This is a genomic window from Methylobacterium oryzisoli (assembly GCF_046557895.1).
Lineage (GTDB): Bacteria > Pseudomonadota > Alphaproteobacteria > Rhizobiales > Beijerinckiaceae > Methylobacterium > Methylobacterium oryzisoli.
In genome coordinates this window covers 26,382-82,138 of the sequence record NZ_JBKIBX010000006.1, presented here as the reverse complement: position 1 = coordinate 82,138, position 55,757 = coordinate 26,382, and the positions used below count along the sequence as shown (strand labels likewise).

Below are 55,757 nucleotides of genomic sequence, written 5' to 3'. Positions count from 1 at the left end.
CCCGCCATCAGCGTGAAGATGGACAGGCCGAAGGCGACCGCGAGCGGCGCCCCGACCAGCAGGAGGGCGCCCATCAGGACGAAGGTGGTCAATGCCACGGGTCAGCTCCTCCCGGCGGCCGGCCGGCCAGGGCGCGCCAGACATCCATCGCGCCGTGGAGCGCGATCAGCCCGGCTCCCGCCACCATGAAGCCGGCCGGCACCGCCACCGGCGTCCCGAGATCGGTCAGCTTCTCGCCGGACGACCAGGCGTAGTCGAACAGGTCCCAGGCGATCACGACGAAGACGGCGCCGAACACGAAGCAGAGCCCCGAACTCAGCGCATCGAGACCGCGGCGCAGCCAGCCGTCGGGCAGCGTCTCGACGATGTCGGCGGTGAGATGCTTGTGCAGGTGGCTGCACAGGGCGGCGCCCACGAAGGTGAGCGGCGACATGGCGACGAGCGCCCACTCGCCGGTGTCGGGGATGGGCAGGGCGAAGGCGCGGATGGCGATGGAGCCGGCGACCGCCAGCATGGCCACCGCCAGGGCGGTGATCGCCACGGCGGTCTCGATCCGCGCCAGGACGAGTTCGACCCGCATGGCACGGCCGAGCAGGCTCCCGGGCGTGGGCAGGGTTGCCCGCGCGCCGTCCGGCTCGAGGAGCGTCTCCGTCGTCATGGGTTCGGTGGTCATGGGTTCGGTGGTCGTGGGCTCAGTGGTCACGGGCTCATTTGCCCCTGGCCGCGTCGACTTCCTTCCTGAGCGCCGAGATGCGCGCCTCGCCGTAGACGGGCGTCAGCCGCTCCCAGCCCACCTGGCCGGCCTTGACGAAGCCCTCCATCGCCTCGGGCGTCGGCGTGACGATCTCCAGGCCCGCCGCCTTCATCTTGTCGATGAAGCCCGCGATGGCGGCGCGGTTGGCCTTGATCTCGTCGCGCGCCACCTCCTCGGCCGCCGCCTTGACGATGGCCTTGTTGGCCTCGCTGAGACCGCTCCAGAAGCGCTGGCTGACCGTGATCGTGCCCATGGCGTAGACGTGGTTCGTCAGCGTCATGTGGCGCTGGGCCTCGAACAGGCGCGAGTTGAAGGTGATGCTCGCGCCGTTGTCCTGGCCGTCCACCGTGCCCTGCTGAAGGGCCACGAAGAGGTTGTTGAAGGGCATCGTCACGGCCTGGGTGCCGGCGATCTCGAAGAAGCTCCGGATCGCGGCCGAGCCGGGAACGCGGATCTTCAGGCCCTTGAGATCCTCGACGGTGCGCACCGGCCGCTTCGAGTTGGTGACGGCGCGGAATTCGAGTTCGAAGAAGCCGAGCGCCACCATGCGGTGCTTGGCCAGCGTCTCGGTCAGGGTGCGCTGCAGGATCCCGTCGGGATTGTAGAAGATCCTGTCCGCCTCGGCGTCGGTGGTGACGATGTAGGGCAGGTAGTGGATGTCCAGCAGCGGATCGAGGCCGGTCAGCGAGCCGGGGTTGAGGAAGGCGAACTCCACCGCCCCCCGGCCGACGTCCCGGCCCAGCGCCTCGTCGCTGCCGAGCTGGCTGTTGGGGAAGACCGCGATGTCGATCTCGCCCTTCGTTCGCTCCTTCACCAGCCGGGCGAACGCCTTGCTGGCCTCGTCGGCGGCGTTGCCGGGTGCGAAGACGTGGCCGAGCCGCGCCTTCGTCTGGGCCAGGCCCGGATTCGCCGCGACCACCAGCAGTGCGGCCGCCGCGACGGCGGCGAGTAGCTTCTTCATGGTCCGTCCCTAGATCTCTTGTCGTTCTGTCGTTACGTGCGGTGGTCGATCACCACGGTCTTGGCGACCGTGTACTCGCGCAGGGCCTCGAAGCCCTTCTCACGCCCGTGGCCGCTCTTGCCGAACCCGCCGAAGGGCAGCTCGACGCCGCCGCCGGCGCCGTACCCGTTGACGTAGACCTGCCCGACCCGCAGGGCCTTGGCGAGGCGCAGCTGGCGACCGCCGTCGCGGGTCCACACGCCGGCGATGAGGCCGTATTCCGTCCCGTTGGCGAGGCGGACGGCATCCGCCTCATCCTCGAAGGGGAGCGCGGCGAGGACCGGTCCGAAGACCTCCTCGCGCGCCAGTTCGTGGTCGCGCGGCACCGCGCCGTACAGCGTCGGGCGCACGAAGTAGCCCTGCTCGTCCACGCCCGGATCGATCGCGCCCTGGGCGACGACCTCGACCCTGTCGGCCTCGGCCCGTTCGAGGAAGCCCCGGATGCGCTCGCGCTGGACCTGGCTGATCACCGGACCGCAATCGAGATCCTGAGCCGGGTAGCCGACCCGCGTCGCGGACATCCGCGCGGCGAGCTTGGCCATGAACGGCTCGTAGATCGCGCGCTCGATGAGGACGCGGGAGCCGGCCGAGCAGGTCTGCCCGGCGTTCTGGACGATCGCGCCGACGATGATCTCGCAGGCCTTCTCTTGGTCGGCATCCGCGAACACGATCTGCGGCGATTTCCCGCCGAGTTCGAGCACGCAGGGGACGTGGTTGCGCGCCGCCGCCTGCTGCACCAGCACGCCGACCTCGGGTGAGCCCGTGAAGGACAGGAGGTCGATGCCGGGATGGCTCGACAGGGTGGCCCCCGCCTCCTCGCCCAGCCCCGTCACGAGGTTGATCGCTCCCCGCGGGAAGCCGGCCTCCTCGGCCAGTTCGGTGAAGCGCAAGCAGGAGAGCGAGGCCTCCTCCGCGGGCTTGAGCACGCAGGCGTTGCCCGTCGCGAGCGCCGGCCCCAGCGTGCGGCCGAACATCGAGGCGGGGTAGTTCCAGGGGATGATGTGGCCGGTCACGCCGCGCGGCTCGCGCAAGACGATGACCTGATAGCCGGTCAGGAACGGGATGGTGTCGCCGTGGACCTTGTCGGCGGCCCCGCCGTAGTACTCGAAGTAGCGGGCGGTGACGCGGATGTCGTTGCGCGCCAGCTTCATCGGCTTGCCGGTATCGGCCGCCTCGATCTCCGCGAGTTCGTCCAGCCTGTCGAGGATCAGCTGACCCAGACGGGTGAGCAGACGCCCGCGCGACACGGCATCCAGCGCCCCCCATTCGCCGGCGAGCGCCGCACGCGCGGCCGCCACCGCCGCGTCGATATCGGCCTGTCCGCCGCGCGGGATCGCGGCGATCACCGCGTTGGTGCTCGGATCGTGCGTGGGCAGGTAATCGCCGCTGGCCGGAGCGATCCAACGTCCGTCGATGAACACCTTGTGCCGGATCACGCGCTTCCACCCCTGGTACCATTCGTTCGGCCGCAGGATTTTTCGGATCCGACAATTCGGCAACGCCGAAAAGACTGAAGGACCCTTCGCGAAAAACGAATGCATGGCTGAGGCACGGGCGGCGGATCCGGCGCCGCTCCCGTGCCGGTCTCACGCCCTGCCGTCCTCCCGCCGCGGGCCGCGCCGGTCCTCGCCGGATGCGTCGTGGGCGCGATCGGACATCGCTCGCGATCGCGCGAAGCGCTCGACCAGGAAGTCGGCGAAGGCCCTCACCTTCGGGCTGGTCACACCGCCCGGCGGGTGCAGGACCCAGACCTCGATGTCCCGGTTGGGGACGCTGCCCCAGGCCGTGAGGCGACCGGCCGCCACGTCGCCCTCGATCAGCCATGCGGGCAGGAGCGCCGCCCCGGCGCCGGCCAGGACCGCCTCGTGGACCAGCATCATCGACGAGCACCGCAGAACCTCTCGGGGCGTCACCGTGAGCTCGCCCGCCGGACCGAGGACGGTCCAGGTCGACGGGCCGCGCCCGGCCGACAGGACCACCGCGTCGACGGGCTCGTCGGGCCCCGCGGGCCGGGCCACGCCCGGCGCGGCGGCCAGTACGCTGCGGGTGCGCAGGCACAGGCGCCCGACGAGGCCGGTATCGGGCGAGGGATTGGCCCGGACCACGACGTCGTAGCCCTCGCTCACCGGGTCGACGAAGCGATCGTTGACGTCGATCTCCAGTTCGACGGCCGGATAGGTCCGCACGAAGCGGGCGACGAGTTCGCCCATGCCGAACCGCGCCAGCAGCACCGGCATGCTGACGCGCAGCCTGCCGCGCACCTGCCCGCTCCAGTCCCGCGTCTCGGTCCAGAGCGCATCCAGATCGGCCAGGAGCGGGGCGGCGCGGGCGAGAAGGGCGCGCCCGTCCTCGGTCAGGTCGAGGCGGGTGCCGCCGCGGGAGACCAGGGGCAGCCCGATCCCCGCCTCCAGGTCGCGGACCCGCCGCGACAGCGTCGCCTTCGGGATGCCCGTCCGGCGCGACGCGGCGTTCAGGCCGCCCTCCCGCGCGACCGCGACGAAGCCCGCCAGGGCAACCATGTCCGGCCGTTCCATCGATGGACCACTCCGTTCCGGATGACGGCCTTTCGGTCGTCGGTACGGAACAGTACGTCAAGGCTCCGAACCGGGCCAGCGCCCGCATGGATCCTCAGGAGAGCACCGTGACCGACATCTGGACTCCGATCACGCTGGGCCGTGCGGCCCTCAGGAACCGGCTCGTCATGGCGCCCATGACCCGCAGCCGCGCCGAGCCCGACGGCACGCCGGGCCCGCTGGCCGCCGCGTACTACGCGCAGCGCGCCGGCCTCGGCCTCCTCGTCAGCGAGGGCACCCAACCCTCCGCGGAGGGGCAGGGCTACATCTTCACCCCCGGCCTCTACACCGACCGGCACGTCGACGGCTGGCGGCAGGTGACCTCGGCCGTGCACGAGGCCGGGTCGCGCCTCTTCATCCAGCTCATGCATGTCGGCCGCATGGCGCACCCGGACAACACGCCCGGCCACGCCCCCGGCGTGGCGCCCTCCGCGGTCGCGCCGGCGGATCAGATGTTCACCCTGGCGGGCCTGCAGCCCATCCCCGCGCCGCGAGCGCTGAGCCTCGACGGGATCGCCCGCACGGTCGACGACTTCCGGCACGCGGCCCGCCGCGCGGTCGAGGCCGGCGCCGACGGCGTCGAGATCCACGGGGCCAACGGCTACCTCGTCCAGCAGTTCTTCGCCCCGAACGCCAACCTGCGGACGGACCGCTACGGCGGCGGCATCGTGAACCGGGCGCGCTTCGCCATCGAGGTGGCGCGCGCGGTCGCGGCGGAGATCGGCGGCGAGCGCACCGGCATCCGCCTGTCGCCCGGCGCCACGCTCGGCAGCCTGGACGAGGGTCCCGAGGCGCCGGACCTCTACCGCCACCTCGTCGGGGAACTGGACCGGGCGGGCCTGGCCTACATCCACGTCATGCATCTGGGGAACGAGGCGCTCCTGGCGGACATCCGCCGCCTCTGGAGCCGTGCCCTGATCGTCAACCGGCCGGGCCGCGCGCTGCAGGATGTCGGTTCGGACATCACCGCGGGCCGCGCCGACCTCGAATCCTACGGTCAGCTCGTCCTGTCCACGCCCGACTTCGTCGCCCGGTTGAAGTCCGGCGCGGCGATGAACCCGGCCGACAAGGCCACCTTCTACGGCGGCGGCGCGAAGGGCTACACCGACTACCCGATCCTCTCCGGGGAGGCGGCGTGACGCGGCGGATCGGGCTCGGCCGCCGCGCCGGTCCGGGTAGCCCTTCGACGAGGGAATGACGAGGTCCGCTCAGCCGACCGCATGCCGCGGTGCCTCGGTCGAGGGCTCGCCATCCCCGCCGCGATCATCCCGCCCTGGCGGGGACGGGCGTGTTGAGTAGCTGCTGCTCCCATAGGAACGCGATGCCGCTCCCGCCCGCATGCTGCGTGATCACCTCCGTCAGCGCGACGGCTTGCTCGGTCCGGGCCCAGTCGCGCTGCCATTCCGCCGCCAGGGCCAGCCACGTCATCATGTTCGCTCCGGCGGCGATCATGCGCTGGATGGCGACTTGGTGGGCCTCGACCGAGACCGCCCCCGACGCATCCGTGATCACCGTCACGTCCCAGCCCTCGCCGAGCGCCTGGATCGTCGGCATCGCGACGCAGACCTCGGTCCACAGCCCCGCGATGACCAGTTGCGTGCGGCCCGTGGCCTTGACCGCATCCACGACCTTCCTGTCTTCCCAGGTGTTGATGAACGTCCGATCGATCACCTCCTGGCCGGGAAAGACGTCGGTGATCTGGGGGAAGAGCAGCCCGCCCCGCTCGGCGAGAACGGTCGTCAGGATCGTCGGCACGCCGAAGGCCTTGGCGGCTTTCGCCAGACCCGCCGTGTTGTTGATCACCATCTGCGGTTCGTGGCTGTTCACGTTCGCGAGCTGGTAGGGCTGATGGTCGATCAGAACGAGCACCGAGTCTTCGGGCCGAAGAAGCGAGCTGAGACCGTTGCGAAAGGTCATGATCATCCTGTGCTGCCGGTGTGAGCGAGGCTGATGCGCGAAAGGCGTGCGCCGGCTGTGCGCTGCGCAGGCGATCCCTGTCATTCCCACTCACGGTACGGTAGTGCGCGTTCGGGCCACTCTGTGTCGCGCAACGGGGAACGCCGACGTGGATATCGACGAGCTGCGGACGTTCGTGGAGGTTGCCGATGCCGGGGGTGTGTCGGGCGCCGCGCGGCGGCTCGGCGTCTCGAAATCCGTCGTCAGCCGGCGGCTCATCCGGCTCGAAGCGGAACTCGGCGTGCAGCTTCTGGCACGCACCACCCGCGGCGCGGCGCTGACGGAAGCCGGGACCACCTTCCGGGACTACGCCGCCAGAGCCTGCGCCGAGATCGATTCGGCACGGGAAACGATCCTGCCGGCCGGCGACCTGCGTGGCCGCCTGCGCATCGCGGCACCGCTGTCCTTCGGTCCGACTCACCTCGCGTCCGTCATCGCCGACATGGCGCGGCGCCATCCTCAGCTTCACATCCACACCTGCTACACCGACCGCTTCGTCGATCTCATCGCGGAGGGTTATGATTGCGCGATCCGGATCGGCTATCTTCCCGATTCCAATCTGCTCTCACGACGCGTCGGGCCGATCTACGGCAAGTTCGTCGCGAGCCCAGGCTATGTCGAAGCCCACGGGTCGCCCGAAACGCCGGACGAATTGCTGACGCATCAGGCCCTCCTGCAGGGCACCGAGTCCTGGCAGCTCCTGGACGGCGACCGGATCATCACGGTTCGCCCGCAAGGCCGGTTCAAGGCCGACAACGGCACCGCTCTCGTGGCGGCCGCGGCGGCCGGCCTCGGGATCGCCTATCTCCCGGATGGCCTGACCCATGACTTCCTGGTCTCCGGCGCGCTCGTGCCGGTGATGAGGCGCTATCCGCCGCCGCCGGCCGGCATCTATGTCGTCCGCCCGCCGGACCAGCACCCCGCACCGAAGGTGAGGATTCTCACTGAGCTGCTGGTCGCCTGTTACGAGAAGACTTCGCCGGTGGGGTGAGCCCCGGGCCGGTCCTCCCCGCCACTCACGAATCTGGCTGACAGCTTTCGGGCGCTGCTGAGCGGTGGAACAGCCCGCTCCCACCCCCTCCCCTTCTCCCGGACGACTGAAGCGTCAGCGGAAGGAAATCCGGGAACCAGGGCGAAGAACCGTCGCGGAGCGTCTCCGCATCCGCACCGCTGGAGGCGGACGGACGCTTCGCGCCATCTTGCGCTGGCTCCCGGATCTCCTTCCACGTTGTTTCAGTCGTCCGGGAGCAGGGCCGGCACGTGAGCCTGCTCGACAAGGTCGACGGTGACTATTCCGCTACCGGCAACAATGAACTGCCGAGAACGAGCATTCCCGGTATCGGCCGATCACATCACCCTGTCCGGACGGATCGGGACGATCCCCGTCCAGGCCAATCGGGACAGACGATCATGAAGCTCTACCACCATCCCCTGTCGGGCCACGCGCACCGGGCGCGCCTGATCCTCGCGCTGCTCGGCGTGCCGCACGAGCTCATCGAGGTCGACCTCAAGGCGGGCGCCCACAGGACGCCGGATTTTCTGGCCCTCAACCCGTTCGGTCAGGTGCCGGTGCTGGACGACGGCGGCACGATCGTCTCGGATTCCAACGCCATCCTGGTCTACGTGGCGCGCAAGCTCGGCCGGACCGACTGGCTGCCGGAGGATGTGCAGGGCCAGGCGGCCGTGCAGCGCTGGCTGTCGGTGGCGGCCGGCGAGGTCGCGTACGGCCCGGCAGCGGCGCGCCTCGTCACCGTGTTCGGCGCGCCCTTCAACCCCGAGGAGGTGATCGGCCGCGCCCACACGCTGCTGCGCCGGCTGGAGACCCATCTCGCGGATCGCGACTGGCTCGTCGGCGAGCACCCGACCATCGCCGACGTCGCGCTCTACAGCTACGTGGCGCAGGCGCCCGAGGGCAATGTCGACCTGTCGGGGTATCCCGCCGTCAACGCCTTCCTGCGCCGGATCGAGGCCCTGCCGGGCTTCGTGCTCTTCGCCCGAACCCCCGCCGGCCTCGTGGCCGCGGCGTGACCATGCGGGTCCGGGCGCGCCGCTGCCGGCGCGCCGGACCGAACCGGACGGGAGAGCGGTCATGGCTGATGCGATGTCCATGGGGACGCTGGCCACGTGGCACGCCGGCGAGAAAGCCCTTCAGGAGAAGGTCGGCGTCGCCGAGCGGATGGAGGCGGTCGGCCAGCGGGTGGTGCGAAATTACATGCCCGACCAGCACCGCGCGTTCTTCGCGCAGATCCCCTTCATCGTCCTGGGCAGCGTCGACGGACGCGGCGATGCCTGGGCCACCCTCCTGGCCGGGCGGCCCGGCTTCATCGCCTCGCCCACGGCGCAGACCCTCGACATCCGGGCGCGGCCCGATCCCGGCGATCCGGCCGCCGAGGGCACGCGGGACGGCGACGCCATCGGCCTGCTCGGCATCGAGCTCCACACCCGCCGCCGCAACCGGCTGAACGGGATCGTCCGGAGCACGGCGCAGGGCGCCCTGCATGTCGCGGTGGACCAGAGCTTCGGCAACTGCCCGCAATACATCCAGTTGCGCGACGCCGCGTTCGTCCGGGATCCGCACGAGCCCTTCCCGGGCGCGGTCGAGGAAACTTCCGGGCTCGATGCGGCGGCGCGGGCGGTGATCGAATCCGCGGACACCTTCTTCGTCGCCTCCTATGCCGACCGCGAGGAGCGCCGCCAGGTCGACGTCTCGCACCGTGGCGGCAAGGCGGGCTTCGTCCGCATCGCCGCGGACGGCACGCTCACGATCCCGGATTTCGCCGGCAACCTCTTCTTCGCCACGCTCGGCAACATCCTGCTCAACGGCAAGGCCGGGCTCGTCTTCGCGGACTTCGAGACGGGCGATCTCCTGCAGATGACGGGCGATGCCGCGGTGATCCTCGACTCGCCCGAGATCGCGGGGTTTCAGGGCGCCGAGCGTCTCTGGACCTTCCGGCCGCGCCGGGTCGTGCGCCGGCCGGGCGCCCTCCCGCTGCGCTGGACCTTCCGGGCCGAGGGCTGGTCGCCCAATTCGCTGATGACCGGCGACTGGCGGGAGGCGGCCGACCACGTCCGGGCGGCCAGGCTCGCCGCGCGCTGGCGACCGCTCCGGGTGACGCGGATCGTCGACGAGAGCCGCGCGATCCGCTCGTTCCACCTGGAAGCCGACGACGGTGCCGGCCTGATCCCGCACCAGGCGGGGCAGCACCTGCCGATCCGCCTGACCCTTCCCGGGTCGGACAGGCCGGTCATCCGGACCTACACGCTGTCGGTGGCGCCCTCGGACGGCTTCTACCGCATCAGCGTCAAGCGGGACGGGGCGGTGTCGCGCCACCTGCACGACACGATCCGGGTCGGCGACATCATCGAGGCCCGCGCGCCGGGCGGCGCCTTCACCCTCGACGCCCGCGAGACGCGGCCGGCGGTGCTGCTGGCCGGCGGCGTCGGCATCACGCCGCTCCTCGCGATGCTGCAGCACGTGGTCTACGAGGGGCTGCGCACGCGACGCGTCCGCCCGACCACGCTGGTCCATGCCGTGCGTTCGACGGCGGATCGCGCCTTCGAGGCTGAGCTGGCGCAGCTCGCGGAGGCCGCGCAGGGCGCGGTGCGGATCGTGCGCGTGGTCGGGGACGGCGTTGGCACGGAGGGCATCGATTACGACGCCGCCGGGCGGATCGACATGGCGCTCCTGACCCGCTTCCTGCCCTTCGCCGATTACGACTTCTATCTCTGCGGACCGCCGGCCTTCGCGCAAGCGCTCTACGACGGCCTGCGCGGCTACAGCATCGCGGACGAGCGCATCCACGCGGAGGCGTTCGGTCCCTCCTCGCTGGTGCGGAGCCTCCCGGCCGCCGCGACCGCGCCGACGCGCCGGCCGCCCGCGACACGGCCGGTCCCGGTGTCCTTCATCGACTCCACCAAGGAGGCGCGCTGGACGCCCGAATCCGGAACCCTGCTCGACCTCGCGGAGGCGCGGGGGCTCAGCCCCGAGTTCAGCTGCCGGACCGGGAGTTGCGGGACCTGCCGCACCAAGCTGCTCGCCGGAGCGGTGACGTATGTCCGCGAGACGAGCGCGCCCGTGGCGGAGGACGAGGTGCTGATCTGCTCGGCGGTGCCGGCCGAGGATGCGGACCGGATCCAGCTCGCCCTCTAGCTCTGCATCCGGTCGCGAGGCTATCGGATGCAGCGCCAAGTCTCTCGTCCTCGTCGTGCCGCGTGCTCCCGCCCACCAACCTCAGCAAGGAGACGATCCATGTCCCGCCCGCCGCTGCCGCCCTTCGACGAACGGAGCGCCATCGAAAAAGTCCGCCTCGCCGAGGACGGCTGGAACAGCCGCGATCCGGCCAAGGTCACCCTGGCCTACACGACCGACACGCGCTGGCGGAACCGCGTCGAGTTCCTGAACGGCCGGCAGGACGTCGAGGCGTTCCTGACCCGCAAGTGGAACCGCGAGCTGGATTACCGCCTCATCAAGGAGCTCTGGGCGTTCGCGGGCAACCGCATCGCCGTGCGGTACGCCTACGAGTACCACGACGACAGCGGCCAGTGGTTCCGGGCCTACGGCAACGAGAACTGGGAGTTCGCCGAGGACGGGCTGATGCGCGTTCGGCATTCCAGCATCAACGAGCATCCCATCGCGGAGGCGGACCGCAAGTTCCGCTGGCCGCTGGGCCGGCGGCCGGACGACCATCCGGGTCTCAGTGAATTCGGCTTCTAAGCAGGTTTCGCAAAAGTGACCGCCGGTTTTGCAACAAGAACCTGCGGCAGAACACGAATCTCAGCGGACGAAGCGTTGGCCTGCCAACGGTCCACGACGGCATGACGGCGGGTCTGGTGCAGGGGCGAGACGGGCGGCGGACGCCCCCGCGCTCCTGGCGGACGCTTGATAGGGAGGCTGCATGGCAGAGACTGTCTCAGCGGCCATCCCATTGGGATCCCGCGCTTCGTTCGGCGAGGGGGAGGGTTTGCACGGAAACCGGAAACCCCCGCCTCCCGCGGGAGCCGCGCGCCCTGACGGCGCGGGCCGTGGCCCTGACCGTCGCGACGCGCGGGAGCGAGGATGAGCGCCGGGCCGAGCGCGCGCGGGCGGTCCGGCTGGGCATCGCCGACGAGGTCTGCCGCGCGATCGAAGGATTCGCGGGGCATTTCACCGCCTTTCCCGCCATCGAGCCGCGGGGACCGCATCACGGTTGATCGCTGCCCCTCGACCCGAGACGCGGGGCCGACAACGGCTTTATCCCTCGCGATCGTCCGGTGACCCTGGCCCGGATGGCGGCAGAGAGGATCGTGATGGACCGGTGGCAGGCCATGCGTATCGTCGTGAAGGTCGCGGAGACGGCGAGTTTCGCCGAGACAGCGCGCCATCTGCACATGAGCCCGCCGGCCGTGACGCGTGCGGTGGCCGGGCTCGAAGCGGCGATCGGCGCCCGGCTGTTCGTCCGCACCACGCGCTCGGTGAAGCTGACGGAGGCGGGCCGCCGCTACGTCGAGGATTGCCGGCGCATCCTGGCCGACATCGTCGAGGCCGAGGCTGCCGCCGCCGGCTCCTACGCGACGCCGTCCGGGACGCTGGCCATCACGGCCTCGGTCCTGTTCGGGCAGATGCATGTCCTGCCCATCGTCACCGACTATCTCGACGCCTACCCGACCATGGCGGCGCGCACGCTCTTCGTCGACCGCCAGGTGAACATCCTCGAGGAAGGCATCGACGTCGCCGTCCGCATCGGCCACCTGCCGGATTCCGGCTTCGCGGCCGCCCGGGTCGGCTCGGTCCGCCGCGTCATCTGCGGCTCGCCCGGGTATTTCGAGCGGCACGGCGTTCCGACGACGCCGACGGATCTGAAGGATCACCGCATCGCGATCTCGACCGGCGCCTTCGCGTCGCCCGAATGGCGGTTCGCGGGGGATCAGCGGGTCACCATCCACCCCACCCTGCAGAGCAACACCAACGAGGCCTGCATCTCCGCCGCCCTGGCGGGCTGGGGACTGACGCGGGTGCTGCACTACCAGATCGGTTCGGCCCTGCGGGACGGGCGGCTCCAGATCGTGCTCGCCGACCACGAGCCGCCGCCGCTGCCGATCCACGTCCTCTCCCCGGAGGGCCGGCAGGCGCCGGCCAAGGTGCGCAGCTTCGTCGACATGGCCGTGGCGCGCCTGCGCGCGAACCGCCTGCTGAACTGAGGGGCTGGCCAAGGCTTCGGGCGACCGCGACGGCGTCCGTGTGATCCGCTTCACGGAAGGCGCCGGCCGCGCCCCGCATCCTGCTCTCACCTCGCAAGAGAAGGAGCAAGAGATGGTCAAGACGATTTTCGGTGCCGCCCTGATCTCGGGCATCGCGGCTGTCAGCTTCGCCGGGTCCGCGGAAGCCCGCGGCTTCGGCGGGTATCACGGCGGAGGCTACCACGGCGGCTTCCACAAGCACGGCTTCCACGGCGGACGGTTCTACAAGTTCCACCGCTTCCACGGCGGGCGCGGCTTCGGCCGCGGCTTCCGGCGCTTCGGCTTCGACACGTATGGCGGCGCGAGCAGCGGCCGCCTCGCCAGCGCGGGCGAGTCCCGTCCGAGCGTGTGATCCTCCGGCAGCGCCGCCCGCGCACCCGTCGTGCGGGCGGCGCTGTCCGACGACCAGAACCGCGACATCGCAAGCAAACCTTCAGGCTTCTCGTGCAGCGTGCAATTTGATTGCGGTTGTAAGAGGCCCCGAGCGGGTGATGCGAGTGATGACGGTGCGCGGCTTTTCACCAAGGATCGGGACGACCCTTCAGGGGCTCTTCGGGGCCATGACGGTGCTCGGCGTCGCGGCGCTCGGCGTCCCGGTCGTCGGCGAGATCCGGGGATTGCGCGACAGCCAGCGGGTCGTGGCGGTGACCGAGGCCGGCCGCGAGGTCTTCGCGGCGCTCCAGAACTCGCGGGTCCAGCGCGGTCCGACGCGGGTGGCGCTCGGCGCCAAGCAGCCCGCCTCCGACGCCTTCCTCACCATGCTGGCCACGGCCCGTCAGAAGGCCGATCCGGCGATCGCCCGCGTCCTCGACCTCTGCGGCACCATCGACTGCACGGGCGGCAAGGCCGAGATCGCCGCCGGCCTGTCGGGCAGCGTCGCCCGGCTCGCCACGCTCCGCACCGAGGCGGACGCCGCCCTCCGGGTGCCTGTGGAGCAGAGGCGCCCGGGCCTGAGCGGGGAGTTCAACGCGGCGGCGACGGACGTCATCGACCGGCTGGAGAAGATGTCGGTGGCGCTCGGCGAGGCCATCCGCATGGTCGACGTCGAGACGGCCGAGCTCATGGCGATCAAGCAGGCCGCCTGGCTGACCCGCGACGGCATCGGCCTCGAGCGCACGACGCTCGCCGAGGCCCGCGCCAAGGGCGACCTCTCGCCGGCGCTCGACCGCACCATCGCGGATCTGCGCGGTCGCGCACTCTCGCAATGGGCGGTGCTCACCGAACTGCTCGCGCGTCCGGGGGCCCCCGCCGACCTGACGGCGCTGGCGAAGTCGGCCGGCACCACCGTGTTCGAGACCTACGAGCGGATGCGCAAGGCGGCCTACGAGGATGTCGCGGCCAAGCGGCCTCCCTCGGTCGGCAACGACGATCTCGACCGGCTCGGCAACCAGGGCCTCGACGCGCTGGCGGCGATCCCGACCGCCGCGATGGCGATCGCGCATGCGCACGCGCAGGAGCGGTACGAGGCGGCCGTGAGGGAGCTTCAGGTGCGCCTCGCCCTCCTGGCGCTCGCCGGGATGCTGGCCATCGCCGGGTTCGCGGTCGTGCGGTGGCGCGTCACCAAGCCCCTGACGGGCATGACCCGGGCGATGCGGCGCCTCGCGGACGGCGATCTCGGCGTTTCGGTCGCGGGCGCCGATCGCCGGGACGAGCTGGGCGACATGGCCGGCGCCGTGCAGGTCTTCAAGGACGGCCTGATCCGGATGCGCGCGCTGGAGGTCGAGACGGCCGAGGCCCGCTTGGCCGCGGAGGAGCAGCGCAAGGCGGGGATGCGCCAGATGGCCGATGCCTTCGAGCAGGCCATCGGCGGGATCGTCGGCATGGTCTCGTCGTCCGCGACCGAGCTGCAGGCGACGGCCCAGAGCATGACGGGCACGGCGCGGCACACGGCGGGCCAGTCCACGGGCGCGGCCGCCGCGGCGGAACAGGCGGCCTCGAACGTCGGCACGGTGGCGGCGGCGGCCGAGGAACTCGGCGCCTCCGTGCAGGAGATCGCCCGGCAGGTGGCCGGCTCCGCATCGCTGGCCCAGGCCGCCGTCTCCGAGGCGGACCAGACCGGCCGTCTCGTGCAGGAGCTCTCGGCGGCGGTGAGCAGGATCGGCGACGTCGTGGGCCTCATCGCCACCATCGCCGGCCAGACCAACCTGCTGGCGCTCAACGCCACCATCGAGGCGGCGCGCGCCGGCGAGGCCGGCCGCGGCTTCGCGGTGGTCGCCGCCGAGGTCAAGGATCTGGCGGCGCAGACCTCGCGCGCCACGGAGGAGATCGGCGGCCATATCGGCCGGATCCAGGGATCGACCAGCGGGGCGGTCGCGGCCATCGGCGGGATCACCGAGCGCATCCGCGAGATCAACGCGGTCTCCTCGTCCATCGCGGCGGCCGTGGAGGAGCAGGGGGCGGCGACCCAGGAGATCGTGCGCAACGTGGCCCAGGCGGCGCAGGGCACCAGCGAGGTGACGAGCAACATCGCGCACGTCGCGGGCGCCGCGGAGGAGACGGGCGCGGCCGCCGCCCAGGTGCTCGCCGCCGCCTCGGAACTCTCGCGCCAGTCCGATCAGCTGACCACCGAGGTCGCGCGCTTCCTCGGCACGGTCCGGGCCGCCTGAGGCGCCCTTCGGAGGCGCAGTTCCAGGTCCCCTTCGGCCGGCGCGATCGTCGCCGGCCGGTCGTTTCGACACTTGCCGGCGGCGGCCCGTCCGCCATGTAGAGGCCATGGCCGAGTCAGCCCCCCAGGCACGCGCGGAACCCCACCCCAGCAGCGGCGGGCCGATCCTCGATGCGGCGACGCGGGAGCGGCTGGGGCGGGAGCTGCAGATCCTCTACGATCCGGTGCTCGACGAGCAGCTCGATCCCCGCCTGGCCGCGCTGCTGACGCAGCTCGACGAGGACCGGAAATCGGTGCGGGAGACCCGGCGGTCCGCGGCGCGGCGCTGATCGCGCGCCGGACGCCCCGGGCCGATGACGGGTTTGTCCGGCGGGACGTGGGGGCGGGTGCCGGGCGTCTGGCCCATCGCGGTGCCGCTCACCGCCTGCCCCGGAGCAGCGTGACCGGATGACCCGCCTTCGCTCGGCCCTCCTCCTGACCCTCCTCCTGGCCCTCTCGTGGTGTCCGGCCGCGGCGCTCGCCGAGCCGTTCCGGCTGCGCCTGCCGCTCGCCTGCGAACCGGGCCGGACCTGCTTCGTGCAGCACTACGTCGATCACGACCCCTCGGCCGGCGCGCGCGACCACACCTGCGGCTCGCGGACCTACGATGGTCACGACGGGACCGACTTCCGGCTGGCCACGCGCGCGCTCGCGGCCCGCGAACCGGGGACGGTGCTCGCCGCCGCGGGCGGTCGCGTCCTGCGCACCCGCAACGACGCGGAGGACCGCTCCCTGCGCGAGGTCGGCCGTGCGGCGGTGGCGGGCCGCGAATGCGGCAACGGCCTCGTGATCGCGCACCCGGACGGCTACGAGACGCAGTATTGCCATCTCGCCAAGGGCAGCGTGCGGGTGCGGCCCGGCGAGACAGTGACGGCCGGCCAGCCGATCGCGCAGGTGGGTTTTTCGGGCGCGACCGAGTTTCCGCACCTGCACCTCACGCTGCGCCGCCACGGCACGGTGGTCGATCCCTTCGCGCCCGGCCTCGCGGCAGACGGCTGCCGGCCCGAGGCCGCGACGGCGGAGACCGTGTGGGAAGAGCCCGTCCGGGCGGCGCTGGCCTATCAGGCCGGGGCCGTGCTCACGGCAGGCTTCGCGGACGGGCCGGTCACCCAGGATGCCGTCGAGAGCGAGGCGACGCGCCGGCCCGGACGGGACGCGGCGGCGCTGGTCGCGTTCGTGCACGCGATCGGCCTCGACACCGGCGACGTGCAGCGGCTGACGGTGACGGGGCCGGACGGGCGCGTGCTCGCCGAGAACCAGGCCGCGCCGCTCCTGCGGCCCCGGGCCGAGTCCCTGCTGTTCGCGGGCCGCAGGCGCCCACCGGACGGCTGGGCGTCCGGCCCCTACACGGCGACCTTCCGGGTGATGCGCGCCGGGGCGGTGGCGATCGAGCGCGTCTTCACGGCGGCGCTGCCGTAGGTGCCGGCGGCGCGCCGAGGGCCGCGGTCGATCGCGCGGCCCTAACCCGTTATTGTTCTGCGCTCTCGTGCGCCGAACTGGTATTCCTGGCGGCCAGAACGCGCGAGAGCCGATCGCCCGATACGCGAACCTGATCGAGTCCCGCTCGTTGCCCTCCGGTACGGCACTGGCAGGAGGCTCCATGCGGATCACGACGGCGAGTGCGGTGCTGGCGCAGAGCGGAGCGGCTCCGGTCCAGGCCGCGGAGGAGCCGCGCGCCCTTCCGGAGGGCGCGAGCCCGACCTCGTCCGCCACCCGCGTCGATGAGAGCAAGGGCCCAGTGGAGGCCGGCCCCGGACGGCGGACGGTCGACCCGACCGGCAGGCCCGAGCCGACGGAACCGCTGGTGCAGGACCGGCAGAAGCCGAACACCGCGCCGGCCGTCTCGAGGTCGATCATGTGGATCACCCCGGCCCTCCTGACTCTCGGCGTGGTGCTCGCCGTCCCGAGCGGGTCGCTGGCGCAGACCCCCGCCCCGGCTGCGCCTCCCGCCGGCACGTCGGACATCTATTTCGCCTACGTGCCGCCCCGACCGGACGGCTCCGCCTTCGTGCCCCGGAAGCCCGAGACGACGGGCACCGTTCCGGCCCCGGTCGCCCCCAGGCCGCCGGAGACCCGGAGCCTCCCGAACCAGCAACTCACGGGGATCAAGGGACTGAAGGTGGTGCGGGACATCTGCATCGGCTGCTGACCTCAGGGCCTTGTCCGACGAAGCCGGTATGGGTTCGTCGCGGAAGCGGCGTGGAGGCAAGCCCTTCCCGCCCCCTCCTCCTTTCCCGGACGACTGGAGCGTCAGCGGAAGGAGATCCGGGAAAGGGGCGCGTGCTCGTTTGCCCGACCAAGTTTTCGGCTTCATTCCAGCCGCCACCCCATCCTGAGTTGCCTGCACAGGAGGTCTCTTCGGAGCGATGGTCCCGTCGGCGCGTCGCTCAGGCCGCTCGCGCGATCGGCAGATCCTGCAGCTGCTCGCCGTTCCACAGGATCATGACGTTGTCGTACCTCCCGTACTTCTCGATCTTCTTGAAGTGCACGGGTTTGGTCGCCGGCACGTGGCCATCGTGAGGGTGCGCCGCGGCCCGCAAGGTCAGGACGAGTGTGTGCGGGCCGAAATCGCTCGTGCAGATCTGGCAGAGGTACGGCTCCGCGTTGTCGTGGCCCACCTCGACCTCCGCGCTGATGATCACGAAGGGAATGCTGCCGTAGGCGCTAAGATCAACCTCCTTGGCGATCCAGCTGCGCGTGCGTGGCGTGTGGTTGCTCATGGTCGGAATGCCTGGGCCTTGATTAGGCCTCGGCATGGAATGTGGGCACGGCGACTTGCGATCGACGTGTGCCATCGCACCGCGCAGCGAGCGCGCCGCAGAGGCCCGTCCGGCCGGGTCAGGCGATCCCGTTGTCGCCCAGGGCCTTCGCCATGCGGCGGCGGAGCGGCCCGTCCCGGAACGGGAACGAGGCGAAGAAATGCGCCTGGGAGCTGCCGCCGCGGCGGCGCACATCCGCGGTCCAGATCGCCGCGCGGTCGCGGTTCCCGTCCAGCGTCTGGGCGATGACGGCGATGAGCGAGATCATCACGTGCGCCCCGGGGGATTGGGCCGCCCTTTCGGCCCAGGCGGCCGCCGGCCCGGTGGAGCCCTGGATCAGGCAGGTCAACGCGCGCGTCGCCAGCATGGCGTAGTGGAGGGGATCGAGGGGGCTGAGCGCCATCGCCATCTCGACGTTCTCGATGCCGGTGCGATCCCGTTCGGTGATCGCGTCCGCCCAGGCGCGCGCGTAGAAACCCTGGGCGAAGCTCGGGCTGAGCGCCGTCGCCCGCTCCAGCCACGGATAGCTCCGGTCGACCTCCCCGGTCAGCCAGAAGGCCCGGCCCATCGTGAAGTTCGCGACCGGGTCGAGCGGATCGAGGTCCAGGCTGCGCTCGGCATGGGCGCGCGCCGCCCTGGCATCGCCGGCCGCGTCGCCGGAATAGCGCAGGAAGGCGCTCTGGAAGTGGGTCGAGGACAGCCCCGCATGGGCGCGGACGAAATAGGGGTCGAGGGCGAGGGCGCGCGCGAAGAGGCCCGTCGCGACGGCGTTGTCCTGGCGGGTGAAGCGGTGAAGGTGCCTGAGGCCCAGGTGGTAGGCCGACCAGGCGCTCAGGCAATGGGGCGAGGCCACGCTCGCGAGGGCCGCCTCGTGCAGCGGGATCTGGATCTCCAGGGCCGCGATGACGCTCGCGGCGATCCGCGCCCGCAGGGCGTGGATCGCCTCGATCGGACCGGTGCACCGGTCCGCCCACAGCACCTCCTCGGAGCGGGTGTCGATGAGTTCGGCCGTGATCACCACGCTGCCGGCCATCGTCTCGACGATCCCGCACAGGCAGTAGCTCGCGTTGAGCAGCCGTCCGGCCCGGCAGGCGTCCGGATGTCCCGACCGGAAGCGGAAGGAGGAGCCGCGCGCGATGACGAACAGCCAGCGCAGGCGCGACAGGGCGACGATGAGGTCGTGCGCGACGGCCTCCCCGAGGGCCGGATGCAATTCCGAGGCGGCGACGAGGCGGAAGGGAAGGATCGCGATCGACGGCCGGGCGGAGACGGGCGGCGGAGGTGCTTCCGGACTTGGGCCGGCGGGCGGCAGCGCGCGCGGCTCGGCCGCCGTCACGTCTGCGACGAAGCGGAAGCCCTGGCCGTGCAGGGTGCGGATGAACCGCCGCTCCGGCCCGTCGTCGCCGAGCGCGCGGCGCGCCGACTTGATGCGGCTCGACAGGGCGGAATCCGACACGGCGCGTCCGCCCCACACCGTCCCGATGATCTCCTCCTTGGAGACCATGCGGTCCCGGTTCTCGACGAGCAGGAGGAGCAACGCGAAGACCTGCGGCTCGACCGGAACGATCAGGCCGTGGCGGCGCAGTTCGACCCGGTCGGCGTCGAGTTCGAACCCGTCGAACCGGTAGGGCATCGCCGGCCCTCCATGGACGAGCGCATGCGCGGCGCGGTCATCCTAGCACATCTCCACGAACTCTCCCGAGATCGTCCAGACCATCTCCCAGCATCGCTCGCGGCGTCGGGGTTAGATGCTGCCGGATCGCTCCCGCGGCGGTGCGGGACGGAGATCAAGGAGATGCACCATGCCGCTCGTCGACATTCAACTCATCGAGGGCGTTTTCACGGACGCGCAGAAGAAGGGGATGATCGAGAAGGTCACCGATGCCATGGTCGAGATCGAGGGCGAGGCCATGCGCGGCGTGACCTGGGTGCGGGTCCAGGAGTTCAGCAGCGGCGCCTGGGGCATCGGCGGCAAGGGCCTCACCACCGAGGACGTCAAGGCGCTCCGGTCGTGATCGGCCGCGCGCCGGACGGGAGCGGTCCGGCGCGCTGACGGCCCGGCGCCCCGGCGGGGCCTCCCGCCGGTTCAGCCCCGCCCGGGCGCCCGATGGGCGGGCGGACCGGGGCTCGCCGCGGCCGAATGAGCGGCCGACTGGGCCGCCGTGGCGGCATGCGCCGCCGGCACCGCGTGGCCGGGGCCGATGCCGAGCGCGGCCGCCAGCATCCACAGCGCCATCAACACCATCATCAGGTTCTCGGTCAGCGACACGAACCCGAGCGGGACGTTGCTGCTGCCGCCCACGCAGGCGCATTTCAGCTCGCGCCGGTCGATGTAGACCGCCTTGAACACCGACACCGCGCCGATCGTGCCGATCGTCAGGGCGAGCGGGATGCTGAGCCAGTTCAGCGCGCCCGCGATCATCAGCACGCCGGCCAGCCCCTCGGCGAAGGGGTAGAGGGTGGCGTAGGGCACCCAGCGCCGCGCGAGCAGGTCGTAGTTCAGGAACATGGTCGAGAAGCTCTCGACGTTCTGGAGCTTCAGGAGCGCGAGCACGGCCATGCTGAAGGCGATGAACCACTCGGCCGCGCGCAGCGTGAAGGGCGTGCCGTAGGCCGCATGGCTCGCGGCGAGCGCCATCAGCAGCGTCATGCCGAACAGCGCGACGACGGGCGTATAGGTGGTCGCCTTCGGATCGGCGACCGCCATCCCGAGATGCCGCCGCAGATCGTCGTAGCCGCCGATCCGCTCGCCGTCGATGAAGGTCTGCGGGGTGGTCTTGACGCCGTGCTCGGCCTTGAACGCCTCGGTGGCCTCGCGGCTGGTCAGCCAGCGGTCATCGACCGCGAAGCCCCGGCTGCGCAGCAGGTGCCTGGCCTTCAGGCCGTAAGGGCAGACATGGTGATCCATGACCATGCGATAGAGCATGGCCCGGCGGGGGTGGGGTGTGGACAGCATCGCAGCAATCTTCTTCCGTTTGGCCTCGTCGCTGCTGCCGGTATAGAGTCCGTACCATGGTACGGAGTCAAGCGATGCCGGAGATGACGATCGCGGGGCTCGCCCGGGCGGGCGGCGTCGGCGTGGAAACGGTGCGCTACTACCAGCGGCGCGGGCTGCTCGACACGCCGCAGCGCCCCGGCGGCGGTCACGGCGGCGGCGTCCGGCGCTACGGCGAGCAGGATGCGCGCCGGTTGCGGTTCATCCGGTCCGCGCAGTCCGCCGGGTTCACGCTGGAGCAGATCGCCGAGCTGATCGCGCTCGACGCGACCGACGACCGGGCGCGGGCCCGCGCGCTGGCCACCGAGCGGATCAGGGCGCTGGACGCCAAGATCGCCGAGCTGCAGGCCGCGCGGGAGGCCCTCGCGCGCCTCGCCCGGCAATGCGGCGGCGGGTCGGCGGGGCCCTGCCCCATCATCACGGCGTTCGCCGATCCGTAGGGGCCGATGGTTGCGGGTCCGCCTCAGCCCGGCGGCACCGTTCGGTGGAGCGTGAGCCAGTCGTCGTGGTCGAGCCCGCGGCAGACGGGCAGGTCGCTGTAGGCCGTGAGTGCGAAGTCCCGGCCGGTCCAGAGCCACGAGGCCGCGGTGCCGCAATCGGCGATGCCGCGGCCCTTCGCGAATTCCGAGATTTCGCCCCGGGCCGGGTCGACCTCGTCGCCGCCCAGGATGTGCCGCGGCACGACCGGACTCGCCTCCATCCGCCCCCGCTTCTGCGGTCGGGGCAGCACCAGGGGCTCCGCCCGGCCGGAGCCGGTGTGGTGCAGGTAATAGGCGCGGCTGCCCTGGTAGGCGCCCTGCCAGCAGGGCAGCGCGTAGAGCACGAGGCCCGGCGCCAGACGGGCGACCACCCGTTCGAGCGCGCCGGTCCCCTCCCGGCTGCACTGATCGGCCTTGAGATCGGCCTCGTAGAGCCGCCGCACCGGGGCCGGCAGCGCGGTCTTGGCGGAAAGCGTCGTGACCGGCCTGGCGGCCGGCGGGCGGGGCAGGGGCGGCGGGGCCGGCACCTCGGCGTCGGGCCGGTCGCCGGGCCGAACGAGCGCCCCCGCGGTGCCGATCCGCTGCTGGCGCTCGTCGACGAGGAGCAGCGCCGCCGCGGCGCCCGCGAGCGAGAGGGTGGCGAATGGCGGCTCGCCCGCGCGGGCGACGGTGAGCACCTTCGCGGTCCGCAGGGCGCGCAGGAGGGCGCCCTCGGCCGCCGCATCCCGGATCCGCGCCCGCCACGTTTCGGCATCCGGATCCTCGACCTGAAGGCCGCTGCCGATGGCGAGCGGCGGCAGCGGCGCACCGTCCGCCGCGAGCTGAAGCGTGCCGTCGAGCGGGCGCGCACCCGCCTCGGGCTTCGGCAGCACGAGGCGGATCACGGGCCGCGCCGCCGGCTCGCCGCCGCGGTCGAGGATCAGCGCCGTCCCCTCGGCGGCGGACTCGGCGGGCAGGCCGATGGCGCGGCAGGTGCGGGTGTTGTCGCAGCCGACGATCCAGTCCTGGAACTCGCCCTGGAGGCCGATCTCCGCCTTCGCCGGGTCAGGTCCCGGCCGCGCAGACTGGGCGGCCTGCGCGCCCGGCGGCGTGAGGAGGGCGACGAGCACGGCCGCGCGGACGGCAGCGCGATGAAGACGGACCGGGTGGCTCACCGCTCGCCCTCCCCGCACTTCGCCGTCCGATCCGCGGATGTCGAGGGCCACGCCGCGATCAAGCCGCCGCAGGGTCAGGCTGCAGTGCTGCGGCATGCACGTCAGGGCGAAGCCGTCGGGCCGGCCGTGAAGGTCCTGATCCACCCGCTCTCCCCCGCGCAGCGTGCCGCCGAGCCCCATCCGGGTGAGTGTCCATCCTCGGCCGAGAAGCCATGCCACGTCAGCCGGAGACTCGCCACGGTCTGGTCCGGGTGGCGGCGCACATTCACTGCCTCGTCGCGCCGCTCGAAGCAGGCCTCGCCCGCCGCGATCCGCTCCATCCCCTCGTCGGCCACCGTCATTCTCGGGCGCTCGGCCCTCGGATCCCGGTGAAAACAGATCAACCGGCCGTGTCCCGTCCGGAATGACCCTGGAAAACGAAGACGTCTTGAGCGATGATCGGACCATCACGGTATTCACCGCTGCGGCTGAGCCCCTGTGGACCCTGTCGAGGAGCGGCAGGTCCACGCGACGTCACGAGATACAGTATTCCGAGCTTATCGAACCGGCCGCAGCCGGTTCGGCACAGGTGATGAAACCCGACGCTCATCGTTGACACAGGTCTTGCCTGGAGGAGATGGACATGGCTGGGGCGCATCTCGTGGCCGCGATGGGGCTCGGCCTGTTCCTGACGCCGGCCGGGATATCGGCCGCGCTCGCGACGGAGGGCGGTCTGGCGGCCTACCAGGGCGCTTGGGTGCTGGAGGGGCGCGACTGCGCAGAGGTGTATTCTCCCACCGGCAAGGGCACCACGTTCAAGAAGCCCATCGACATCTTCGCGCCGGCCTTCGTCATCGCCGGGCGCCGCCTGAGAACCCCGGGGGCCTCGTGCCAGATCAAAGCCGTCCGGCCGACCGGCGACCGCCAGTTGCTCGTCCTCGACTGCGCGAACGCCGTCGCGGCCAACGAGGTCAGGACGATCATGGCACCGTCGAACGGCATCCTGAAACGCTACTACAGCGAGCAGGACACGACGGGGGTCGGCTATCGGCGCTGCTCCCGCTGAATCGGCGAGCATCCCGCTCTCGATCGCCCCTGATCCGGTCCGCCGCGCGGCACCGGGCCGTCATCGAGGCCGACGTTCATTGAGGCCGACGCTCATCGAGACCGACGTTCTTGGCGCCACGCGCTCGGGGTGGTGCCGCTCCAGCGCCGGAAGGCGCGCGTGAAGGCGGCGGGCTCCGAGAATTCCAGCGCAGCCGAGATCTGGGCCAAGCTCATCGTGGTGTCGGTCAGCAGTTGCTTGGCGATGCCGAACCGGGTCTCGTCGGCGACCAGCCGGAAGCTGGTGCCCTCGGCCTTCAGCCGGCGGCTCAGGGTTCGCCGGTGGATCGCCAGCATCTGGGCGACCTGCCGCTTGTCGATGCGTGCGCGGTTCGCAGCGGCGCGCAGGCGCCGCCGGATCACGTCCGTCATGTCGGCCGGCAGGGTCGCCTCATGGCGCTGGATGCGCCGCTCCAAGACCTCCCGCGCGAGCGGGTTCGCGCCGGCGATCGGGCGCCTGAGAAGCCGGGCGGGGAAGACGAGCGCCGCATTCTCCTGATTGAACCGGACGGGTGCGCGGAAGAAATCCCGGTAGGGCGCGGTGTCGGGCGGCTCCAGGCGCGGCATCAGCACCTCGTAGGGGGACCAGTCCGGGCTGCCGAGGGCGCGCAGCACGCTGGTCAGCGCCGCGACGGCCCGCTCGCAATGCAGCGCGATCCCCTCCGCTTCTGGCTCGTAGGGCGCATAGGTCACGACCGCGTCGAGGCCGGCGGTCGCGAGGCTGATCACCGCGCCGCGGTTCAGCACGCCGTAGTGACGCTCCAGGGCTTTCAGGGCCTCGCCGATCGTCGGCGAGTGCCGCATCAGCGCGCCGAGGAGGCCGAGCGAGGCGAGGGTCGTGCGCTGACCGACGAGGAGGCCGAAATGGGCGCAGCCGGACTGGCTGGCGGCCAGGGCCGTCAGCCGGCCGAGGGAAGCGTACGAGATGGCGTCGGCGATGCCGACCATCTGCGTGCGGACGCCCGCCTGTTCGAGAATATCGTCCGGATCGACATCCAATTCGCTCAGGATCTCGCAGATTGCCTGAACCGCCTGGATGTTGACGAAGTCGAGCGGAAGGGAGGAGCCGATCGACTTCGGTTCGGGCCGGCCCGACTCGGAGGCGGCCGGGACACTTTGGTCTGGCAAGATGGAAGAGACCACAGCCATGCCTCCCGTGCCCCCGCCGGAACGGCACAGCTTAAATCATGAATTCGCCACGCTTGGAATAACTTTCATCAATCGGTTCGGAATTCTGTCCCATTCAATTGGCTCATCGCTAGCCTCTATATACTCGCATACAGTATTTTGTGTTGATAATAAACCGACTAAATTCATCCTCATGACCTTGTTGCAGGGGTAACAGCAGTCCCGAGAGCGGCTTCATGACCCGGTTCCAATCGATCCGGACCGATCGCCCTGCGCCTTGGTCGGAGCATCGAGCGGCGATAGACGAGATAAAATGATGCATAAAGTCTCTTTTATGAAATATTGTTTCGAAACATAAATAGATTTTTCTGACTATGATCGATACAGTGGGAAAAATCGGCTGTAAAAATTAGCAAATCGGGTTAATTATTTGCACTGAGACACAATAATCAACGCAATCGATCCATCATATCTCCACAATTTATCATTTAAACATATGCGACCTAGATATGATCCAGCGATAAATTTGGGCGAGCTGATCCGATCTGTAGATTTTCCACACTCGCGACATCGCAACGAAGGATGCCGGCCGCATCGATGCCAGGCAGGGCGCACCGCATCCACGCGCTGCGGGACGGCCGGGCGGCCCGGCTCGGCAGGCGGCCTGGAGGCTCGGAGCGCTCCTCAGGCCGTTCCGGCCTCGGTTCGCTCAGGGGCGCGGGTCGGCCGTGCGGCGCCGTCGCCGGTGGCGCGGACCATCCCCGAAAAATCCACACGCTGCGCCGCACCCGCCCGCAGCGTCACGGGAATGCCGGCGATGGCGACCTCCAGGCTCTCGCCCGTCAGCAGCGCCGCCTCGACCCCATCCGGTGCGATCCGGATCGCCACCGTGCGATCCCGCCACCGCGTCCGGAACGACAGCGACCGCCAGTGCGGCGGCAAGTGCGGGTCGATCTCGACGCGCTCATCGGTGAGGGTCAGGCCGCCGAAGCCGCGCACCACCGCCTGCCACAACCCGCCGAGCCCGGCGATGCGCACGCCCCCCGCGCTGTTCGGGTCCGGGTCGAGGTCGAGGGCGGCGGTCTCGTGCATGTAGCGCAGGGCCAGCTCGGTCTGCCCCAGGCGCGCCGCCACGAGGGCGTGCATGGCCGCGCTGAGCGAGCTGCCGTGGGCGCAGCGCGGCTCGTAATGGCGAAAATTGATCTCGGCGCGCCCGCCGGAAAATTTTTCCGGCAGGAGCGCGATCAGCGCCACCACGTCGGCCTGCTTGACCACCTGCGAGCCCTGCGTCCGCTCGCGGCCGATGACGACGTCGATGGGGAGCGCGTGGTCGGCGTAGTCGGACACATCGAGCTCGGCGAGGGTGTGGAAGCCCGCGAACTGCTCGTACAGCCCCGTCTCGGGGTCGAACCCGTCGACGATCCGGTCGATCGCGTCCCGCCACTGCGCGAGTTCGTCGTCGCCGAGCGCGAGGGAGGCTCGGAGCGCGGTCGCCTGCTCGGGCCAGCGCGCCTGCAGGATCTCCGCGGTCTCCAGGCCGCGGGCGATGGTCCAGCGGGCCATCACGTTGGTGAAGGCGTTGTCGTCCACGTCCTCGTGGTACTCGTCCGGCCCGATCACGTGCCGGATGTGCCGCCGGCCATCGGCCTCGGGCACCGCACGGGAGACCCAGAACCGGGCCGTCTCCAGCAGGATCTCGGCGCCGCCCTGCAGGAAGAACGTGTCGTCGCCGGTGGCGCGCCAGTAGTGCCAGACCGCGTAGGCGACATCGGCGCTGATGTGGTGCTCCATCCGGCCGGTCAGGATCTCGACGGGGGTGCCGTTGGGGCCGAGCACCGACTCGGGCGTGGTCTCGGCGCCGGTATCGGCCGATTCCCACGGGTAGAGCGCGCCGCGGTAGCCCAGGCGCGCGGCCTTCTCGCGCGCGCCGGGCAGCGTGTGGACGCGGTACATCAGCAGCGCCCGCGCCGCCTCCGGCCAGACCGCGGTGTAGAACGGCAGCAGGTAGATCTCGGTGTCCCAGAAGACGTGGCCGAAATAGGCGTCGCCGGTGAGCCCGCGCGCGCCGATCGACACGCGCTCGTCATCGGGGTTGGCCGCGCTCGTCAGGTGGTAGACGGCGAAGCGCAGCGCCCGCTGCAGATCGTCGTCGCCGTCGATGACGACGTCGCCCATCGTCCAGCTCTCCGCCCAGGCGGCCTCGTGCGCCCCCAGCACCGCGCGCCAGCCCAGAGCCGTGCTGCGCTCCAGCGCCGCCGCGGCGGCAGGCGCGGGGTCCTCCTCCGGCCGGTCGGCCCGCGCCACAGCGACCAGGCGGGCGAATTCCGCCGCCTGCCCGCCCACCGAGCGCCAGCGCCAGACCCAGCGCAGCGGAAAGGGCCGCTCCGGCTCGGGCGCGCCGCCCTCCAGCATCGCGGCGCCCGCCATGCCCACGGCCTTAGCGGTGCCCTCCGTGCGCCACGCGGCGAGGTCGCGCTCCAGCCGCATCGGCTCCATGCCGAGGCCGGCGAGGCCGAAGCTCGCCTCCAGCCGCACCTCGACCCCGTCGCGATCGAGGGCGAAGCGCAGGAGCTGCAGCCCGACGGCACGGTCGGCCAGGGACAGGAGGCGGAGTTCCTGGCCGGTGAAGGTCACGCCCGACGGCATCCGGTGCGCCCAGTCGGCGAGGAGCACGCCGCGCCGCATGTCGAGCGTGCGCGTCCCGTGCACCAGCGCGCCCTCTCGCGCCGCCAGCGGCGCGCCGTCGAGGATGATGCGCACCCGCGACCAGTCCGCCACCGGCACCAGCGCGGGCACCGGCGGCTCGGTGTTGGGCATGTCGAACAGGCCGGCGACGTAGCAGCGCGGCCAGGAGGCCCAGCGGATGTAGCCGAGCCAGCTGGCCCAGGTCGGCCCCCGGCTCACCGAGCGGGCGGCCCGCATGCCGAGGAACCCGTTGCCGAAGGCGAAGCGGGATTCGACGGCGCTCTCGGTCGTCACGCTGTAGCCCTCATGCGTGAGGGTCCAGCCGGGATCCATGGTCGGGTGCAGCGCCTCACGCATGGGCGGTCTCCGCGCCGGCCCGCGCCCGCAGCACGCCGCCGCCCAGGGCGGCCACGTCGAGTTCATCGAGGCTCGTCACGACGAGGTCGGCGCCCGCCGCCCGCAGCAGCGCCGCGTCGCCGAGCCGGGCGATCCCGAGCGAGGCCATACCGCCCGCCCGCGCGGCGGTGATCCCCGCCGGCGCGTCCTCGACGACCACGCACTGCGCCGGCGGCACGCCCACGGCCTCGGCGGCGAGCAGGAAGAGGGCCGGATCGGGCTTGCCGCGCGGCACGTCTCGGCCGCTCAGGTCGGCGTCGAACAGCGACAGCAGCGTCCCGCCATCCGGCAGGCTCACGCGGGCCAGCATCGCGTCGGCGTTCTTCGACGAGGAAGCGAGCGCCATGGGCAGTCCCGCCTCCTTCAGCGCGACCGCGAGGCGGATCGCGTCCGGGAAGGCGACGAAGCTGCCCTCGGCGATCAGCCGGTCGATCAGCGCCTGCTTCCGCTCGGCATAGGCGGCGGCGTGATCGGCCGCCCCCTCGCCGCCGAGGCGCTCCAGCACCGCCCGGGCCCCCTCGGCGCGCCGCTTGCCCGCGACGTGGGTCTGGTAGAAGTCCGTGGTGAAGCCCGCCGGATCGGCGAACCCGGCGAGCGCCTCGCGCCACGCCCGCTCGTGGGGCGAATCCACCAGCACGCCATCCACATCGAAGATCGCCGCGCGCAGAACCCGTGTCATGGCCGCCGACGCGCCCGGGCGCGTCCCTCCCGAAGGCAGGCATCCGGGCGGCGGCCGGCGGCGCGTCGTCCGAAGACCTGCGTCAGACCCATGTGCCGGCGCGGCTCCGCCTCGGCGGATCCCCCGAGGGCCGGTCCGCCGACCGCGTCCTTGCGTCATTCCCGCCGCCGACGCGGCGTCCGCTGCTCAGAGGTTGTCGCCCTCCGTCGAGGTGCCGCCGGGAGCGACCGCGTTGCGGCCCCACGCCCAGCCCGAGACCTCCGGCATGTCGTCGCCGTGACGGGAGATGTACTCCTTGTGGTCGATCAGCTTGTCGCGGATCGCCTGCTTGGCGTAGGCGGCCCGCGTCGCGAGGCCCGGCACGCGGTCGATCACGTCGCTGACGAGGTGGAAACGGTCGATCTCGTTCATCACGCACATGTCGAACGGCGTGCTGGTCGTGCCCTCTTCCTTGTAGCCGCGCACGTGGAAGTTGGCGTGGCCGGTGCGGCGGTAGGTCAGCCGGTGGATGAGCCAGGGATAGCCGTGGAAGGCGAAGATCACCGGCTTGTCCGTGGTGAACAGGGCGTCGAAGTCGAGGTCCGACAACCCGTGCGGATGCTCCGTGTCGGGCTGCAGCTTCATCAGGTTGACGATGTTGACCACGCGCACCTTCACGTCCGGCGCGTATCGGCGCAGCAGGTCGACGGCCGCGAGGGTTTCCAGCGTCGGCACGTCGCCGCAGCAGGCCATCACCACGTCCGGCACGCCGCCGCGGTCGTTGCTCGCCCATTCCCAGATGCCGAGCCCCGCCGTGCAGTGCTTGACCGCCTGATCCATGGTCAGCCACTGGGGGGCGGGCTGCTTGCCGGCCACCACGACGTTCACGTAGTTGCGGCTGCGCAGGCAATGGTCGGTCACGGACAGGAGGCAATTGGCGTCCGGCGGCAGGTAGACGCGGACGACCTCGGCCTTCTTGTTCACGACGTGGTCGATGAAGCCGGGATCCTGGTGGCTGAAGCCGTTGTGGTCCTGGCGCCAGACGTGGCTCGACAGCAGGTAGTTCAGCGACCCGATCGGCCGGCGCCAGGGGATGTGATTGCAGACCTTCAGCCACTTGGCGTGCTGGTTGAACATCGAGTCGATGATGTGGATGAATGCCTCGTAGCACGAGAAGAAGCCGTGACGGCCGGTGAGCAGGTAGCCCTCCAGCCAGCCCTGGCACTGGTGCTCGCTCAGCATCTCCATCACGCGGCCGTCGGGGGCGAGGTGGTCGTCCCAGGGCAGCGTCTCGGCGACCCAGGCGCGGTTGGTCACCTCCAGCGCGTCCTGCCAGCGGTTCGAGTTGTTTTCGTCGGGGCTGAACAGCCGGAAATTCCGCGCCTCGGCGTTGAGCGCCATCACGTCGCGCAGGAAGCGGCCCATCTGGCGGGTGGATTCCGCCACGGCCGCACCGGGCGCCGACACCTCCACCGCGTAGTCGCGGAAGTCCGGCAGGCGCAGGTCGCGGAGCACCGCGCCGCCGTTGGTGTGCGGGTTGGCGCTCATGCGGCGCTCGCCCTGCGGGGCGATCTCGGCGAGTGCGGGCCGCAGCCGGCCGGTCTCGTCGAACAGCTCGTCCGGCCGGTAGGACTGCATCCACTCCGCGAGGATGCGCACGTGGGCGGCGTTGGCGTGCATCTCGCCCATCGGCACTTGGTGCGAGCGCCAGTAATCCTCGGTGCGCTTGCCGTCGACCTCCTTGGGGCAGGTCCAGCCCTTGGGGGTCCGCAGGACGATCATCGGCCAGCGCGGGCGTTCCGTGAACCCGTTGCGGCGCGCGTCGGTGCGGATGCGCTGGATCTCGGCGTGCACCGTGTCGAGCGTCGAGGCCATCAGCCGGTGCATCGCGGCCGGGTCGTCGCCCTCGACGAAGTGGGGCGTGTAGCCGTAGCCGCGAAACAGGCTGTCGAGTTCCTCGTGGCTGATCCGGGCCAGCACCGTCGGATTGGCGATCTTGTAGCCGTTGAGGTGCAGGATCGGCAGCACCGTCCCGTCGGTCACCGGGTTGAGGAACTTGTTCGAGTGCCAGCTCGTCGCCAGCGGCCCGGTCTCGGCCTCGCCGTCGCCGACCACGCAGGTGACGATCAGGTCGGGATTGTCGAAGGCGGCCCCGTAGGCGTGCGAGAGCGCGTAGCCGAGTTCGCCCCCCTCGTGCATGGAGCCCGGCGTCTCCGGGGCCACGTGGCTCGGCACGCCGCCCGGGAACGAGAACTGCTTGAACAGCCGCTTCATGCCCGCGGTATCGCGGGAGATGTTCGGGTAGACCTCGCTGTAGGTGCCTTCGAGATAGGCGTTCGCGATCAGGCCGGGCCCGCCGTGACCGGGGCCGGTGATGTAGATCATGCTCAGGTCGTGCTTCCGGATCAGCCGGTTCAGGTGCACGTAGATGAAGTTCAGTCCGGGGGTGGTGCCCCAGTGGCCGAGCAGGCGCGGCTTGATGTGCTCCTTGCTCAGGGTCTCCTTCAGCAGGGGATTGTCGTACAGGTAGATCTGGCCGACCGACAGGTAGTTGGCGGCCCGCCAATAGGCGTCCATCAGGCTCAGTTCGGTGCCCGACGCCGCGTCCTTCGTCGACCCACCCTCGGCCGATCGCTCCGCGGCCGTTCGATCCTTGCGCGATCGGGCGGCGGTGACGGTGGGTGGGGCGGCCGTACTGCGGCGCGCCTCGGCGCCGCGGCGCCGGGAGGGTCCGGGTGCCGTCATCGTGGGGTCTCCGCTGGAGCCTTACGCCTCATCGGAGGGCGGGCCGGGCCGTCGATGCGGCCCCGCCGCCCTCACGCCGAGCCGAGGCGCGACGCTGTCGTCGCGCCGGAGCGTCGCTCAGTAGGAGCGGCACACGCCGGAATAGCTGTCGAAATAGGCGTAGGGACCGCACCGGCCGTAGGTCGCGCCGTAGTAGCCGGCCGCCGCCGCGGCGGCCCCGACACCGGCCGCGGCCAGTCCGTAGCCGGGACGGTAGCCGTACCCGTAGCGGCCGTACCGGCCGTACCCGTATCCGTAGCGGCCGTACCCGCCGCGGTAGCCACCCCGGTAGCCGCCGCCCACGACGCCGCGATAGCCGCCACCACGGAACCCGCCGCCATGGAACCCGCCGCCCCGGAAGCCCCCGCCGTGGAACCCGCCGCCGCCGCGGAACCCACCGCCGCCGCCGCGGAAGCCGCGGGCATCCGCCGCCACGCTGGTCAGGATCAGGGCGGCCATCGCCGCCAGTCCGAGGATCAGGCGCTTCATAGGTCTGCCTCCATTGATGGTGTTGTGGTGAGGCGAGCAGCGCACGGCGAAGCCGTTTCAGCGTCAGTATCGATCGCCGACGCCGTGAGCGCACCAACAAATGCAGACGTTATAATATTTAAAGCTCGACCCGCCGCTTGATCGAAAAGGACATCCGCCGCCGAGCCAGATCTTTTGCGACGCGATATCCCGACACGTCAGATCCAGCGTGACCGCAGGCGCGACGATGACCGTGGGGAACGCAGCTCTCGCCCGCGCCTGGTGGTGCGCCCAGAAAACACCATCAATCCCAGGCTGTCTCGCCGGGCCTGTTCGCGCAGGCCGCGCAGCGATGGGCCTGCAGCGGATGGGATGGACGCACGATGTCCCTCGATCTGGCTTTCGCCACCAAGGTGTTCGCCGCCCTCTTCGCGATCATGAACCCGATCGCGAACGTTCCGGTCTTTCTGTCGCTGACCGAAGGAGCCTCGGCCGCCGTCCAGCGCCGCGTGGCGCTCATCGCGGCGGCCGGAACGACGATCGGCTGCCTCCTGGCGGTCCTGGCCGGACGACCGATCCTCGATGCGTTCGGCCTCTCGGTGGACGACTTCCGCTTGGCCGGAGGCCTCCTCGTCCTGCTGATCGCCCTCTCGATGGTCCAGGGCTCGGCGAATCGGGCCCATGCGGCCACCCCGTCGGAGGCGGCGCACGACCTCGATCCCGCCGAGGTCGCGATCTACCCCCTGACGGTGCCGCTGCTGGTCGGCCCCGGCACCATCGCGACGCTGATCATCTTCGGCGAGACGGCGCGGATTGCGGGCAAGTCCGTCGAGCTGGCCGCGGGCGTGGGCGCCTTCCTGGTGCTCCTGACCGGCGCCCTCCTGTCGGCGCCGTTCATCGGGAGCCACCTGTCCTCGACCGCCACCGCGATCACCCGCCGCCTGATGGGTATGATCCTGGCGGCGGTGGCGGTCGAGATGATGGCAACGAGCCTGCGCGCGCTCTTTCCCGGCATCGCCCGCTGAAGGGGCTGGCCGTGGCCCTCAGCCGACCTCGTGCGCGGTGGTCGCCGCGTTGCCGCGGATCAGTTCGCGCCCGGCATAGATGCCGCCGACGATCTGCAGGTCGAGGCGCTCGGCGTCGCGGCGGCGCACCTCGGCCATCACCTCGCTCGCGGCCGTCGGATCGTCGCCGATCGTGAGGAGCGCCTGTTCGCCGAGGACGAGCGCCGATTCCACCGTCTCGCGGATCTGGAACGCGACGCCCGCCTGGATGAGGTCGACCGCGTGCTCCCGGTCCCGGGCGCGGGCGAGAACCGGCACCAGCGGAAAATCCGCCTTGGCGATCTCGGCGATGCGCTTGGCCATCTCGCGATCGTCGACGCAGATCAGGATCGCCCGCGCGGTCGCGGCCCCGGCCGCGTGCAGGATGTCGAGCCGGGTGCCGTCCCCGTAATAGACCTTGAAGCCGAACCCCTCCGCGAGGCGGATGTTGGTCGGGTTGGTGTCGATGATCGAGACGGAGCACCCGCGCGAGATCAGGGGTTGGCTGACGATCTGGCCGAAGCGGCCGAACCCGATGATCAGCGCGCTGCCGACGAGGTTTTCCGGCACCGCGAGCCCTTCCGTCGAGACCGACGGTTTGGGTCCGAGGCGGTCGAAGGCGATCACCATCAGGGGCGTCATGACCATCGACAAGATGACGGTGGCGGTCAGCACCGCGTTGGTGGTGCCGTCGATGATCCCCGTGCTCGTCGCGGCGGCGTAGAGCACGAAGGCGAACTCGCCGCCCTGGGCCATCAGGGCCGCCCGCTCCACGGCCTCGGCGTTCGAGGCCCGCAACGCCCGCGCCACCCCGTAGATGATGAGGCTCTTGACGACCATGTAGGCGGCGACGCTCGCCAGGATCAGGTGCCAGTTCGCGCCGATCACCGCCAGATCGAGGGACATCCCGACCCCCAGGAAGAACAGGCCGAGCAGGATGCCGCGGAAGGGCTCGATGTCGGCCTCCAGCTGGTGGCGGAAGCTCGACTCGGAGAGCAGGACGCCCGCCAGGAAGGCGCCCATCGCCATCGAGAGGCCGCCGAACTGCATGGCGAGCGCCGAGCCGAGCACCACCAGCAGCGCCGCTGCGGTCATCACCTCCCGCGCCTTGGCGGCGGCGAGCAGCCGGAAGAGCGGATTGAGCAGCCACCGGCCGGCGGCGATCAGGGCCGCGACGGACCCGAGCGCGATCGCGATGGCGATGGCCCGCTCCGCGCCGCTCGTCTCGCCCCCGCCGGGCGCCAGGACCGCGACGACCGCCAGGAGCGGCACGATCGCGAGGTCTTCCAGGAGCAGGATCGCGACGATGCGCTGGCCCTTCGGGGTCGAGAGCGTGCCGCGCTCCTCCAGCACCTGCATGACGATCGCGGTGGAGGTCAGCACGAAGCCGGTGCCGGCCACGAAGGCGACCGTGAGGGAGAACCCCATCGCGACGCCCACGAGCGTCAGGGCGCCGATGCAGCCGCCCACCTGCACGAGGCCGAGCCCGAAGATCTCGCGCCGCATGCCCCAGAGCCGGGACGGCTCCATCTCCAGGCCGATGATGAAGAGGAACATCACCACGCCGAGTTCCGCGACGTGGAGGATCGCGTGGGCATCCGAGAACAGGCGCAGGCCGAAGGGCCCGATGATCAGCCCCGCCACGAGGTAGCCGAGCACCGAGCCGAGCCCGAGGCGCTTGAACAGCGGCACCGCGACGACGCCCGCCGCCAGGAGGGCGACGACCTGGACGAGCTCACTCGCCGCTCCGGACGCTTCTGCAGCCATGGCCTGATCTCACCTCGATCGCTACGCGCGCGGCCGGACCGGCGCGCGGGACAAATTGCGGGCCGGCGGTGGCGCGGCCGCGCGGTGGAGCCGTGCGGCCCGTTTCAGGGATAGCGCACCGGCGGCGGAGCGTCGGGCAGCGGGATGAACTCGGATTCCCCCGGCACGCTGTCGAAGCGGCCCTGGCGCCAATCCTCCTTGGCCTGGGCGATGCGCTCCGGCCGGGAGGAGACGAAGTTCCACCACAGGTGGCGTGGCCCGTCCATCGGCTCGCCGCCGAGCACCATGAAGCGGGCCTCGTCGCGGGCGCGCACGCTGATGCGGTCGCCGGGCCGGAAGACCAGGAGCTGGCCGGGTCCGAAGCCGTCCCCCGCGATCTCGATCGCGCCCGCCACCGTGTAGATCGCGCGCTCGTCGTAGGTCGGATCGAGGGGCAGGACCGCACCGGCCTGCAGCGACACGTCGGCATAGACCATCGGGCTCGACGTCCGCACCGGCGAGCGCGCCCCGAAGGCCTCCCCGGCGATCAGGCGCACGGTCTTGCCCTCGCCGGTCAGGACCGGCAGCGCGGCGGCGTCGTAATGCTCGAAGGCCGGCGCGGTCTCCTCGTCCCGGGCGCTCAGGGCGACCCAGCTCTGGATGCCGAACAGCGTCGAGCCGGTCTGCCGGAGGTCGCTTCCCGTGCGCTCCGAGTGGGTGATGCCGCGCCCGGCGGTCATCCAGTTCAGCTCGCCCGGGCGGATCGGCAGCTCCGTCCCGAGGCTGTCCCGGTGCATGATCTCGCCCTCGAACAGGTAGGTGACGGTCGACAGGCCGATATGCGGGTGGGGCCGCACGTCCATGCCCTGGCCGAGCAGGAACTCGGACGGGCCCATCTGATCGAAGAAGATGAACGGACCGACCATCCGGCACTCGGCGGAGGGCAGCGCCCGCCGCACCGCGAACGAGCCCAGGTCGCGCGAGCGCGGGACGATCAGGGTCCGGATCGCGTCGCAGGAGAATCGGTCGCCCGGGATCGGGTCTTCCGCACTGTGCCAGCTCATTGCCGTTGCTCCTGATCCGACCGAGGTCGGCCGCCGGGGAGGCGCCGCGCCCACCGCGATGCGCCGATCGGGGGTACTCTGACGCCGGTCGGCGGGCGTGAGAATGGAAACGAACGAAATGCATCGTTTCCGAATCTGCCGCCTACGATGCGACGTCCCGCCGGCGGGAGCTCGACTGCTAGAGGGAGTGGGGCGCAACGGCAACCCGCAAGCGCGGCGTTGGCCGGTCGCGAACCCTCGGCGGCTGCGCCTTGGTGGCCTGCGGCAGGAGGGAGAGTTCGGCCGCGTGCTCGGCCGCAGGCCCGCGCCGGTCACGGCGCCGTCGCATCGCTCTTCCAGGCGCGAACGGCCCGGGGCGGGCTCGCCACGCCGACGTGGCCTGCACGCGGAGGCGGCGACCGGGCGGGCGGCGCGACGCTCGCCGCGGGGCGGCAGGAGCGGGCCGGCCAGGCGAGGGTCGGGCTCGACGATCCGGCAGGGGCGCCCGCGCCGCTCGCGGCGGTCGAACGCGTCGCACGGCGCGGTCCGTACGGATCAGGCGCGTCAGTTGAGGCTGTACACGCCGGAGACGTCCACGGTCGCCAGCACCGTTCCGTCGTCGGTGCGAACCAGGAACTGCCAATCGTCGCCGAACTGGATCAGTTCGCCGCTCTGGCGCATCTCCTCGACGGCCTCCCTGGCGTAGAGCACGGCCATGCTCAGGCCGTACACCTCGACGCCCCGATCGTCGCGGATGGTGGTGAGCCCATCGGTGAGATCGAAAAAGTAGCGCTGGTACATGTGACCTCCGCATCCATCCGGCTCGAAACCCTCATGCGACATCGGCGTGCGTCGACGGGGGCCAGATCGACAGACAGGCGCGCCGGGCCCGTCCCTCGAGAGCAGATCCTGACTTCGCCCCGATCCCACCGCCGCGTCGGCGCACGTCCTGCGCGGGAAGGGCACGGCGTGCCGTGCGCCCTCCCCTCGTCGGGACCGCGTCGTGCCGCGAAGCGTGGGTTCGAGGACGAGCGCCGGAGAGCCGGTGCGCGCGATCGATCGCGCGCACCGGACCCCTCAGGGCCGGCTCCGCCGCTCCTTCACGAGGTGACCCGGTCCCTTCAGCAGAAGGATCGATCCGGGCCCCGTGCTGCGGCGTTCGATGGCGGCGGCCATGAGCCGGTCGCCGTGCTTGCTGAGGCTGTCGCCGAGATCGGCGAGGGCGTCGGCGGTCTCCTCCGGCAGGTTCGTCGCCTGGAGGGCGATCTCCACCAGCACGTCGAGGCTGCGGGAGATCTCCGTCATGCCCTTGACGATCGGCGGCAGGACATCCGCGACGGTGTCGATCGACGGTGGTTGATTGGCAAGGTGGGTCATGCGGCGTACTCCGAAACCTGTGGTGTCGCCAGCACCGGGGTGGCGTCTCCGCGCATCGACCTCAGACGCTTGAGGGTGCGCATGTCGAATTCGGCCCGCACCGCGATGGTGCGCTCCCCATCGATCACCGTGGGAAGGCCGAGCGGTACGGCGCGGAAATGCGTGTCGAGAAATGGCAGCAGGTACAGCAGGGGCATCATGGTCACGAGGCTCGTGACGCCGTTCGCCATGCCCCATTCGACGATGCCGGCCATCAGCCGCACCGTGACGAGCCGGGACGTGCCGCGCGCCCGATGGGCCGGCGCGACCGCTTGGCGCGTCCATTCCCAGATCCGCGGCCCCCGCGGCAGGTCGCCCTCGCACAGATGCGGGAAGACCTCGGACAGAAGATGTGGCCGTATCGTGGGAAGAAGACGGCTGTACCCGATGACCTTGCCGCCTTCCATCGCCAAGAGATGCACGGCCTCCGGCGTGTCGAACTGGTCCATTTCTCGGCCGTCCGGCTTCGCCAGCTCTGTCCAACCCTTCTCTTCGACGAACACCTTATGGCGCAGGTGCCATACTTCCTCCATTTCGCGGCGGTATTGGTTCATGTTGGCGGCATCGACGATATGGATCATCTGCTAGCTCCGTTGTCGGAGCATGATCCATACCGCGTGGCGCGCAGGTACTAGGGATTTTCCTAGGCGATGAGCCCCATCCGCAGGGCCGTGGCGACGGTCTGGACGCCGTTATGGGCGCCCAGCTTGCGGCGCGAGGTCCCGAGGTGATGCTCGACGCCCTTCTGGGAGATGCCGAGGATCTCACCGATCTCCCAGGCGGTCTTCCCGTCGGCGGCCCATTGCAGCACCTCGCGCTCGCGGGGAGTGAGCCGGATCGGCGCCTTGCCCTCCGTCCCCTGCAGGAGGAGCAGGTGCGCGAAGGCGTAGGTCGCGATGAGGTGCAGGGTGCCGATCTCCTCGGGCGGCACGTCCATGTGCCGGCCGGAAAAACTCGCGCCCGCCAGCTTCGCGTCGAGGGTCAGGAGCGGGATGGTGATGCCGGCCCGGATCCCGAACTCGCCCGCCTCCTGCATGACGCGCACCGAGATCGGGTCGTCCTTGTACCGCCCGGCGATGGCGCTCCACGTGAAGGGCTCCTGCGAGAGCGCCATGTGCCGCACCGTGGCGTCCCGGTAGAGGTAGCCGCGCAGGGCGTAGCGCCTGATCCACTCGGTCGGCATCCCGTCGAGGAGCGCGTGCCCGTATTGCCGCCCGGGCGGCGTGCCGGGGTCGGGGATCGTGCCCGCGAGCATGTGCTCGACGCCGTAGCGATCAAGGACCGTGCGCAGCAATGCAGCCACGTCGTGCGCGCTCGCGGTACGGTCAAGCGAGCGCAGATAGGCGAGCGTCAGGTCGAGAGTTTTGCGGCTCATCGTATTTCGTCACCCCACGATCAACGTAAGATTGCAACAGCGGGAGGTGGAAGGAAAGCGATCTCGGGCGGCGCGGTGGATCGGCGGGACGGGCCTGTGGACCGGGGCACGATCTCATGTCCGGCTCGGTCCAAGAGCGGGCCGGCGCGGCGCGATCCAGATCAGCGCGTCGCTCGACCATGGCTCGACGCCGCCTGGTCCTGATCCGGAAGGTCGAACTGCGGTGCGACGCAAGTCCAGGGGAGGCATCACGCAGTCCTTCGACCGAGGTGCACCCGCCGGAGGCCGCGAGCGACTGGCGCGTGACGATCCGCGCGGCGCGGAACCTGGCCCAAGGCGCGGATCGCGGCCCGTTACGGCCAAGGTATCGGCTCCGGAGCCGATCGACGGTCGATCCTAACCCTGCCTCAGCAGCGCGAGAACCGCATGGATGATGGTGGTGCCGCCGATGGGCGCGACGAAAAGGAGCACCACGTTCACGACGATGAGCCAGAGAAAAACCCGCTCCTGGCGCTTCGTGAGGCGCGGCTCGCGGGGCGGCGGCTCCCAGGCCGGCTTCCAGCCTCCCTCGACGTACATCGGCGCCTCCCCGTCACGATCAGCCCCCCTGATCTAACGGCCGGCGCCGATCGTGCCAGGACCCGGATCGGGCGTCACCACATGGTTTGCCTCGCCCGGTCGGCCCAGGCCCGGTCGTAGGCCTCGCCGCCGACGCGACCCTGGCTCATCTCGGCCAGGATCTGCCCGGGGGTCGGCAAGGTCCGGGGATCGACCTGGGCGTCGGCTCGCCACAGGCCGGAGCGGATCAGCGCGCGGGCGCACTGGAAGTAGACCTCGCCGACCGCGATCACCACCACGGTGCGCGGCGCCTTGCCCTCGACCGCGAAGCTCTCGCGCAACGCCGGGTCGTCCTCGATGACGGCCCGGCCGTTCACCCGCATGGCGTTGCCGATTCCCGGGATCAGGAACATCAGCCCGACGCGCGGGTCCCGCACGATGTTGCGCAGGCTGTCGATCCGGTTGTTGCCCCGCCGGTCCGGCAGCAGCAGCGTCCGGGGATCGGCGACGCGCACGAAGCCCGGGACATCGCCGCGCGGGGAGCAATCCAGGCCTTCGGGGCCGGATGTCGCCAGGGCGAGGAACGGGGCCGCCTCGATGAAGCGCCGGTAGTGCGGCGTGATGTGATCGGCGACCTTCGCGGTCGACGCCTCGCCGACCGCGCCGAACGCGCCGTAGATCCGCTCCAGCTCTTCCGCCGTCCGGACGATCGCCATCGTGCGAATCTCCCCCGTGCCCCGCCTCTGCCGAGCCGCTGATACCGGTCGCCGGACGGCCTGCCCAGGGCTGGGAAGGCCCGGAGGCTCGGCCGCGATCGGCAGACGGGCCGTGCACCCTCGGCCTTGCCCTCCACCACAGTCATCGCCGACGAGGGCGGGGCCGAACTATTGCTCCATATCAGCTTTGCCGCACAGGTCTCACCTCCCGGGACTTCGGAACGGGGCGTCGTTCCGATCGTTTGTTGTCGTGGTGTGGACGCTTCGTTCAGGAGTGCCGACGATGGGCTTCATCCTCTTCCTGCTCTTGGGTATCGCGATGCCCGCGCTGCTGGCGCTCTACGTTCGCCAGCGCGTTCCCGAGGAGGCATGGTCGGCCGTTCCGCTAAAGCCGCCCGCCCCCGTGCCGGTCGCGCGCGACGCCGAGCGTTCAGGCTATCTCGGTGGGAACAAGGGCACGGGCGCGACAAAGCAGGATGTGGAGCGCAGCTTGGCCACCCAGGGCGCCGACATCGAGCACGGGCTGGCGCGGAACACCGTCCGGGTGGACGGCAGCGACCGCCGGCAGGACGGCACGACTCCCATCGGGAGCGCTCCGGGCCAAGAGCGACCTCAGGAGCGGGGCCAAGAGCGGGACAGCGGCAGCCAGGCAGAGACGAAGCCGCCCGGCATCGCGGAGGCGAACGAGCGCAAGTCCCCTGAGGGCAAGTCCCCTGAGGCCAACTCCCCTGAGGCCAAGCCCCCTGAGGCGAACACTCCCTGAGGCGAGGGCGGCCCGGTCGGCGTCGCGGCTACGCGGCCCAGGACAGACCGATCATCAGCATCCCGACATGGGCGGCGTTCGTGATGCCGCCCGAGAGGGCGAGCTGTCGCGCCTCCTCGCGCGGGACCCGCACGACCTCGATGTCCTCCGACGCGTCGGGATTGGGCTGCCCGCGCGTGACGCCGCGGGCGAGCACCAGATGCTGCCGGTTGGTGTAGCGCGACGGATCGATGCTCAGCGTCGTCACGTGGGACAGGTCTCCGTCCCTGTAGCCGGTCTCCTCCTGCAATTCCCGCGCGGCGACGCCGAGCAGATCGGTCTCGCCCGGATCGACCAACCCGCCCGGCAGTTCGAGGCACAGGCCGCCGAAGCCGTGCCGGTACTGGCGCACCAGGATGACGTGGTCCTCGGTATCCAGACAGACCACGTTCACGAAGTCGGGCGACTCGAAGACGTAGAACGGAGACACGACGGCCCCGGACGGGGTGACGCAGTCATCCGCCCTGACGCTGATCCAGCGACTTTCCAGCGGACGGTTCGACCCTCGGACCGACCATGTCTTCGCGGTGCTCACGGCGCCTCTCTTCAATGACGAGCCGTTGTCGGGCGCGGGCGCGGCGACGCGCCTTCCCCCGGCGCGGTCACCCGCCCACGCTCGGACCGATGCCAGACTCGCATGAACGGCGCGCCGGCGCATCCGGGGCAAGGGGCTTAGAGCTTGGGGCTTAGAGCTTGGGGCTCAGCCGACTGACGGGCGACGCCGTGCGGTCACCCGCGGCCGGTCTCCTCGCGCATGAAGCGGACGAAGCGCGGATCGCCCAGATACGCGATGTTGACCCGCATCATCGGCGGACCGGCCGCCTCCTCGGGCAGGAAGAGCCGACCTGGGGCGATCAGGATGCTGCGCGCCGCGGCGCGGCGCGACAGGGCGTCGAGGTCGCACGCCTCCGGCAGCCCGCACCAGACGTAGTAGCCCCCGCGCGGCTCGCCGAAGACCGGCAGCCCGAGATCGTGCAGGGTCGCCCGGCCCTGGAGCGTGGCCGCCTCGATCCGTCCGCCGAGGCGGCGCAGGTGGCGGCGGTAGCGCCCGCTCTCGATCAGGTCGTGGATGATCCGCTCGACGAAGCCGGAGCTGTTGACGCTCGTCACCATCTTGAGGTCGCGCAGGGCCTCCACGAGGTCCGGGCGCGCCGCGATGAAGCCGCAGCGCAGGCTGGCCGAGAGGGTCTTGGCGAAGGTGCCGACGTAGATCACCCGCTCCAGCTGGTCGAGGGCGGCGAGCCGCGGCTGCGCGGCGGGCAGCACGTCCGCGAAGGGGTCGCTCTCCACGATCAGCAGGTCGAGGGCGGCGGCGCGCTGCAGCAGCCGGTGGGCGACCGGCAGGGTGAGCGAGCAGCCGGTCGGGTTGTGGGCGAGCGAGTGGGTGAAGAACAGCCGCGCGCCGCTGGCCGCGGCGGCCTCCGTGAGGTGCGCCACGTCCGGCCCGTCCGGGTTGCGCCGCACCCCGACGATCCGGGCCTTCGCCAGCCTGAGCTTGCCGAACAGCGGATAGTAGCCGGGCGAGTCGACCAGCACTGGCTCGCCCGGCGCCACCAGCTGGCGGATGATCAGGTCGAGGGCGTGGTTGGCGCCCGCGGTGAGCAGCACCCCGGAGGGCTGGGCGTGGATCGCCCGCTCGGCCAGCAGCAGCGCGAGGCTCTGGCGCAGGGGCAGGTAGCCGTCCGGGCTGCCGTAGCTCTCGCTCGACGCCCCCCGCGACGGCCGCAGGTGCCGGCCGACCTCCGAGCCCTCCATCCAGGCCGGGGGCGGGCGCCCGTCGCCGATGCGCACGTCGTAGTGCCGGTTCAGCTGCTCGCGCAGCAGCCAGACGCTGTCCACCGCCTCCACCGAGGCGGGACCCGGGGTCACGGCCGGCGCCGGCTGGCGGCCCGAGACGTAGAAGCCCGAGCCCGGCCGGCTCTCCACCCGCCCCGCAGCGACGAGGCGCTCGTAGGCGTTGATGACGGTGTTCTTCGACACCGCGAAGGTGGTCGCCGCCGTCCGGATCGAGGGCAGGCGCTCGCCCGTGCGCAAAAACCCGCGCTCGATCCGCTCGGTCAGATCCGCGGCGACCTGCTCGACCCGGCTGCGGGGTTCTCGATGCGGTGAAGCGACTGTACCCATCCGGTGAAGGGTACGGTCACTCCCGGATTGGCGCAAAGCGTTCCTTGTGGGCGACGACCGCGCCGGTACGGTGCGGACAACGGGCTGGTCCTGACGACGCCCGGACGAGGGAGAGACGCTGCCGCCGCCGCACCTGCGGTCGCCCATGACGCTCCTCTCCCGATCCGGCACCGCGGACGGCCCCACCGCGGCGATCATCGGCAGCAGAAACCCATGCAGAGCACATCCGGAGCGAACCGCACCTCGCGCATCGCCGGCTTCCACAAGAAGACCCCGCGCGAGCGCCTGGACCTCGTCGCCGCCTTCGCGGACCTCTCCTCGGCGGAGGTCGCGCACGTGGCGGAGTTCGGCAACCTCGCGCCCGACCTCGCCGACCGGCTGATCGAGAACGTCGTCGGCACCATGAACGTGCCGATCGGCATCGCCACCAACATGAAGATCGACGGCGAGGACGTGCTGGTCCCGATGGCGACCGAGGAATCCTCGGTGGTGGCCGCGGTCTGCAACGCCGCGCGCCAGGTCTACGAGACTGGCTTCACCACCTCGGTCTCCGGCAACCTGATGATCGCCCAGGTGCAGGCGGTGGGAATCAGCGACCCGCACGCGGCCCGCCTGCGCATCCTGGAGCAGCGCGAGGCGATCCGGGCGATCTGCGATGGCTGCGACCCGGTGCTGGTGCGCCTGGGCGGAGGCTTTCGCGATGTGGAGGTGCGGGTGCTCGACACCCTGGGCGGCGCGATGGTGGTGACCCACCTGATCGTCGACACCCGCGACGCGATGGGGGCGAACGCCGTCAACACCATGGCGGAGGCGGTGGCCCCCCACATCGCGGGCTGGAGCGGCGGGCGGGTCTACCTGCGCATCCTCTCGAACCTCGCCGACCGGCGGCTCGCCCGCGCGCACGCAGTCTGGCCCACCGATGCGATCGGCGGGCCGGAGGTGCGGGACGGGATCGTGAGCGCCTACCACCTCGCCGAGGCCGATCCCTACCGCGCCGCGACCCACAACAAGGGGATCATGAACGGGATCGACGCGGTGGTGCTCGCCACCGGCAACGACACGCGGGCGATCGAAGCAGGCGCCCACGCCTACGCGGCGCGCTCGGGCCGCTACACCAGCCTCACCCGCTACGAGGTCACGGCGTCGGGCGATCTGAGCGCCTCGATCGAGCTGCCGCTGGCGGTGGGCCTCGTGGGCGGGGCGACCAAGCTCCATCCGACCGCGCAAGCCTGCCTGAAGATTCTCGGCGCGACGACGGCCGAACGCCTCGCGCGGATCATCGCGGCGGTGGGCCTCGCGCAGAACTTTTCCGCCCTCAAGGCGCTCGCCACCACCGGCATCCAGAAGGGGCACATGGCGCTCCACGCCCAGAACATCGCCATGATGGCCGGTGCGGTGGGCGAGGAGATCGAGGCGGTCGCCCGCGTGCTGGCCGAGCGGCACCTCGTGCGCCTCGACGTGGCGCAGAGCGTCCTGGACGACATCCGCCGGCGCTGAGACCGGGGACGATCCGACCCCCGCTGGCACCAGCCAACGGCAAGAACCCAACGGAAACGATCAACGGGAGGAAACCATGTCCGAGACCGCCGGGACCAGAATCGTCGGGAGCCGAACCGCGCGCGCCGGCACCCGCCTGCTTGCCGGGGCCGCCCTCCTGCTCGCGGCCGGTGCGGCGCGCGCCGAGGTGACGTCCCTGAAGCTCGGGGTGCTCACCGATCTCAGCGGCTTCGCCTCCGATTCCACCGGCGAGGGCTCGGTGGTCGCGGCCCGGCTCGCGGTGGAGGACTTTCGCAAGGAAAAACCCGAGATCCGGGTCGAGGTGATCCAGTCCGACCACCAGAACAAGCCCGACATCGGGTCCGCCACGGCCCGGCGCTGGATCACGCAGGAGCAGGTGGACGCCATCCTGGACGTGCCCTTCTCCTCCGTGGCGCTCGCCGTGCAGGAGGTGGTGCGCGATTCGAAGGCCGCCTTCATCGCGTCGGGCCCCGGCACCTCGGACCTCACCGGTCCGAAATGCTCGGCCAACACCGTGCACTGGACCTACGACACCTGGGCGCTGGCGCACGGCACCGCGCTCGCGCTGGTGCGCGCCGGCAAGACCAAGTGGTTCTTCCTCACCGCCGACTACGCCTTCGGCCACGCGCTGGAGGCGGACGCGGCCGGCGTGCTGAAGCAGGAGGGCGGCACGGTGGTGGGCTCCGTGCGCCACCCGACCGCGGCGGCGGACTTTTCCTCCTTCCTGCTCCAGGCCCAGGGCAGCCGCGCCCAGGTGATCGCGCTCGCCAACGCGGTCGGCGACACGGTCAACTCGGTCAAGCAGGCGGCCGAGTTCGGCATCACGGGCGGCGGCCAGGACCTCGCGGCGCTGCTGATGCAGCTCTCCGACGTGCACGCGATCGGGCTCAAGGACGCCCAGGGCCTCTACCTCACGGAGGGCTTCTACTGGGACACCAATCCCGGCACCCGCGCCTTCGCGGACCGCTTCGCCCAGCAGATGAAGGGCCGCCGGCCCACCGCCAACCAAGCCGGCGTCTACGCGGGCACCCTCGCCTACCTGCGCGCCGCTTCCGCCGCCGGCAGCGCCGACGGGCGCACGGTCGTCGCCCGGATGAAGGCGGGACCGACCAACGACCCGCTGTTCGGCGAGGGCACGGTGCGCGAGGACGGCCGGCACATCCACCCGATGTACCTGTTCCAAGTGAAGAGCCCGGCCGAGTCGAAGGGGCCGTTCGACTACTACAAGCTCGTCCAGACCATCCCGGCCGCCGAGGCCTTCCGGCCGCTCGCCCAGGGGCGCTGCCCGCTGGTGAAGGCGCCGTGACCCTCCCGCGCCGGGTCCGCATCGTCGAGGTCGGTCCCCGGGACGGGCTGCAGAACGAGCCCGTCACCGTCTCGACCGCCGTGAAGGTGGAGCTGATCGAGCGCCTGCTCGCGGCCGGCCTCGCGTCGATCGAGGTGGGCAGCTTCGTCTCCCCGGCTTGGGTGCCGCAGATGGCCGACACCCGCGCGGTGCTGGCCCGGCTGCCGCCGAACCCGCACGGGCGCTACGCGGTGCTGGTGCCGAACCTCAAGGGGTTCGAGGCGGCGCAGGAAGCGGGCGCGGGCGAGGTCGAGGTGTTCGCCTCCGCCTCCGAGGCCTTTTCGCGGGCCAACATCAACTGCTCGATCGCCGAGAGCCTGGAGCGCTTCGCGCCCGTGGCGGACGCGGCCCGCGCGGCCGGCATCCCGGTGCGCGGCTACGTCTCCTGCGTGCTGGGCTGTCCCTACGAGGGCGCGGTGGCGCCGCAGGCGGTGGCGGGCGTGGCCCGCCGCCTCGTCGAGCTCGGCTGCTACGAGGTCTCGCTCGGCGACACGATCGGGGCCGGCACGCCGGATCAGGCCCGGGCCTGCGTCGCCGCGGTGGCGGCGGCGATCCCGCCCGAGCGGATCGCCCTGCATTGCCACGACACGGGGGGCCTCGCGCTCGCCAACATCCGGGCCTGCCTCGACCTCGGGGTGAGCGTGGTCGACGCTGCGGTGGCCGGGCTCGGCGGCTGCCCCTACGCGGCGGACGCCACCGGCAACGTCGCCACCGAGGCGGTGGCGGCGGCGCTCGACGGCCTCGGCATCGCCACCGGGGTCGATCCCGTCCGCCTCGCCGAGGCCGGCCGCTTCATCACCGGGGCGCTGGCCAGGGCCCGGGCCGATGCGGAGCAGGACGCCGGGACGGGATAGGGCATTTTCCGACGAAGTGGATACCGGTTCGGCGAGAAAATGCGGCAAAATCAAAGACTTATAGCCCTGCCCGATCGCAACGCGATCGGGCAGGGCTCTAGCCGGACCGCAGCGGATTCCGCCTCAGGACGGCGGCCCGCCCGCCCCGTGGCACCGCGTGAAGGCGCTCAGCGAGACGCGGGCGACCTCCCGCAAGGCGTCGCGGTTGGCGCCGGACGAGGCCAGCACGCCCATGCCCGAGGCGACCGTCGACAGGAAGCGGGCCAGCGCCGCCGGATCGGCGTCCTCGGCCAGATCCCCCTCCTGCTTGGCCCGGACGAACCGCTCCCGGAGCTCCGCCTCCGTCTGGGCGCGCCGCGACGCCAGCTCGTACGGGATGTTTTCCGAACCGGCCCCGCAGGCGAGCCCGCCCTGGACCAGCAGGCAGCCGGGCGGATTGGCCGGATCCGTGTGGCTCTCGGCGATGCTGCTCAGGAACCGCTCGGCCACGTCGCGCGCGGTGGGACCGGCCAGGACGTAGCGCATGTGCTCGGAACGCTTCTGCGCGTAGCGGTCGAGAGCGGCCTTGAGCAGGCCCTCCTTGCTGCCGAAGGCCGCGTAGAGGCTCGGCGGCTTGATGCCCATCGCCTTCGTCAGCATGGCGAGGCTGGCGCCGTCGTAGCCGTGGCGCCAGAACACCTCCATCGCCTCGTCGAGGGCCTTGTCCGTGTCGAAGGACCGGGGCCGCCCCATCACCATTGTCCGCTGGCTCCAACTTTTGTATCGAGTGGTAGATAAAGCACTTGACCTCCGGCGTCCACGCCGACATGTGTAGCGACCTCTACAGATGCCGGAGCCGGCCGTGAATCCTGAGCGTGACACCTCCCCTCCCCGCTTCCGCGTCCGGCGCCTCGGCGCCGGCCTCGCGGTCGCGATCCTGGCGGGCGTATCCTATCACGTCGTCTCGACCGCGATGGTCCCCGGAGCGACGGCCGTTGCCGCGACAGCACCGGCCGAGCAGGCGGTTCCCGCCGCGGTGGCGGCGGTCGAACCCCGCGACGTGATCCTGTGGGACGAATTCTCGGGCCGGCTGGAGGCGGTCGACCGCATCGACGTGCGGGCGCGCGTCGGCGGCGCGATCCAGGCCACGCATTTCACCGAGGGCGACCTCGTCAAGGCGGGCGACCTCCTGGTGACCATCGATCCCGCCCCATACGCGGCCGAGGTGCAGCGCCTGGAGGCGCAGGTGGCCGGCGCCGAGGCGCGCCTCGCCCTGACGGCGAGCGACCTCGAACGCGGGCAGCGGCTGTCGGACCAGCGCATCGTCACGGCGCGCGACCTCGATGTGCGGGCCAACGCCTTCAAGGAGGCGAAGGCCAGCCTCGACGCGGCGAAGGCCACGCTGGAGGCGGCGCGCCTGAACCTCGGCTACACCGAGGTCCGGGCCGCGGTCGGCGGGCGCGTCGGCCGCCGCGAGATCACGCCGGGCAACCTCGTCGCCACCGGCGCGGGCGCCCCCGTGCTGACGACGCTCGTCTCGATCGATCCCGTCTACGCGAGCTTCGACGCGGACGAGACCGTCATCCTGAAGGCGCTGGCGTCGATCGCGGCCCCGTCCGGCGGGCGCGGCAAGCTCGACCGCATCCCGGTCGAGATGGTCACCGCCGATGGTGCCCGCGCCAAGGGCCGGCTTCAGTTCATCGACAACAAGGTCGATGCGCGCAGCGGCACCGTCCGGGTCCGCGCGACCTTCGCCAACGGCGACGGGCGCCTCATCCCCGGCCAGTTCGCGCGCATGCGCCTCGGCCAGGCCGTTCCGGAGCAGCTCCTGCTCGTGGACGAGCGGGCGGTGGGCACGGACCAGGACAAGAAGTTCGTCCTCGTCGTGGGCGCGGACAGCCGGGCCGAGTTCCGTGCCGTCACGCTCGGGCGGGCCGTCGACGGCCTGCGCGTCGTGACGTCGGGCCTGTCGAGCGGCGAGCGCATCGTGGTCAACGGGTTGCAGCGCGTCCGCCCCGGCACCCTCGTCAGCGCCTCGCCCGTCACGATGGGCGCGCGGGCGACGCCGGAAGCGGCCACGGGCAAGCTCGCGCAGCGCTGACACGCTGTCGGGCGGAGGCGGGGCGCCGAGGCATTCCCCGCGATCCTCCAAGCATCCATCTCATATGTTGCCAGTATCTCCCAAGTAAATCACGCCTCCCCTCTCCCGAGTGGGAGAGGGGCCGGGGGTGAGGGTGCTGCGCTGCCGAGTTAAACTCGAACTGTCCCGTTCACGGCACCCCGATCAGTGCCCGATCCGGAACCGCTCCACCCTCACCCCTGCCCCTCTCCCACTCGGGAGAGGGGATCCCGCGCACTTCCTCGCCCCCGGAGGGCGGCATGAATTTCTCAAAGCTCTTCATCGACCGCCCGATCTTCGCGGGCGTGCTCTCGGTGCTCATCTTCATCGGCGGCCTGCTCTCGCTCTTCGCGATGCCGATCTCCGAGTACCCGGACGTGGTGCCGCCCTCCGTGGTCGTCCGCGCGACCTTCCCGGGCGCCAACCCCAAGGTGATCGTCGAGACCGTCGCGACGCCCATCGAGGAGCAGATCAACGGCGTCGAGGGCATGCTCTACATGTCGAGCCAAGCGACGACGGACGGCATCATGACGCTGACCGTCACCTTCCGGCTCGGCACCGATCCCGACAAGGCCCAGCAGCTCGTCCAGAACCGCGTCTCGCAGGCCGAGCCGCGCCTGCCGGCCGTCGTGCGCCAGCTCGGCATCGTCACGGTGAAGTCGTCGCCCGACCTGACCATGGTCGTGCACCTCGTGTCGCCCAACGGGCGCTACGACATGACGTACCTGCGCAACTACGCGGTGCTGAACATCAAGGACCGTCTCGCCCGCCTCGACGGCGTCGGGCAGGTGCAGCTGTTCGGCTCCGGCGACTACGCGATGCGCATCTGGCTCGACCCGCAGAAGGTCGCCGAGCACGGTTTGTCGGCGAGCGACGTGGTGCGGGAGATCCAGGCCCAGAACGTGGAGGCCGCGGCCGGCGTCATCGGCTCGTCGCCGGCGGTGCCGGGCCTCGACCTGCAACTGTCGCTCAACGCCGAAGGCCGCCTGAACAGCGAGGAGCAGTTCGGCGACATCGTCGTCAAGACCGGCGCGGACGGCGAGATCACGCGGCTGCGCGACCTCGCGCGGATCGAACTCGGCGCCTCCGACTACGCGCTCCGCTCGCTCCTTGACAACAAGTCGGCCGTCGCGATCCCGATCTCGCAATCGCCGGGCTCGAACGCGATCCAGATCTCGGACGAGGTCCGCCGGACCATGGCCGAGATCAAGAGGACCATGCCGGAGGGGATCGACTACCAGATCGTCTACGACCCGACGCAGTTCGTGCGCGCCTCGATCGAGGCGGTGATCCACACGCTGCTCGAGGCGGTCGCCCTTGTCGTGCTCGTGGTGATCCTCTTCCTGCAGACGTGGCGGGCCTCGATCATCCCGCTGCTCGCCGTGCCGGTCTCCATCGTCGGCACCTTCGCGGTGATGCACGCCTTCGGCTTCTCGATCAACGCGCTCAGCCTGTTCGGCCTCGTGCTGGCCATCGGCATCGTCGTCGACGACGCGATCGTGGTGGTGGAGAACGTGGAGCGCAACATCGAGGCCGGGCTCTCGCCGCGGGACGCCAGCTATCAGGCGATGCGCGAGGTCTCGGGGCCGATCATCGCCATCGCACTCGTGCTCGTGGCCGTCTTCGTGCCGCTCGCCTTCATCAGCGGCCTGACCGGCCAGTTCTACAAGCAGTTCGCGCTCACCATCGCGATCTCGACCGTGATCTCGGCGATCAACTCGCTGACCCTGTCCCCGGCCCTCTCGGCGCTCCTGCTCAAGGACCACCACGCGCCGAAGGACCGGCTCACGCGGGTGCTCGACACGCTGCTCGGCTGGTTCTTCCGCCGGTTCAACCGGGCCTTCGGCCGGGCCTCGGACGGGTACGGGCGCGGCGTCGGCATCGTCGTCGCGCGAAAGGGCGCGATGATGGTGCTCTACCTCGTGCTCGTCGGCCTGACCGCTCTGCTCTTCCGCCAGATCCCCGGCGGCTTCGTGCCGGGCCAGGACAAGCAGTACCTCGTCGGCTTCGCGCAGCTGCCGGACGGCGCGACCCTCGACCGGACCGAGGAGGTGATCCGCCGCATGAGCGAGATCGCCCTCAAGGAGCCCGGCGTCGAGAGCGCCGTCGCCTTCCCGGGCCTCTCGATCAACGGCTTCACCAACAGCTCCAATTCCGGGATCGTCTTCTCGACCCTCAAGCCCTTCGCGGAGCGCAAGGATCCGTCCCTGAACGGGGCGGCCATCGCGCAATCCCTGAACAAGAAGTACGCGGCGATCCCCGAGGCCTTCATCGCGATGTTCCCGCCGCCGCCCGTCAACGGGCTCGGCACCATCGGCGGGTTCAAGCTGCAGATCGAGGACCGGGCCGGCCTCGGCTACGAAGCGCTGAACGAGGCGACCAAGGCCTTCCTGGCCAAGGCCGCGCAGGCCCCGGAGCTCGCCGGCCTCTTCTCCAGCTTCCAGATGAACGTGCCGCAGCTCTTCGCCGACATCGACCGGACCAAGGCGCGCCAGCTCCGCATCCCGGTGACGGACGTCTTCGACACGCTGCAGATCTATCTCGGATCGCTCTACGTCAACGATTTCAACAAGTTCGGCCGCACCTACTCGGTCCGCGTCCAGGCCGACGCGCCCTTCCGCGCCCGCCAGGACGATATCGGCCTCCTGAAGGTGCGCGCCGGCTCGGGCGAGATGGTGCCGCTCTCGGCGCTGCTGCGCGTCCGCCAGACCGCCGGCCCGGAGCGGGCCATGCGCTACAACGGCTTCCTGTCGGCCGACATCAACGCGGGCGCGGCCCCCGGCTACTCCTCGGGACAGGCCCAGGCCGCGGCGGCGCGCATCGCCGCCGAGACCCTGCCGCGCGGCTTCGCCTTCGAGTGGACCGACCTCACCTATCAAGAATTCATCGCCGGCAATTCCGGGGCGTGGGTGTTTCCGCTCGCGCTGATCCTGGTCTTCCTCGTGCTGGCCGCGCAGTACGAGAGCCTCGCGCTGCCGCTGGCGATCCTCCTGATCGTGCCGATGGGCCTGCTCGCGGCGATGTTCGGCGTCTGGCTGTCGGCGGGCGACAACAACGTCTTCACGCAGATCGGCCTGATCGTCCTCGTCGGCCTCTCGGCCAAGAACGCCATCCTGATCGTGGAATTCGCCCGTGAGCTGGAATTCGCCGGCCGCTCCCCCGTTCAGGCCGCCATCGAGGCGAGCCGCCTGCGGCTGCGCCCGATCCTGATGACGTCCATGGCCTTCATCATGGGCGTCCTCCCGCTGGTCACCGCGACCGGGGCCGGCTCGGAGATGCGCAGCGCCATGGGCGTCGCCGTCTTCTCCGGCATGATCGGCGTGACCGCCTTCGGCCTCTTCCTGACGCCGGTCTTCTACGTGCTGCTGCGCCGGCTGAGCGGAAATAAGCCGCTCAAGCAGCACGGCGACGCGCCGACCGTCCAGCACGACCGGGTCGTCGAGGCCGCCTAGCGGCGAACGGCCGTCATCTCCGCGAGGGCGAGGCTGCCTCGCCCTCGCGCCGGCCCTATGGAGGCCGTTCGCGTTGGAACAGGGCGCGGGATCCCCTCTCCCGTGCGGGAGAGGGGTAGGGGATCGAAGATCCCGCACGGGATCAGAGATCCCGCGTGAGGGTCCCGGGAGGCGGCAGCAAGAAGGCGGGACGTTAGCGGCTACCAGCATGACCGTTGGCGTTCGACACAGAACTGCCCCGCTTCCCTCACCACGTACTGCGCTTCACTGCGGCTCCCTCCCGGGACCCTCTGCGGGATCTTTGATCCCCCTGCCCTTCTCCAGCACGGGAGAAGGGTTCCCCGCGCTTGGTTCGGCATGACGGAACTCCTCGCCGTCAACTCCGGCCGGCTCGCCAAGCCGTGCCTGGTGCGCATCGCCAAGACGCTGCCGCGCGGGCGCTTCTCCTCGACCATCCCCGATCCGGGCGTGACGGTCGCCGCACGACGGCGTGGCCGTGTTCACCTGTCATGGACCGTGGAGGTCGGCGCGACCGCCGTCCTAGGTCTTTGATTCCGCCGCCTTTTTCGAGGCGGAGCGGTCTCCCCGCCGCCGGAAAGTGCGCTAGGCTGGGAGGACGAGCGGGGGGTGTCGCGCGATGCGAACGCGGAAGTCGGGCCTGCGGGACGTGGCACAGCTGGCCGGCGTCGACGTGTCGACGGTCTCCCGGGTCCTGACGGGCAACCTCCAGCAACGCGTGTCGAGCGAGACGCGGACGCGGATCCTGGAGGCGGCCAAAGCCCTCGACTACCAGCCGAACGCGCTCGCGCGCGGGCTGCGCACCTCCCGCACGGCGACGCTCGGCATCGTGGTGCCCCAGCTCGACAATCCGGTCTTCTCCTCCGCCATCCTGGGCGCCGAACTCGCGGCCGAACGGCTGTCCTACTCGCTGCTGATCGCGCACCGGGATTCGGGGCAGCAGATCGGCGGGGCCTACCGGCGCCTCGCGGAAACCCACCGCGTCGACGGCCTGCTGGTGGCGAGCCTGGATTCGGACCGCGATCTCCTGGCGGAGCTGCGCGGGACGCGGGTGCCCTTCGTCCTGATGAACCGGCAGGCGGCGGGCGCCGCGAACGCGGTCGTCCTCGACAACGAGCGCGCCGCCCGCATGGCGGTCGCGCATCTCATCGGCCTCGGCCACCGCCGGATCGCGCACCTCGCCGGGCGGCTCGAAGGCTTCAACGGCCAGGGCCGGCTCGCCGGCTTCCGGGCGGCCCTCGCAGAGGCGGGGCTCGACCCGCGGCACGCTCCCGTCGAGCCGGCCGGCTACTCGGTCGAGGGCGGGGCCGCCGCGATGCAGCGCCTCCTGGCATCGCCGGAGCGCCGCCCGACGGCCGTGTTCGCGGCCTCGCTCATCTCGGCGACCGGGGCCCTGGGGGTGCTGCACGCCGCCGGCCTCGCCGTCCCGCGGGACCTGTCGATCGTGGCGCTGCACGACGCGCCGGTGGCCAGCATGGTCTATCCGGCGCTGACGACCGTGCGCACCCCCACCCAGGAGATGGGCGCGCAGGCGGCCGAGATGCTGATCGGCCTGATCGGCGGGGAGACGGCGGGCGGCACCGTGATCCTCCCCCCGGACGGTCTCGTGCTGCGCGCCTCGACGGCCCCTCCGCCCGATTGACAGAGGGAGACCGGCGGCGTAGCGTTGGACAAACGATTGTTCAAGCGATCGACACAGGGAGGGTGGCATGACGCGCGCTGCGACAGCCGGGAACCGTTCGCGATGACGGCCGCCACCGAGCCCGCCACGCTGGATTCCGTCCGGGCGCTCGTCGGCGAGGGCCACGTCTCGACCGACCGGGACACCCTCGTCCGCTACGCCCGCGACCGGCTGCCCTTCGGCATCTTCAAGGCCCGCGCGGGCGCCCTGCCCGGGACGGTGCCGGGCGCGGTGGTGCGGCCCGCGAGCGCCGAGGAGGTCGCGCAGGTCGTGCGGCTCGCGGCCCGCGACGGCCACCGCATCATTCCCTTCGGGCTCGGCTCCGGCGTGCTCGGCGGCACGACGCCGCTCGGCGGCGAGGTGATGCTCGACCTCACCCGCCTCGACCGCCTGATCGCCATCGACGAGGTGAACGGGCTCGCCACCGTCGAGGCCGGCATGAACGGCGGCGCCTTCGAGGCCGCCCTCAACGCCAGGGGCTGGACCTCGGGCCACCTGCCGCAATCGATCAACATCTCGACGGTGGGCGGCTGGGCCGCCTGCCGGGGCGGCGGCCAGGCGAGTTCGCGCTACGGCAAGATCGAGGACATCGTCGTCGGGCTCAAGGCCGTGCTGCCGGACGGGCGCTCGCTCGAAGTGCGGCCGGTGCCGCGGCGCTCGGTCGGCCCCTCGCTCCTCGACCTCTTCGTCGGGTCGGAGGGCACCCTCGGCATCATCACCGAACTCACGCTGCGCATCTGGCGCCGGCCCGAGGTCGAGACCGGGCACGTCCTGGCCTTCCCGAGCCTGGAGGCGGCCTGGACCACGGCGCGGCGCATCATGCAGGCGGAGATCCGCCCCCTCGTGCTGCGCCTCTACGATCCGGTCGAGAGCCGGGAGCGCGCGTCCGGGCTCGCGGCCTTCGAGGACCGGCCCGTGATGGGGATCCTGATGTTCTCCGGGACGGCCGCGCTCGCGGCGGCGGAGCGCGACGCGGCGCTCGCCATCGCGGCCCAGGAAGGCGCCGTGGAGACGGGGGACGCCCCATACCGCCATTGGCAGGAGAACCGCTACCTGTCCTACTCCGCCAAGTGGCAGGAGGCGGGCTACTTCATGGACACGATCGAGGTCTGCGCGCCCTGGTCGGCCCTGCCGGCCCTCTATGCGCGGGCGCGGGAGGCGGCGCTCGCCATCTGCCCAGGCATGCATTTCGGGGCGCACTGGTCGCACGCCTACGCGGACGGCTCCTGCCAGTACATGACGATCCGCCTGCCGCCTATGCCGGACGAGGAGGGTTTCGCCCTGCACGCGCGGCTCTGGGACGCCATCGAGGGCATCACGCTCGACGAGGGCGGCACCGTCGCCCATCACCACGGCGCCGGGCTGTTTCGCAACCCCTATCTGCGCCGCGAACTCGGCACCGGCCTCGACGTCCTGCAGGCGATCAAGGACGCCCTCGACCCGGAGAACCGCCTCAATCCGGGCAAGCTCGGCCTGCGGCCGGCGCCCGGTGCCGTCGAGGTGCGCCGTGGCTGAGGCGCGACAACCAACCGGGAGGCGGTCGTGACGGGCACGCCCCTCCTTCTCGGCATCGATCTCGGCGCGGGCTCGCTCAAGGCGAGCCTGATCGCCCCGGACGGCACGCTCGCGGGCGAGGCCTCGCACCCGGTCGCCACGGCGGCCCCGAAGCCCGGCTGGAGCGAGCAGGACCCGCACGAATGGTGGCGGGCGGCGGTCGAGGCCGTGCCGCGCGCGCTGGCGGCGGCGGGCGGCGACGCCTCGCGCGTCGCGGCGCTCTCCTTCTCGGCCGGCGCCCACACGCAAGTGCTGGAGGACGCCGACGGACGGGTGATCCGCCCGGCGATCCTGTGGAACGACCAGCGCGCCCGGGCCGAGACCGCACGCTTACGCGAGCGGGCGGACCGGCGCATCTTGGAGATCGGCTACAACCGCGCCAACCCGACCTGGACGCTGCCGCAGATGCTGTGGCTGCGCGAGAACGAGCCGGAGGCCTTCGCGCGCGTCCGGCGGATCTACCTCGCCAAGGACTGGCTGCGGGGGCGCTTCACCGGCACCTTCGAGACCGACACGATCGACGCGCTCGGCACCCTGATGCTCGATGCGCGGACGGTGCAATGGTCGGAGGAGCTGTGCGGGCTGATCGGCTGGCCGATGGAGACCCTGCCGCCGATCGTCCAGCCCCGCGCGCGGGTCGGCGGCGTCACCGCGGCCGCCGCCCGCGCGACCGGGCTCGTGG

53 protein-coding genes (1 of these 53 only partly in view) are annotated in these 55,757 nt (G+C 71.1%); 26 read left to right on the top strand and 27 right to left on the bottom strand.

The annotated features are described in order from the left end of the window. From ACKUB9_RS08255 to ACKUB9_RS08235, 5 genes are all read right to left on the bottom strand, one after another. Window positions 1-98 carry the 5' end (the start) of a TRAP transporter large permease gene (locus tag ACKUB9_RS08255; protein WP_407520732.1) on the bottom strand. It extends 1,198 nt beyond the left edge of the window, so 98 of the gene's 1,296 nt are visible here — the first part of the coding sequence; the start codon lies at window positions 96-98; its stop codon lies beyond the left edge, outside the window. Next, complete coding sequence (locus tag ACKUB9_RS08250; protein WP_407520734.1) at window positions 89-673, bottom strand: TRAP transporter small permease; 585 nt, start codon at window positions 671-673, stop codon at window positions 89-91. The genes ACKUB9_RS08255 and ACKUB9_RS08250 overlap by 10 nt, the downstream gene beginning before the upstream one ends. Window positions 674-707: 34 nt before the next feature. Next, a complete protein-coding gene (locus tag ACKUB9_RS08245) occupies window positions 708-1,715 on the bottom strand; it encodes a TRAP transporter substrate-binding protein (RefSeq protein WP_407520736.1) in 1,008 nt (335 codons plus the stop codon). 32 nt (window positions 1,716-1,747) lie between these two features. Then, on the bottom strand, window positions 1,748-3,190 hold the full coding sequence (locus ACKUB9_RS08240; RefSeq protein WP_407520738.1) for an aldehyde dehydrogenase family protein: 1,443 nt from the start codon (window positions 3,188-3,190) through the stop codon (window positions 1,748-1,750). 150 nt (window positions 3,191-3,340) lie between these two features. Further along, window positions 3,341-4,288, bottom strand: a complete 948-nt coding sequence (locus ACKUB9_RS08235; RefSeq protein ID WP_407520740.1) for a LysR family transcriptional regulator — start codon at window positions 4,286-4,288, stop codon at window positions 3,341-3,343. 86 nt (window positions 4,289-4,374) lie between these two features. Here ACKUB9_RS08235 and ACKUB9_RS08230 point away from each other — a divergent pair, with 86 nt between their 5' ends. Next, window positions 4,375-5,466 (top strand): alkene reductase, encoded by a 1,092-nt coding sequence (locus ACKUB9_RS08230; protein WP_407520742.1) that lies wholly within the window; start codon window positions 4,375-4,377, stop codon window positions 5,464-5,466. A 124-nt stretch (window positions 5,467-5,590) separates the two neighbouring features. Here ACKUB9_RS08230 and ACKUB9_RS08225 read toward each other — a convergent pair whose 3' ends face one another. Continuing rightward, window positions 5,591-6,244: a hydrolase gene (locus tag ACKUB9_RS08225; protein ID WP_407520883.1), complete on the bottom strand. Its 654-nt coding sequence runs from the start codon at window positions 6,242-6,244 to the stop codon at window positions 5,591-5,593. 148 nt (window positions 6,245-6,392) lie between these two features. Here ACKUB9_RS08225 and ACKUB9_RS08220 point away from each other — a divergent pair, with 148 nt between their 5' ends. From ACKUB9_RS08220 to ACKUB9_RS08170, 11 genes are all read left to right on the top strand, one after another. Next, window positions 6,393-7,274, top strand: a complete 882-nt coding sequence (locus tag ACKUB9_RS08220; protein ID WP_407520744.1) for a LysR family transcriptional regulator — start codon at window positions 6,393-6,395, stop codon at window positions 7,272-7,274. Between the two features lie 419 nt (window positions 7,275-7,693). After that, window positions 7,694-8,311, top strand: a complete 618-nt coding sequence (locus tag ACKUB9_RS08215) for a glutathione S-transferase family protein (protein ID WP_407520746.1) — start codon at window positions 7,694-7,696, stop codon at window positions 8,309-8,311. 61 nt (window positions 8,312-8,372) lie between these two features. Further along, a complete protein-coding gene (locus ACKUB9_RS08210; RefSeq protein WP_407520748.1) occupies window positions 8,373-10,433 on the top strand; it encodes a 2Fe-2S iron-sulfur cluster-binding protein in 2,061 nt (686 codons plus the stop codon). Window positions 10,434-10,532: 99 nt separating this feature from the next. Then, on the top strand, window positions 10,533-10,997 hold the full coding sequence (locus ACKUB9_RS08205) for a nuclear transport factor 2 family protein (protein WP_407520750.1): 465 nt from the start codon (window positions 10,533-10,535) through the stop codon (window positions 10,995-10,997). Between the two features lie 308 nt (window positions 10,998-11,305). Then, on the top strand, window positions 11,306-11,473 hold the full coding sequence (locus ACKUB9_RS08200; protein ID WP_407520752.1) for a hypothetical protein: 168 nt from the start codon (window positions 11,306-11,308) through the stop codon (window positions 11,471-11,473). 96 nt (window positions 11,474-11,569) lie between these two features. Beyond that, window positions 11,570-12,460: a LysR family transcriptional regulator gene (locus ACKUB9_RS08195; RefSeq protein WP_407520754.1), complete on the top strand. Its 891-nt coding sequence runs from the start codon at window positions 11,570-11,572 to the stop codon at window positions 12,458-12,460. Window positions 12,461-12,572: 112 nt separating this feature from the next. Then, window positions 12,573-12,851: a hypothetical protein gene (locus tag ACKUB9_RS08190; protein ID WP_407520756.1), complete on the top strand. Its 279-nt coding sequence runs from the start codon at window positions 12,573-12,575 to the stop codon at window positions 12,849-12,851. Window positions 12,852-12,990: 139 nt separating this feature from the next. Beyond that, a complete protein-coding gene (locus ACKUB9_RS08185; protein WP_407520758.1) occupies window positions 12,991-15,105 on the top strand; it encodes a methyl-accepting chemotaxis protein in 2,115 nt (704 codons plus the stop codon). Between the two features lie 106 nt (window positions 15,106-15,211). Then, window positions 15,212-15,433 carry a hypothetical protein gene (locus ACKUB9_RS08180; RefSeq protein WP_407520760.1) on the top strand — a complete coding sequence of 74 codons (222 nt, stop codon included), beginning with the start codon at window positions 15,212-15,214 and terminating at the stop codon, window positions 15,431-15,433. 118 nt (window positions 15,434-15,551) lie between these two features. Beyond that, complete coding sequence (locus ACKUB9_RS08175) at window positions 15,552-16,562, top strand: M23 family metallopeptidase (protein WP_407520762.1); 1,011 nt, start codon at window positions 15,552-15,554, stop codon at window positions 16,560-16,562. Window positions 16,563-16,743: 181 nt separating this feature from the next. Further along, window positions 16,744-17,292, top strand: a complete 549-nt coding sequence (locus ACKUB9_RS08170; RefSeq protein WP_407520764.1) for a hypothetical protein — start codon at window positions 16,744-16,746, stop codon at window positions 17,290-17,292. Window positions 17,293-17,530: 238 nt separating this feature from the next. On the opposite strand, the gene ACKUB9_RS08165 is transcribed toward ACKUB9_RS08170, so the two are convergent. Together ACKUB9_RS08165 and ACKUB9_RS08160 are read right to left on the bottom strand one after the other, a co-directional pair. Beyond that, entirely contained in the window at window positions 17,531-17,863 is a 333-nt protein-coding gene (locus tag ACKUB9_RS08165; RefSeq protein ID WP_407520766.1) for a hypothetical protein, read from the bottom strand. Window positions 17,864-17,981: 118 nt separating this feature from the next. Next, on the bottom strand, window positions 17,982-19,535 hold the full coding sequence (locus tag ACKUB9_RS08160; RefSeq protein WP_407520768.1) for a winged helix-turn-helix domain-containing protein: 1,554 nt from the start codon (window positions 19,533-19,535) through the stop codon (window positions 17,982-17,984). A gap of 169 nt (window positions 19,536-19,704) precedes the next feature. On the opposite strand from ACKUB9_RS08160, the gene ACKUB9_RS08155 reads away from it, so the two are divergent. Continuing rightward, window positions 19,705-19,917 carry a tautomerase family protein gene (locus ACKUB9_RS08155; protein WP_407520770.1) on the top strand — a complete coding sequence of 71 codons (213 nt, stop codon included), beginning with the start codon at window positions 19,705-19,707 and terminating at the stop codon, window positions 19,915-19,917. Window positions 19,918-19,988: 71 nt separating this feature from the next. Here the strand turns inward: ACKUB9_RS08155 and ACKUB9_RS08150 are convergent, their stop codons facing one another. Further along, complete coding sequence (locus tag ACKUB9_RS08150) at window positions 19,989-20,858, bottom strand: glutaredoxin family protein (protein WP_407520772.1); 870 nt, start codon at window positions 20,856-20,858, stop codon at window positions 19,989-19,991. Window positions 20,859-20,914: 56 nt separating this feature from the next. On the opposite strand from ACKUB9_RS08150, the gene ACKUB9_RS08145 reads away from it, so the two are divergent. After that, on the top strand, window positions 20,915-21,337 hold the full coding sequence (locus ACKUB9_RS08145; RefSeq protein ID WP_407520774.1) for a MerR family transcriptional regulator: 423 nt from the start codon (window positions 20,915-20,917) through the stop codon (window positions 21,335-21,337). Window positions 21,338-21,360: 23 nt separating this feature from the next. Here ACKUB9_RS08145 and ACKUB9_RS08140 read toward each other — a convergent pair whose 3' ends face one another. Together ACKUB9_RS08140 and ACKUB9_RS08135 are read right to left on the bottom strand one after the other, a co-directional pair. Continuing rightward, window positions 21,361-22,674, bottom strand: a complete 1,314-nt coding sequence (locus ACKUB9_RS08140) for a DUF1176 domain-containing protein (protein WP_407520776.1) — start codon at window positions 22,672-22,674, stop codon at window positions 21,361-21,363. Then, the gene (locus ACKUB9_RS08135; protein ID WP_407520778.1) at window positions 22,632-22,871 is read right to left on the bottom strand and encodes a hypothetical protein; all 240 of its coding nucleotides are present in this window, start codon (window positions 22,869-22,871) and stop codon (window positions 22,632-22,634) included. The genes ACKUB9_RS08140 and ACKUB9_RS08135 overlap by 43 nt, the downstream gene beginning before the upstream one ends. A gap of 281 nt (window positions 22,872-23,152) precedes the next feature. On the opposite strand from ACKUB9_RS08135, the gene ACKUB9_RS08130 reads away from it, so the two are divergent. Then, entirely contained in the window at window positions 23,153-23,575 is a 423-nt protein-coding gene (locus ACKUB9_RS08130) for a hypothetical protein (protein WP_407520780.1), read from the top strand. 92 nt (window positions 23,576-23,667) lie between these two features. Here ACKUB9_RS08130 and ACKUB9_RS08125 read toward each other — a convergent pair whose 3' ends face one another. The 5 genes from ACKUB9_RS08125 to ACKUB9_RS08105 all read right to left on the bottom strand — a co-directional run bounded on the left by ACKUB9_RS08125 (window position 23,668) and on the right by ACKUB9_RS08105 (window position 31,753). Beyond that, a complete protein-coding gene (locus ACKUB9_RS08125; RefSeq protein WP_407520782.1) occupies window positions 23,668-24,741 on the bottom strand; it encodes an AraC family transcriptional regulator in 1,074 nt (357 codons plus the stop codon). Between the two features lie 684 nt (window positions 24,742-25,425). Then, window positions 25,426-27,783, bottom strand: coding sequence for a glycosyl hydrolase family 65 domain-containing protein (locus ACKUB9_RS08120; protein ID WP_407520784.1), 2,358 nt, complete (start codon window positions 27,781-27,783; stop codon window positions 25,426-25,428). Continuing rightward, complete coding sequence (locus ACKUB9_RS08115; RefSeq protein ID WP_407520786.1) at window positions 27,776-28,501, bottom strand: HAD family hydrolase; 726 nt, start codon at window positions 28,499-28,501, stop codon at window positions 27,776-27,778. The genes ACKUB9_RS08120 and ACKUB9_RS08115 overlap by 8 nt, the downstream gene beginning before the upstream one ends. Before the next feature lie 186 nt (window positions 28,502-28,687). After that, window positions 28,688-31,225, bottom strand: a complete 2,538-nt coding sequence (locus tag ACKUB9_RS08110; RefSeq protein ID WP_490390947.1) for a phosphoketolase family protein — start codon at window positions 31,223-31,225, stop codon at window positions 28,688-28,690. Between the two features lie 117 nt (window positions 31,226-31,342). Then, window positions 31,343-31,753 carry a hypothetical protein gene (locus ACKUB9_RS08105; protein WP_407520788.1) on the bottom strand — a complete coding sequence of 137 codons (411 nt, stop codon included), beginning with the start codon at window positions 31,751-31,753 and terminating at the stop codon, window positions 31,343-31,345. A 362-nt stretch (window positions 31,754-32,115) separates the two neighbouring features. Here ACKUB9_RS08105 and ACKUB9_RS08100 point away from each other — a divergent pair, with 362 nt between their 5' ends. After that, window positions 32,116-32,757 carry a MarC family protein gene (locus ACKUB9_RS08100; protein ID WP_407520790.1) on the top strand — a complete coding sequence of 214 codons (642 nt, stop codon included), beginning with the start codon at window positions 32,116-32,118 and terminating at the stop codon, window positions 32,755-32,757. Between the two features lie 18 nt (window positions 32,758-32,775). Here the strand turns inward: ACKUB9_RS08100 and ACKUB9_RS08095 are convergent, their stop codons facing one another. The 8 genes from ACKUB9_RS08095 to ACKUB9_RS08060 all read right to left on the bottom strand — a co-directional run bounded on the left by ACKUB9_RS08095 (window position 32,776) and on the right by ACKUB9_RS08060 (window position 39,629). Then, window positions 32,776-34,542 (bottom strand): monovalent cation:proton antiporter-2 (CPA2) family protein, encoded by a 1,767-nt coding sequence (locus ACKUB9_RS08095; RefSeq protein ID WP_407520792.1) that lies wholly within the window; start codon window positions 34,540-34,542, stop codon window positions 32,776-32,778. 104 nt (window positions 34,543-34,646) lie between these two features. Next, the gene (locus ACKUB9_RS08090; protein WP_407520794.1) at window positions 34,647-35,585 is read right to left on the bottom strand and encodes a pirin family protein; all 939 of its coding nucleotides are present in this window, start codon (window positions 35,583-35,585) and stop codon (window positions 34,647-34,649) included. Between the two features lie 543 nt (window positions 35,586-36,128). Continuing rightward, on the bottom strand, window positions 36,129-36,365 hold the full coding sequence (locus ACKUB9_RS08085; RefSeq protein WP_407520796.1) for a DUF6894 family protein: 237 nt from the start codon (window positions 36,363-36,365) through the stop codon (window positions 36,129-36,131). Window positions 36,366-36,641: 276 nt separating this feature from the next. Continuing rightward, a complete protein-coding gene (locus tag ACKUB9_RS08080) occupies window positions 36,642-36,941 on the bottom strand; it encodes a hypothetical protein (RefSeq protein ID WP_407520798.1) in 300 nt (99 codons plus the stop codon). Continuing rightward, complete coding sequence (locus tag ACKUB9_RS08075; RefSeq protein WP_407520800.1) at window positions 36,938-37,561, bottom strand: acyl-homoserine-lactone synthase; 624 nt, start codon at window positions 37,559-37,561, stop codon at window positions 36,938-36,940. Before ACKUB9_RS08075 ends, ACKUB9_RS08080 begins: the two co-directional genes overlap by 4 nt. Window positions 37,562-37,623: 62 nt before the next feature. After that, entirely contained in the window at window positions 37,624-38,355 is a 732-nt protein-coding gene (locus ACKUB9_RS08070) for a LuxR family transcriptional regulator (protein WP_407520802.1), read from the bottom strand. A 396-nt stretch (window positions 38,356-38,751) separates the two neighbouring features. Further along, window positions 38,752-38,934 carry a hypothetical protein gene (locus ACKUB9_RS08065; RefSeq protein WP_407520804.1) on the bottom strand — a complete coding sequence of 61 codons (183 nt, stop codon included), beginning with the start codon at window positions 38,932-38,934 and terminating at the stop codon, window positions 38,752-38,754. Window positions 38,935-39,008: 74 nt separating this feature from the next. Next, window positions 39,009-39,629 carry a pyridoxamine 5'-phosphate oxidase family protein gene (locus ACKUB9_RS08060; RefSeq protein WP_407520806.1) on the bottom strand — a complete coding sequence of 207 codons (621 nt, stop codon included), beginning with the start codon at window positions 39,627-39,629 and terminating at the stop codon, window positions 39,009-39,011. A gap of 283 nt (window positions 39,630-39,912) precedes the next feature. On the opposite strand from ACKUB9_RS08060, the gene ACKUB9_RS08055 reads away from it, so the two are divergent. Continuing rightward, window positions 39,913-40,392, top strand: coding sequence for a hypothetical protein (locus ACKUB9_RS08055; RefSeq protein ID WP_407520808.1), 480 nt, complete (start codon window positions 39,913-39,915; stop codon window positions 40,390-40,392). Window positions 40,393-40,420: 28 nt separating this feature from the next. Here ACKUB9_RS08055 and ACKUB9_RS08050 read toward each other — a convergent pair whose 3' ends face one another. After that, a complete protein-coding gene (locus ACKUB9_RS08050; RefSeq protein WP_407520810.1) occupies window positions 40,421-40,966 on the bottom strand; it encodes an NUDIX hydrolase in 546 nt (181 codons plus the stop codon). A 194-nt stretch (window positions 40,967-41,160) separates the two neighbouring features. After that, window positions 41,161-42,555, bottom strand: a complete 1,395-nt coding sequence (locus ACKUB9_RS08045; protein ID WP_407520812.1) for an aminotransferase-like domain-containing protein — start codon at window positions 42,553-42,555, stop codon at window positions 41,161-41,163. Window positions 42,556-42,768: 213 nt separating this feature from the next. Here ACKUB9_RS08045 and ACKUB9_RS08040 point away from each other — a divergent pair, with 213 nt between their 5' ends. From ACKUB9_RS08040 to ACKUB9_RS08030, 3 genes are all read left to right on the top strand, one after another. Next, entirely contained in the window at window positions 42,769-44,052 is a 1,284-nt protein-coding gene (locus ACKUB9_RS08040) for a hydroxymethylglutaryl-CoA reductase, degradative (RefSeq protein ID WP_407520814.1), read from the top strand. Window positions 44,053-44,128: 76 nt separating this feature from the next. Next, window positions 44,129-45,379, top strand: a complete 1,251-nt coding sequence (locus ACKUB9_RS08035) for an ABC transporter substrate-binding protein (protein ID WP_407520816.1) — start codon at window positions 44,129-44,131, stop codon at window positions 45,377-45,379. Beyond that, entirely contained in the window at window positions 45,376-46,272 is an 897-nt protein-coding gene (locus ACKUB9_RS08030) for a hydroxymethylglutaryl-CoA lyase (protein ID WP_407520818.1), read from the top strand. The genes ACKUB9_RS08035 and ACKUB9_RS08030 overlap by 4 nt, the downstream gene beginning before the upstream one ends. A gap of 123 nt (window positions 46,273-46,395) precedes the next feature. Here the strand turns inward: ACKUB9_RS08030 and ACKUB9_RS08025 are convergent, their stop codons facing one another. Next, window positions 46,396-47,010 (bottom strand): TetR/AcrR family transcriptional regulator, encoded by a 615-nt coding sequence (locus ACKUB9_RS08025; protein WP_407520820.1) that lies wholly within the window; start codon window positions 47,008-47,010, stop codon window positions 46,396-46,398. A gap of 88 nt (window positions 47,011-47,098) precedes the next feature. On the opposite strand from ACKUB9_RS08025, the gene ACKUB9_RS08020 reads away from it, so the two are divergent. The 6 genes from ACKUB9_RS08020 to ACKUB9_RS07995 all read left to right on the top strand — a co-directional run. Beyond that, window positions 47,099-48,352 (top strand): efflux RND transporter periplasmic adaptor subunit, encoded by a 1,254-nt coding sequence (locus ACKUB9_RS08020; RefSeq protein WP_407520822.1) that lies wholly within the window; start codon window positions 47,099-47,101, stop codon window positions 48,350-48,352. A gap of 278 nt (window positions 48,353-48,630) precedes the next feature. After that, a complete protein-coding gene (locus tag ACKUB9_RS08015; protein WP_407520824.1) occupies window positions 48,631-51,822 on the top strand; it encodes an efflux RND transporter permease subunit in 3,192 nt (1,063 codons plus the stop codon). A 357-nt stretch (window positions 51,823-52,179) separates the two neighbouring features. Then, window positions 52,180-52,374, top strand: a complete 195-nt coding sequence (locus ACKUB9_RS08010) for a hypothetical protein (RefSeq protein WP_407520826.1) — start codon at window positions 52,180-52,182, stop codon at window positions 52,372-52,374. An 85-nt stretch (window positions 52,375-52,459) separates the two neighbouring features. Next, entirely contained in the window at window positions 52,460-53,482 is a 1,023-nt protein-coding gene (locus tag ACKUB9_RS08005) for a LacI family DNA-binding transcriptional regulator (protein WP_407520828.1), read from the top strand. A gap of 102 nt (window positions 53,483-53,584) precedes the next feature. Continuing rightward, complete coding sequence (locus ACKUB9_RS08000) at window positions 53,585-55,036, top strand: FAD-binding oxidoreductase (RefSeq protein WP_407520830.1); 1,452 nt, start codon at window positions 53,585-53,587, stop codon at window positions 55,034-55,036. A 27-nt stretch (window positions 55,037-55,063) separates the two neighbouring features. After that, on the top strand, window positions 55,064-55,757 hold a 694-nt coding region (locus ACKUB9_RS07995), incomplete at its 3' end, for an FGGY family carbohydrate kinase (RefSeq protein ID WP_410825798.1).

Bases quoted from the DNA above. Each gene is read 5' to 3' on its own strand.
- ACKUB9_RS08250 (WP_407520734.1), bottom strand. From the start codon at position 673: ATGACCACCGAACCCATGACGACGGAGACGCTCCTCGAGCCGGACGGC.
- ACKUB9_RS08245 (WP_407520736.1), bottom strand. From the start codon at position 1,715: ATGAAGAAGCTACTCGCCGCCGTCGCGGCGGCCGCACTGCTGGTGGTC.
- ACKUB9_RS08235 (WP_407520740.1), bottom strand. From the start codon at position 4,288: ATGGAACGGCCGGACATGGTTGCCCTGGCGGGCTTCGTCGCGGTCGCG.
- ACKUB9_RS08230 (WP_407520742.1), top strand. From the start codon at position 4,375: ATGGATCCTCAGGAGAGCACCGTGACCGACATCTGGACTCCGATCACG.
- ACKUB9_RS08225 (WP_407520883.1), bottom strand. From the start codon at position 6,244: ATGACCTTTCGCAACGGTCTCAGCTCGCTTCTTCGGCCCGAAGACTCG.
- ACKUB9_RS08215 (WP_407520746.1), top strand. From the start codon at position 7,694: ATGAAGCTCTACCACCATCCCCTGTCGGGCCACGCGCACCGGGCGCGC.
- ACKUB9_RS08210 (WP_407520748.1), top strand. From the start codon at position 8,373: ATGGCTGATGCGATGTCCATGGGGACGCTGGCCACGTGGCACGCCGGC.
- ACKUB9_RS08205 (WP_407520750.1), top strand. From the start codon at position 10,533: ATGTCCCGCCCGCCGCTGCCGCCCTTCGACGAACGGAGCGCCATCGAA.
- ACKUB9_RS08195 (WP_407520754.1), top strand. From the start codon at position 11,570: ATGGACCGGTGGCAGGCCATGCGTATCGTCGTGAAGGTCGCGGAGACG.
- ACKUB9_RS08190 (WP_407520756.1), top strand. From the start codon at position 12,573: ATGGTCAAGACGATTTTCGGTGCCGCCCTGATCTCGGGCATCGCGGCT.
- ACKUB9_RS08185 (WP_407520758.1), top strand. From the start codon at position 12,991: ATGCGAGTGATGACGGTGCGCGGCTTTTCACCAAGGATCGGGACGACC.
- ACKUB9_RS08180 (WP_407520760.1), top strand. From the start codon at position 15,212: ATGGCCGAGTCAGCCCCCCAGGCACGCGCGGAACCCCACCCCAGCAGC.
- ACKUB9_RS08175 (WP_407520762.1), top strand. From the start codon at position 15,552: ATGACCCGCCTTCGCTCGGCCCTCCTCCTGACCCTCCTCCTGGCCCTC.
- ACKUB9_RS08170 (WP_407520764.1), top strand. From the start codon at position 16,744: ATGCGGATCACGACGGCGAGTGCGGTGCTGGCGCAGAGCGGAGCGGCT.
- ACKUB9_RS08165 (WP_407520766.1), bottom strand. From the start codon at position 17,863: ATGAGCAACCACACGCCACGCACGCGCAGCTGGATCGCCAAGGAGGTT.
- ACKUB9_RS08160 (WP_407520768.1), bottom strand. From the start codon at position 19,535: ATGCCCTACCGGTTCGACGGGTTCGAACTCGACGCCGACCGGGTCGAA.
- ACKUB9_RS08155 (WP_407520770.1), top strand. From the start codon at position 19,705: ATGCCGCTCGTCGACATTCAACTCATCGAGGGCGTTTTCACGGACGCG.
- ACKUB9_RS08150 (WP_407520772.1), bottom strand. From the start codon at position 20,858: ATGCTGTCCACACCCCACCCCCGCCGGGCCATGCTCTATCGCATGGTC.
- ACKUB9_RS08145 (WP_407520774.1), top strand. From the start codon at position 20,915: ATGGTACGGAGTCAAGCGATGCCGGAGATGACGATCGCGGGGCTCGCC.
- ACKUB9_RS08135 (WP_407520778.1), bottom strand. From the start codon at position 22,871: ATGACGGTGGCCGACGAGGGGATGGAGCGGATCGCGGCGGGCGAGGCC.
- ACKUB9_RS08130 (WP_407520780.1), top strand. From the start codon at position 23,153: ATGGCTGGGGCGCATCTCGTGGCCGCGATGGGGCTCGGCCTGTTCCTG.
- ACKUB9_RS08120 (WP_407520784.1), bottom strand. From the start codon at position 27,783: ATGCGTGAGGCGCTGCACCCGACCATGGATCCCGGCTGGACCCTCACG.
- ACKUB9_RS08115 (WP_407520786.1), bottom strand. From the start codon at position 28,501: ATGACACGGGTTCTGCGCGCGGCGATCTTCGATGTGGATGGCGTGCTG.
- ACKUB9_RS08110 (WP_490390947.1), bottom strand. From the start codon at position 31,225: ATGACGGCACCCGGACCCTCCCGGCGCCGCGGCGCCGAGGCGCGCCGC.
- ACKUB9_RS08105 (WP_407520788.1), bottom strand. From the start codon at position 31,753: ATGAAGCGCCTGATCCTCGGACTGGCGGCGATGGCCGCCCTGATCCTG.
- ACKUB9_RS08100 (WP_407520790.1), top strand. From the start codon at position 32,116: ATGTCCCTCGATCTGGCTTTCGCCACCAAGGTGTTCGCCGCCCTCTTC.
- ACKUB9_RS08095 (WP_407520792.1), bottom strand. From the start codon at position 34,542: ATGGCTGCAGAAGCGTCCGGAGCGGCGAGTGAGCTCGTCCAGGTCGTC.
- ACKUB9_RS08090 (WP_407520794.1), bottom strand. From the start codon at position 35,585: ATGAGCTGGCACAGTGCGGAAGACCCGATCCCGGGCGACCGATTCTCC.
- ACKUB9_RS08085 (WP_407520796.1), bottom strand. From the start codon at position 36,365: ATGTACCAGCGCTACTTTTTCGATCTCACCGATGGGCTCACCACCATC.
- ACKUB9_RS08080 (WP_407520798.1), bottom strand. From the start codon at position 36,941: ATGACCCACCTTGCCAATCAACCACCGTCGATCGACACCGTCGCGGAT.
- ACKUB9_RS08075 (WP_407520800.1), bottom strand. From the start codon at position 37,561: ATGATCCATATCGTCGATGCCGCCAACATGAACCAATACCGCCGCGAA.
- ACKUB9_RS08070 (WP_407520802.1), bottom strand. From the start codon at position 38,355: ATGAGCCGCAAAACTCTCGACCTGACGCTCGCCTATCTGCGCTCGCTT.
- ACKUB9_RS08065 (WP_407520804.1), bottom strand. From the start codon at position 38,934: ATGTACGTCGAGGGAGGCTGGAAGCCGGCCTGGGAGCCGCCGCCCCGC.
- ACKUB9_RS08060 (WP_407520806.1), bottom strand. From the start codon at position 39,629: ATGGCGATCGTCCGGACGGCGGAAGAGCTGGAGCGGATCTACGGCGCG.
- ACKUB9_RS08055 (WP_407520808.1), top strand. From the start codon at position 39,913: ATGGGCTTCATCCTCTTCCTGCTCTTGGGTATCGCGATGCCCGCGCTG.
- ACKUB9_RS08045 (WP_407520812.1), bottom strand. From the start codon at position 42,555: ATGGGTACAGTCGCTTCACCGCATCGAGAACCCCGCAGCCGGGTCGAG.
- ACKUB9_RS08040 (WP_407520814.1), top strand. From the start codon at position 42,769: ATGCAGAGCACATCCGGAGCGAACCGCACCTCGCGCATCGCCGGCTTC.
- ACKUB9_RS08035 (WP_407520816.1), top strand. From the start codon at position 44,129: ATGTCCGAGACCGCCGGGACCAGAATCGTCGGGAGCCGAACCGCGCGC.
- ACKUB9_RS08025 (WP_407520820.1), bottom strand. From the start codon at position 47,010: ATGGTGATGGGGCGGCCCCGGTCCTTCGACACGGACAAGGCCCTCGAC.
- ACKUB9_RS08020 (WP_407520822.1), top strand. From the start codon at position 47,099: ATGCCGGAGCCGGCCGTGAATCCTGAGCGTGACACCTCCCCTCCCCGC.
- ACKUB9_RS08015 (WP_407520824.1), top strand. From the start codon at position 48,631: ATGAATTTCTCAAAGCTCTTCATCGACCGCCCGATCTTCGCGGGCGTG.
- ACKUB9_RS08010 (WP_407520826.1), top strand. From the start codon at position 52,180: ATGACGGAACTCCTCGCCGTCAACTCCGGCCGGCTCGCCAAGCCGTGC.
- ACKUB9_RS08005 (WP_407520828.1), top strand. From the start codon at position 52,460: ATGCGAACGCGGAAGTCGGGCCTGCGGGACGTGGCACAGCTGGCCGGC.
- ACKUB9_RS08000 (WP_407520830.1), top strand. From the start codon at position 53,585: ATGACGGCCGCCACCGAGCCCGCCACGCTGGATTCCGTCCGGGCGCTC.